We start from the raw sequence: 57,671 nt of genomic DNA, 5'->3' as shown, positions 1-57,671 counted from the left end.
AGATAGAGCATGGGGATGCATTCGGTAGCGGCGGGAGCGCTTACGGTCGCATATCCCCGGTATCAAGGAAACGTTGATGCCAGGAAAGCGCTTCGCTCAACAGGTGCGGCGTGTGCTTGCCACGGCTGTCATGCAAGGCGCGATCGAAATAGTCCTGCAACATCGGACGATAGGTCGGATGCGCGCAGCGCTCGATGATGACCTTGGCGCGCTGCCGTGGTGACAGGCCACGCAGGTCGGCAAGGCCTTGCTCGGTGACCACCACCGCCACGTCGTGCTCGGTGTGATCCACATGGCTGACCATCGGCACGATGCAGGAGATCGCACCATTCTTGGCCGTGCTGGGCGTGAGGAAGCACGACATGAAACCATTGCGTGCGAAGTCGCCGGAACCGCCGATGCCGTTGATGATGCTGGTGCCCGCCACGTGCGTGGAGTTGATGTTGCCGTAGATATCGGCCTCCACCATGCCGTTCATCGCAATGCAACCGAGTCGGCGCACGAGCTCCGGATGATTGGAGATTTCCTGCGTGCGCAGAATGATGCGTTTGCGGAAGAAGTCGATATCGGCAAGGAAGCGCTCGATACCTGCCGGGCTCAATGAGAACGACGTGGCCGATGCCACCGACAGCACGCCATTGGCGAGCAGGTCGAGCATGCCGTCCTGAATCACCTCGGTAAACGCGGTCAGCCCCTTGAAGCCACCCTCGCGCAGCCCGGTGAGCACAGCGTTGGCAATGTTGCCGACGCCCGACTGCAACGGCAGCAGCTGCGGCCCAAGGCGGCCATGGGCGATCTCGTGACGGAAGAAGTCGATGAGATGGCCAGCGATCTCGCGCGAGGTTTCATCCGGCGGCGCAAACGCACTGTTGCGATCCGGCGCGTTGGTTTCCACCACGGCGATGACTTTGTCCGGATCCAGTCGCAGGTACGGCTGACCAATGCGATCGTCCGGCTTCAGCAGCGGAATCGGCTTGCGGTTCGGGGGCAGCGCCGTGCCGTAATAGACATCGTGCATGCCATCCATTTCCATCGGCTGCCAATGGTTGACCTCAACGATCACCTTGTCAGCGAGATCGAGCCACGTCTTGTTGTTGCCCACCGACGAGGAAGGTAACAGGCTGCCATCAGGCATGATCGCCGTGGCCTCGATAATGGCCAGATCGATTTTTCCGAAGAAACCGAACCATGCGTACTGCGCCACATGGCTGAGATGGATGTCGAGATAATTCATCTCGCCGCGATTGATGCGTGCGCGCAACTCCGGATCGGACTGATAGGGCAATCGCAGGTCGATACCGTCGGCGCGAGCCAGCGCGCCATCGAGCTCTGGCGCGGTCGAAGCCCCGGTGAGCACACGCACGCGGAACGGTTCACCCTGCCCGTGCGAGGCGGTCATTCGCTCGGCCAGGGCTTGCGGCACCGATTTGGGATAACCCGCGCCGGTGAAACCGCTCATGCCGATCGTCATACCGTGATCGATCAGATCCGCAGCCTGGGCCGCCGTCATGACTTTGCTGGCCAATCCCGCATGGCGAATGCGCTTGTCCACGTTGAAAACTCCTGAGCTGCAATCTGCTCATGGTAACGCGGCGCCACGTCAAACAATTGGCAAGCTAGACGATGGTCGGATGCGAGAATCGTCTCAAAAGGCGATGGCGTACTCGCGAAATTGCGCTTCCCGCTTCCAGCCCAGCGATTCATAGAGCCGTTGCGCAGGTTCATTGGTGTGCGCCGTCGTCAGCGACATACCCACCGCGCCGATCGCACGGGCAAAAGCTTCCGCCTCATGCATCAGTGCCGCAGCCACGCCATGACGCCGGGCGCTGGGTGCGACAAAGAGATCGTTGAGCAGATAAGTGCGCGCAGCACGCACGGAGGAGAACAGCGGGTACAACTGAACGAAACCCACGCCCCCGCCGTCCTGGTCGAGCGCCAGCAGTACGACCGACTCGTTGTGCTGAAAACGCTCGCACAAGAAACGCCGTGAGCGCTCCCCATCCGCTGGCTGACCATAGAACTGCCGATAGGCGTCAAACAGCGGAGCCACGAGATCGAGATCGTGAATGGTGGCCTGGCGCACCGTAACGGACATGCCCGATTCCTTGGAATGACGAGGTGCACCCAGTATGCGGTAGCACCCTCATGCCGGGACATGACCACTTTTCAAAGAAACGAAACCACTTTGGTGCGATAGCACGTCCGCGTAGCGAGCCCGCAACAATCACTCGGCCAGTACATCCGCAGGTACCGTGTTTTCAGGCGCGATGGTAGGGATGCCCTGCCAGCAAGGTCGTGGCGCGATAAAGTTGTTCGGCCAGCACCAGCCGCACCAACATGTGCGGCAAGGTGAGCGGTCCCAGTGACCACGTCTGGTCCGCACGCGCCAACACGTCCGGCGCATGGCCGTCGGGTCCGCCGATGAGAAATGCCAGATCGCGTCCTGACATGCGCCACTTCGCCAGTTGCGCAGCGAGATCTTCGCTGGACCAGGTCTTGCCGCGACCATCGAGCGCCACGACGTGAATATCACGAGGCAGGGCCGCGAGTATCGCTGCACCTTCGTCCTGGATCGCTCGCGCGTCATCGCGCCCTTTGCCGCGCACGCCGGGCTTCAGCTCGATCAGTTCCAGCGGCAGCTCGTGCGACAACCGCTTGCGATATTCGGCAAAACCTTCTGCCACCCAGGCGGGCATGCGTTCACCAACGGCAATCAGGCGGGCACGCATGGGTCACTGCCAAAAAAAAGGGAAACGAAAAGAAGGACCACGCGCATCGATGAGCGCGCGGCACACGCCACCATGACGCGGGCTTTAGCCCGCGCTGGCGACTTCGGCGTCGATCTCGCGATCGCCCACGGTCCAGAGTCGTTCCAGACCGTAGAACTCGCGGATACGCGGCAGCATGACGTGAACAATCACGTCACCCAGATCCACCAACACCCACTCGGCTTCCTGCTCGCCTTCCACGCCAAGCGGCATCACGCCCGCCTTTTTGGCGAACTTGACGACTTCGTCGGCGATGGATTTGACATGGCGCGCGGAAGTGCCGGAGGCGACTACCAGCAGATCGGCGATGGAGGTTTTGCCGCGGACGTCGATCTCACGAATGTCCTTGGCCTTCAGTTCGTCCAGCGCGTTGATGACTTGCTGACGAATGACCGCCGTGGTGGCGGATTTGGTGCTGCGATGGGAGGTCTGACTCAAGTGCGGTTGCCTCGATGCATGATCGATGCGCGGAATGGCGCGGCCACAGTATACCGGACCGCCCTGAAGCCAATGTCAAACAAGACTGGAGCGAGCCTCGGCATACTCAGCAAGCAAGGTCCGCACCAGTTCCGCCGCGGCCATGGGCCGGGACAGGCTGGCCGCCTGGTTGCACCATTCCGATACCAGGTCGCCCCGCCCTGCCGCAGCGGCCGCCTTGCGCAACGGCGAGGTCAGGGCGTTCATCACCGGATAGCTCGGGAACCGCGCAGCGTGCGGCTCCATCGCCTTCACATAGGTATTGCGGAGCCCCCGGGCCGCGCGGCCCGAGAAGCTGCGGATGGTGGTGACATTGGCGTCCTCCACCTGGGCCAGATCCTGCTTCCAGGCGACCGCCGCGCTGGATTCCGGGCACGCAAGGAAGGCCGTGCCGAGCTGGCACACCGTCGCGCCCAGCAGCTCGGCCGCCAGCATGCCGCGACCGTTCATGATGCCGCCGCCGGCGATCAGCGGCAGCTTCACCGCGTGTGCGACGAGCGGAATTAGCGCGAACAAGCCGATCATGGCGTCCTCCGGCGCGTGCAGGAAACTGCCCCGATGGCCACCCGCCTCCATCGCCTGCAGACTCACTGCATCGACACCGAGCTCGGCCCAGGCGCGTGCCTCCGCCACGGTGGTGGCGTTGCCAATGACCGTGATATCGCGCTGTTTGAGTTCGCGCAGCTGTGCTGACGTCAGCAGGTTAAAAGTGAAACTGGCGACAGCGGGACGCGCTTCGCACAACGCGGCAAACTGGTCGGAAAATCGTGGCGCCCAGCGCTCGGGACGGCTCGAGCGTATCGCCAACCCCTCACGTTCCATCAGTGCATCGAGCTTCTCGCGTGCGAAGTCGACGGCTGGCTCATCCACGTCGAACTCATCCGGCAACACAAACAGATTGAGCGCGAACGGACGATCGGTCAGCGCACGAATCTTAGCCGCGTCGTCGAGAATCGCCTGTGGCGCCAGATAACCCGCGCCATGCGAGCCCAGCCCGCCCGCCTGTGACACCGCCGCAACGAGCGCCGGGGTCGATGCGCCCGACATGGGGGCGAGAACCAGCGGCTGGGAAACACCCAGACGCTGCAGAAACGGAGAAGGCATGGGGTGTGCTCACTCTGCAACGCGCCGTTGCGTATTACAGCACAACACAAAAACAAAGCCCTCCCCGGAGGGAGGGCTTTGCCATGCACAAACGTATCAGTGACCGGCGGTGGAGGCGGCGGCGGGTTCCGTCTTCTTGGTGTTGTGCTGCTTCTTGTGATGCGTGCTGCTCTTGGTCGTTTCGCTCTTGGTGGTGTCGCTCTTCATCGCATCACTGCTGGATTTCATCGCATCACTGCTGGACTTCATGGCATCCGAGCTGGACTTCATCGCGTCCTTGCTGGCGTCCTGGGCCGACTGCGTCGGGGTCGTGCTCTGTGCCATCACAGGCGACATGGCAAGACCGAAGACGACAGCGGTCGCAAAGGCGAGTACGGCGTAACGGGAAACTTTCATGGTTGCATATCTCCTGGAGCGGTGAGGTAACCGTGCGGCCGTGCCGCACTTCCTGAGAAACAACCGTTGCCGCCCCTCCCGGACGACCTCGGCAACCCGGCACCGGCGTATGTCGGTTCCGGCCACGCCGCATCAGCAGTCCTGCCCGATGCGATCGGCCCATCCCTGGCCCGAGAACCCACTTCAACGGACATCCATCCCTTGTCCGTGCCCTGATGGGGTCAAGCGTATACCCATGCATGGTGACGGAATGTGGCCCGCCGAATCAGCTGTTCAGCATCAATATCGACAGGTCACAGGCGCATTCCGACGATTGCTGCGGTGCCCACTTCGCATCGGGGCGTCCGGCAACGTTTCACGCTTCCTCATCAGTCTCACTTGCTACGGGACTTCGCAGCATCGCGGCCTTCGCTCCTGCATGGGCTTATAGCGCCAAAATGCTGTGCCGCAGCATTACTCTGCGGCATCCCGCATGGCGACGTGCTGTGCCGCCGCGGGCAGCACCGCCCTGCCCACCCCCAATTACTTCAGCGCCGGCTGCAACAGACGGCCACCCATGGCCGCGTTGACCACCACCACAATGGCGACGGCCAATGCATGCATCAGGAGATCGGTGGCCGCTACCGCAAAGGCGTGACAGATTTCGAGCAAGGCCGCCGATGCGGCCGCACTCGCCAAGCCAATCATCACGGCGGTCAATACGGGGCGGAGCGGGCATGCGCGGCGCAATAGCCAGACCAGCAGCGCGGACAGCGGTATCGAGAAGGTGATGATGAAGACGAGACAGTCGCCCGCCTGATGCACATTCGCGACAGGCATGGCGGGTGCTATCCAGTCGCGCAGACAACCAAGTCCGCTCGCCCCCACCCACAGCAGCAACCCAGGCAAGGGCAGCCAAGCCCATCGCGCGGGGCGCCCCGGAACACCAAGGGCGAATGCGGCCCACGCCGCACATACGGCGGTAATGACCGCGCCGAGGCCTGCCATCGCGATATCCGGCTCGGCAGTCCAACGCTGCACCATGTGCGCCGCCCCGTAATGCATCAGCAAGCCCCCGGCCATCGCCAGCACCACCAACAGCCAGAGTGCGGTGCGCACCCAGGGCGGCGGCAAGCGCCGCACCGGGGCGAGCTGGTCGCCCAGTGACTGGATCAGTGACTCGGTGAGGCGCGATTCGGCCATGGTGCTCAGGGTTCTCCGTGAAAACGTGCCCGCAGCGCCTTCATCGCGCGGTGCAAATTGACCTTCAGGGCGCCAGTCTGCCGCCCCGTCTCGGCGGAGGCTTCAGCCAGTGAGCGCTCCTTGAGCCCCAGCTGCTCGACGGCCTCACGCTGCCCCGGTGGCAACGATGCGATCGCTTCCCGCAACCGCCGCGCCTCTTGTTCGCGCTCGGCTGCGGCCGTCGCGTCGTCTGCATCGGGATGCAGATCGAAGGCACGCTCATCGTGCACTTCCCGATGTCCGCGGCGCCCCTGGCTGCGCAATGCATCGATAGCTCGCCGTGCCGCCAGCGCTGCCAGCCAGGCGTCATAGGAGCGCGACGGATCGTACGTGTGACGTACCCGATGCAACGTAAGCAGGGTTTCCTGGACCACATCATCGAGGAGATCCAGCGCGACACCCTGACGCCGGGCGACGGAGCGGATCAGCGACACTGACGCCGCCAGCACCCGCTCATACGCTCGCCGGTCGCCGTCCTGTGCAGCGGCCATCCATGCCGCCCGCTGACGCTCCTGCATATCGCCGGTAGGGACAGCAGCGTCGCTCACGGTGGAATCGGTCCTGACCAGACGGGGAAGGACACTATCTAGACCCATCATGCGGGGCGCGGTCAAGGTGGCAGTCATATCGGAGCGTCGCAAGTCCTCTCTGCTTGTTCGCCGCAACACGAGTTCCGGTTACGCCAGCCCCCGGTAATGGCTCCTCGAAATCCCGGGAGGCACCGCTCATGGAGCGTTTTCTCATGCCGCGCCCCTTTCTTGCGGTTGATCTAATCCCGCTCCAGCCCGCTCCCCCGCGGCCAGGCACCCCTCTCTCATCGCACGGAAGCTCCACCATGAAGAAGACTCAGCTGGCCTTGGCGTTCGCGGCCATTGTCCCGCCGATGGCCGCACAGGCCACGAAGGACAGGGCTACGGCATCGACTACGCATAACTGCAGCTGGACTACGTCAACATCACCCAGCCGGGCAATGCTGGTGTCGCACACGGCGGCATGCTTAGTGCCTCCTGTGGCTTCCGCGACAACTTTCAGAAACGCGAGCCACCGTGTCTGGACGATCAATTCCGGCGTTCTGGGCTGCGTGACCGATAAGCCGACGGCCAACGCCTGGTTCGCCTACGACCCAGTTGCAAGCTGAAGCTGCGACGGCAATGCCATCGGTCAGTTCGAATTCGTCTACGCCTTCACCCCGATGTGGGCCGTAGCAGGTGGCGTGCGCGTGAATAATAAAGGCGCCGACACATTAAACGTGAGCGTTAGCGCCAGCTTTCAACCGACTCGAGATCCGCTAACAAAAAAGCCCGGCCAGCGCCGGGCTTTTTCTCTGATCGCTCGTTTGTCGAAGAGATAACGAGACGAAGCGGACAAAAGTCTAGTACCTATAACTCGCGTCATCCCTCCCTATCCAACACTTAGAAGCGATACTCGGCGCCAAACGAAAGAAGGCTGGCGCTGCCGTCATTCTTGAATTTGTTGCCGAGGCTGAGGCCGTAGTAGTCATAGTTCAGACTCACACCGAAACTGCGGTTGAAGTCGTAACCCACACCGACGCCACCGTACCAGGTCGTACCGGTGTTGCTGCCACGGATCGGGGATTCGCTGATGTTGCCTTCCGAATCGACGAAACCGACCGTGGCGCGCGTCTTGAGGAACGCCAGACCGGTGCGGCCCTGCACGTTCCAGCCATTACCAAACTGGTACATGTAATTGCCGCCGAGCGTATAGCCGTGCGACGCGGACTGACCCTGGACATTGATGCCATAGGTGAGTTCCTGATCAACAAACGTAGCGTTGAGCTTGGACTTGCCGAGATCGACGTAGCCCGCATCAATACCCCAGTTGCCCGACGTCGTCGCCCAGCGGTAGCCCGCGCCGAGATTCCAGCCAAAGTCAGTATTGCTGTCGAAGTACTGGTTGCTGACACGGTAGTCGGACTGACCCGCATTGCCGCGGACAAAGAACCCGCCGGCGTTCTGATCTGCCAGCGCGGACGAGAATGGGGCCACCAGTGCAACGGACAAGGCAACGGTGGAAATCAATTTCTTCATAGTTCTATTCCTTCAGATAGGGGGAGGCACGCTTAAAGCACTTCGAACGAAGTCGAAGTGCCCGACACCGCGGCGCCTTTCTTTCAACACACAAGGTGGTCTATCGAATGTGTGCCTCTGCATATTTGGCGGCAGTGCGATTGCGTTGGCTATGAGAATCGTCGGAAATTTGGATCAGCGATTTCTGTTTGTGCGACTGACCCTCCACACGGAAGGCATCGGCTCTCAGGGTATCCAGCAGCATCAACCGCTCCCCCGGTAGGCCACAGCGATGCAAACGCCATGCGCGCCGCCTATCGCGTGGGCCTCCGGCAACGTGCACCGGCGTTGAGGGTGACAACATGTCGCAGCGCGCGCTCGGGACACGCGGCGCTTGCCCTCAGCGCTCTCAATAATGTGCCCGGTCCTTTTGCGGGAACGGCCAGGCTGCTGGCCAGGCCGTTACCAACTTGCCGCACCGAATGCGACTCAGCGTCACCAGTGGCTGAACGTCGCGCCCCGCCACCGGCGGCCCCGGTAAGCCGGATCACCCTCGCGGGCAAAGACAGGTAACCTCCATGCCGTCAGGGACGAATGAACTCATGACTTCCCAGCGGACCTCGCACCCATGCTTGTGCTGATCCTTGCTTACCTCGGCGGAGTGCTGACCATTCTCAGCCCTTGCATTTTGCCGGTGCTGCCCTTTGTCTTCGCGCGAGCCGACCGCCCCTTTGCGCGCAATGGCCTGCCCATGCTGCTGGGCATGGCACTGACCTTTGCGCTGGTCGCCACACTTGCGGCGGTCGGTGGCGGTTGGGCCATCCGCGCCAATCAGTACGGCCGCATCATTGCGATGGTGGTGCTCGCGCTCCTGGGTCTCACCTTGCTCTCCAGCCATCTCGCCGAGTGGATCAGCCGGCCGTTTGTCTCGTTGGGCAACAAGCTGTCGCAAAAGTCGGATGCCGAGGGCGATTCCGTGTGGTCGGCGGCTGGCCTGGGCGTCGCCACCGGCCTGCTGTGGGCGCCTTGCGCCGGCCCGATTCTGGGACTGCTGCTTACCGGCGCTGCCCTGAACGGTGCCAGCGTACAGACGACGTTGCTGCTGCTTACTTATGCCGCTGGTGCCGCCACCTCGCTGGCGTTGGCGCTGGCTATAGGCGGGCGCGTATTCGCCCTCATGAAGCGCTCGCTGGGCGCGGGCGAGTGGGTTCGGCGCGGGCTTGGTGCGCTGGTATTGGTGGGCGTCGTGATGATCGCACTCGGTCTGGATACGGGCGTTCTCACGCGCGTATCGCTCGCCAGCACCGGCGGCATCGAGCAGAAGCTGATTGATGCCGTGCGCCCTGCTCCACCGCCGCAGCCTGCCGTGAAAGCGGGCGAGGCGTTGCCGGTGGAGGGCAACCTCCCGTCGCTCGCCGGCGGTACGCAATGGCTCAACACGCCGCCGCTAACTCCCGCATCGCTGCGCGGCAAAGTGGTGCTGGTGGACTTCTGGACCTACTCCTGCATCAACTGCATTCGCAGCCTGCCCTATGTGAGCGCGTGGGCTGACAAGTACAAGGATCATGGCCTCGTCGTGATCGGAGTGCACGCGCCTGAATTTGCCTTTGAAAAAGAGCCCGAAAACGTGATCAAGGCAGTAAATGCCTTTGGCATTCACTACCCCGTCGCGCTCGACAATGACTACGCGATCTGGAAAGGCTTCAACAACGAATATTGGCCGGCGCACTACTTCATCGACACGCAGGGCCGCATTCGCCACCATCATTTCGGCGAGGGCGAGTACGCGCAAAGTGAAGATGTGATTCGCCAGCTGCTGACCGAAGCTGGTCAGAAAAATCTGCCGGGTGGTTATGTGCAACCGAATGCGCAGGGTGCGGAAGCCGCCATAACGGACGACGGCACACGCTCACCAGAAACTTATGTCGGTTATGCGCGCGCAGAGAACTTCGCCGGTGGTCAGGTCGCACACGACGATCCCTGGTCCTATCACGCGCCCAGTGCGCTGACGACCAATCAATGGGCGCTCGACGGCCGCTGGACCGTGCGCGACGAGAACGCGATGCTGGACAGCGCCAATGGCCGCATCGTCTACCGCTTCCGCGGCCGCGACCTGCACCTTGTACTGGGCCCCGGTAGTGACGGCAAAGCTGTGCGTTTTCGCGTCACCATCGACGGCAAGGCACCCGGCGCCGATCACGGCATGGATACGGATGTCGACGGCAACGGCACCGTCACGTCGCAGCGCCTGTATCAACTGGTTCGCCAAGCCCATGGCTCAGACGAACGCACGTTCGAGATCACCTTCCTCGACCCCGGTGTGCAGGCCTACGCCTTCACCTTCGGCTGATTCCGACTTTGGATGTGATGGAGGTTGCCATGTCCCGTACGCAGGACATCGTGATTCAGGACCGCCGCCGCTTTTTGCGCGCGCTTCTCACGGGGAGCGCCGTCGTGGCGACGGGCGGATGGTTGTGGCCGCGACTATCCGGTAACGGCGCCGCGATAAGCACTGCGATGGCGGCTACGCCTGCCACGCAAGGTGGCGACGTGGTGCTGGAGTGCTTTGCCGATAACGGGCACAAGCTCGGCCCATGTCACGTACGCAAGCTTGTGCTCAATGACGCGCAATGGCATCAGCGACTCAGCGACGATGCGTACTACGTCATGCGCCGTAGCGGTACCGAACGGGCTTTCAGCGGTGCACACGAGAAGCCGGCGGTACCAGGCCTGTATCGCTGCCCCGCCTGCGATACCGCGCTATTTGATGCCGCCACGCAGTTTGATTCGGGAACCGGCTGGCCCAGCTTCTGGCAGCCCATCGCCAAACCGAACGTGATCGAGACGCGCGACTCGAGTTTCGGCTGGGAACGCACAGCCGTTAGCTGTGCTGGCTGCGACAGCCACCTAGGTCATGTATTCGATGACGGCCCGCCACCGACGGGCTTGCGCTATTGCATGAATTCCTTGGCACTGAGGTTTGTGCCGAGGACGTCGTGAGAGCAAGAAGTGAGTGGAGAGGGGTGAGAAGTGAGAGAAACCACGCTCTCGTTTCTCACTTCTCGTTTCTCACTCCTCGATAAGGTGCGAGAACGGACGGGTCGTCGAACAGGCCGCAGGGCAACAGGTAGCGGGGATCGCGGCCTTCGGCGAGCAACTCGCGAATGCGCGTGGCGGAAATTTCCAGCGGTGTCACCGACAGCTCGATGACCTTCCCCGCGGGTATTTCGTGCAAAACCTTAGGATCGTTCACACGACGAGGAAGAATCTCTACGGCCAGATCCGTCGACCATTCCACATCGATGCCTGGGCGGTTAAGCACCCCGATATGCGCGTGATCGAACAGTTCGCGCCAACTCTGCCAGCTCGGCAGACCTGCGAAGGCGTCCGCGCCGAGCAGCAGCACCAGCGGCCGCTCGCCCAGCTCGCTGCGCAATTCGCGCAGAGTGTCGATGGTGTAGGAAGGCCCTTCCCGGCGAAGCTCACGGGTATCCAGGGTAAGGCGGCTCTGCCCCTGCAGTGCGGCTTTCAGCATGGCCACGCGCTGAGCAGAGGTGGCGGTCGGCGCGCTGCGATGCGGAGGAACGTTGGCGGGCATCAGGCGTACTTCGGCATCGAGCAGCTCGGAAGCCTCCCATGCCACGCTCAGATGCCCCAGATGCACCGGGTCGAAGGTGCCGCCGAACAAGGCGAGCGGTTTCATGCCAACGCGCCGGCAGCCCGTGGCTCGGCGATGGCCGCAATGAGGCGCTCGGCTTCAAGCCAGGCGTCACCCTGCTCGCGACCTTTGGCCATGCGGTCGATCCGCGCCGCACGCGCAAGACATTGCAGCCAGTGTTCGCGAGGTGCGCGGCGTAGTGCCTTGCGGAACAACTGCTCGCGCGCGGGCCACAATCGCTCGGCACGCGCCTGAGCGGCAAAGTCGCGTGCGTTGGCAAGGCGCAACGCCAGCTGCAATTGATTGACCAGCCAGCCCATCAGCGCAATCAACTCATCACCTTCGGCATGCAGGCCGTGCAGGATGCGCAAGGCGCGCCCGCCTTCGCCGGCAAACGCCGCGTCGGTAAGCTTGAAGGCGTCGTAACGTGCGCTGTCGGCGACCAGGTTTTCCATTTCCTGCGCATCGATCTTGCCCTGGCCGTGCAGCACGACAAGCTTGTCAATTTCCTGCGCGGCCGCCAGCAAGTTGCCTTCTACGCGTTCGGCCAGCAGCGCAGCGGCATCCGGGGTGGCGGAAAGACCGCGTGAGGCGAGGCGCGCACCGATCCACGATGCCCATTCGTTCGGCCGTGGCGCGTTGAACACCACCAGCGCACCGGCGGCATCGAGGTTTTTGGTCCACGCGCCTTCGTGCTTGCTGCTCCACTCGGTGGCGGTAATCAGCAGGGTGACGTCCGGTGGCGGATTGGCACAGAACTCGTTGATGGCCTTGGCACCTTCCGTGCCGGGGCGGCCGGTGGGCAGACGCAGGTCCAGCAGGCGCCGCGTGGCAAACAACGACATGCCTGCCGCGGACCGCGCCAGATCATCCCAGTCAAAATGGTTGCCGACGTCGAGCACTTCGCGCTCGGCGTAGCCAAGCTTGCGCGCTTGTGCGCGCAATGCGTCGGCCGCCTCCAGCACCAGCAATTCCTCGCCCGCCAACAGGTAGACCGGCTTCAGATGGTCTGCCGTCAGCGACTTCTGCCATTGGGCAGCATTGAGCGGCATGGAGGGTCTCTTAATGCGTGCTGGATGCCGGGGCCGGCGCGGCTTCCTGAGCCGCGGCGGCTTCGGCGGTCTGGGCCGGGTGTTTGCCGGCGGCCTGCAGCCGGAACAGGATCGCCTGCACCATGTCGTCGTTGAGGCTGCTGCGGATCGCATCCACCTGCGCCGTGGTACCGACGGTGTTGGTGGCGTCGTAACTAAACTCGCGCTGCATATCGATGCGCTGGCGCGCCAGCATCGGCTGGCCGGCGCCATCATGCACGTCGAACTGCACCTGATAGCGCACCGTGTATTCGGTCACGCGTGCCTGACCACTGACCGTCAGCGTATCGGTGCTGAAAATGGCTACGGGCACACTCAGCTCCGCAACATCTGCGCTCGCGTGGTCTTCCACCGCGATGCCTGAGGCGACCAGCGCACGCTCCAGATCACGCTGCAGTTGGAAATTATTGTTCACGGTCACGTGCACGCGCTGCATGGCAGGCGGCAACGCTACGTTCTGGCGCAGATGGAATCCGCACGCTGCCAGCAGCAGAGTAGACATCAACAGCAGCGAAGCTTTGAACACACGGCTCATGAATTTCATCCTGCGACGATGTTGACGATTTTGCCCGGCACCACGATCACCTTGCGCACAGTCTGGCCTTCCAGGAAGGCGACGACCTGCGGGTGAGCGCGGGCCAGTGCTTCGGCCTCTTCCTTCGAGGCGTTGGCGGCGACCTCGATGGTACCGCGCAATTTGCCATTGACCTGAACTGCGAGGGTGAGCGAGTCGCGCACCAGTGCGGCGCTGTCGGCCTGCGGCCAGGGCTGGTCTTCCAGCACGGACTGCGGATGCCCCAGCACCTGCCACAGCGTGTGGCTGACGTGCGGCACCACCGGGTTGAGCAGCAGCACCATCACTTCCAGCGCTTCGTGGCGCACGGCGCGCCCCTGATCGCTCATGTCGTTGAACTTGTTCAACGCGTTAAGCAGTTCCATCAGCGCGGCGATGGCCGTATTGAAGGAATGGCGGCGGCCAAGGTCGTCGCTGACCTTCTGGATGGTTTCGTGCACGTGGCGGCGCAGTGCCTTCTGGCCAGCGTCGAGCGTGGACGGATTGACCACCGGATGATCCGGCTGCGCAGCGTGCGTGGTCACCTCGCGCCAGAAGCGGCGCAGGAAGCGGGCCATGCCTTCTACACCGGCTTCGCTCCATTCCAGCGACTGCTCCGGCGGCGCGGCAAACATGGAGAACAGGCGCACCGTATCGGCGCCGAACTTGTCCACCATCGCCTGCGGGTCGATGCCATTGTTCTTGGACTTGGACATCTTTTCGGTGCCACCGATCTTCACCGGTTGGCCGTCCGTCTTCGAACGCGCACCGATTACGCGCGCCTTGTCGTCGCGCTCGATCTCCACGTCGGCCGGATTGATCCAATCCTTCGAACCATCGGCGTTGTCGCGGTAGAACGTCTCGGCAATCACCATACCCTGGCACAGCAGGTTGGTGGCCGGTTCGTCCGCCTGCACCAGGCCCGCGTCGCGCATCAGCTTGTGATAGAAGCGGAAGTACAGCAGATGCAGGATGGCGTGCTCGATACCGCCGATGTACTGATCCACCGGCAGCCAGTAATTGGCGCGCCCGTCGACCTGATCCTTCGCACCCGGGCTGGTGTAGCGCGCGTAGTACCAGCTCGACTCCATGAAGGTGTCGAAGGTGTCGGTTTCGCGCTCGGCCGGGCCGCCGCATTGCGGGCAGGTGGTCTTGCGCCACTCCGGATCCGCCTTGATCGGCGACTGCACGCCGGAGAAGGCGACGTCTTCCGGCAGCACCACCGGCAGCTGGTCTTCCGGCACCGGCACCGCATCGCACGTGGGGCAGTAGATGACCGGGATCGGGCAGCCCCAATAGCGCTGGCGGCTGACGCCCCAGTCGCGCAGACGCCAGTTCACACGGCGCACGCCCTTGCCTTCACGCTCGAAGCGCGCGGCCATGGCTTCGAAGACCTGCCCGTAATCCATGCCGTCGAATTCGCCGGAATTCACCAGATAGCCGCGATCGGTGAAGGCGCTGTCTTCCTGGATGCTGCGCTCGAACGCTTCGATCATCTCCACCGCGGACGATGCTTCATACACATCGACGCTACCGCCGCTCAGCGCAGCGCGGATGGGATCGGCGCCAACGCCCTTGGCGAGGTCATGGCTGATTTCGGCGACGGCGTCGAGCACGGCGCGATCCACCACCACCATCTTGATCGGCAGGCTGTATTTCTTGGCAAATTCCCAGTCGCGCTGATCGTGGCCTGGCACGGCCATCACTGCGCCGGTGCCGTAACCCATCAGCACGAAGTTGGCCACGAACACCGGGATCTTCTCGCCAGTGAGCGGATGGATGGCTTCAATGCCGGTATCCATGCCGCGCTTTTCCTGCGTCTCCAGCTCGGCTTCGGACACGCCGCCGTGCTTGAGTTCTTCCAGGAAAGCGGCCAGCTTCGGGTTGTTCTGCGCGGCCTTGATGGCCAGCGGATGTTCGCCGGCGATGGACACGAAGGTCACGCCCATCAGCGTGTCGGGACGCGTGGTGAAAACGGTGAGCGGTTCGGCCTCACCTTCCACGTCGAAGTGGATTTCCAGACCCTCGCTGCGACCGATCCAGTTGCGCTGCATGGTCTTCACCGCATCCGGCCAGCCGGGCAGCGTATCCAGACCGTCGAGGAGCTCCTGCGCGTAATCGGTGATCTTGAGGAACCACTGCGGAATCTCGCGCTTTTCCACCAGCGCGCCGGAGCGCCAGCCGCGGCCGTCGACCACCTGCTCATTGGCCAGCACGGTCTGGTCCACCGGGTCCCAGTTCACCACCGCGTTCTTGCGGTAGGCCATGCCCTTCTTCATCAGCCGCGTGAACATCAACTGTTCCCAGCGGTAGTAGTCAGGGCGGCAAGTGGCGAACTCGCGGGTCCAGTCGTAGGCAAAACCCATACGCTGCAGCTGGCCGCGCATGTGCTCGATGTTCTGATAGGTCCACTTGGCGGGCGCGGTCTTGTTCTTGATCGCAGCGTTCTCGGCGGGCAGGCCGAAGGCGTCCCAGCCCATCGGCTGCAGCACGTTCTTGCCCTGCATGCGCTGGTAGCGGCTGATCACGTCGCCAATGGTGTAGTTGCGCACGTGACCCATGTGCAGTGCGCCAGACGGGTATGGCAGCATCGAAAGGCAATAGAACTTGGGACGCGAGGTGTCTTCTTTCACCTCGTAGGCACGCTGATCGCGCCAGTACGCCTGCGCGGCGGTTTCCACCGCCTGCGGCTGGTAGCCCTGCTCGTTACCCTGGTCCTGGGAACCCTGATCCTGAATATCCTGCATGTGTCCGGCGCCGTGTGTTTGATCAGTCTGCACTGACTGATGTGAACGGGGCAGACTAGCAGAATTGAGGGCTGTTCAGCGCCAAAAGGCGCCCAAACGGTGCCGATGAACGACCTTTTGGGTGGTAGCGCACTCTGTGCGCAGCTAGCCTTGCTGCCTCGCTGACTTGCCGCGCACAAAGTGCGCTCCCACAGAGCCGAGGGAACTCAGCCCTCGGGGCAGCGGGCTACCTGCCCGGCCACGATGGTGCCGGCGACCACGCCGATCTGGCCGGCCAGGCGGTGGACCGCCTGCTGATGGCCTTGCACCAAGGCGTCATATCCCTGGCCCACCGTTTCGCTGATGCGGCTGGTGCAAGCCAGCGGCTCCCCGCCCTTCGGCGAGCGCACGCTCCAGACCGCGTCGATATAGGCATAGCTGCCCGGCACCGATTCGAAGCGGCGTACGTCAAGCTTGATTCTCACGGCGGACTTGCCCTGGTTGGCCAGTCCGCTGACGTCCTGCGCACGGAAGTCGCGGGCCAGGTCGGCCGACAAGGCGCTGCGCAGTTCGTCGCTCAATGGCGCCACCCAGCGCTCACCCTGTAACACGGCCACGCCCTGCCCGCCCTGGCGCACGACCAGTTGGGGCTGGTCGACCTGGGCTGGGATGGCTACGGGCAGCAGCTCGAACTGGAACGGTTGCACGGCAGGCACCACCGTGGACTCGCCGCCCGCGGGTGGCACCAACGTGTAATAGCGCGTAGCCGGTACGGAGCTGCAGGCCCCCAGCACCAGCGCCAACACCGCGGCGGTCAGGTTCCCGTATCCCCAGCGACTCATGGCTTGCTCCCTTGTGATGGTGCGCTGGGCGGCGGAGGCTGTGGCAGCGTCTGCGCCGGTTTGTCATCGGCACGACGGCCACGCAGTAGCGCGTCCGGATGATCGCCCAGGTAATCGGTGAGCACGCGCAGCGAACGCGCGGCCCGCTGCAGCTCCTGCAGGGTGCCGCCCAGGTTCTGCTGCAGCGGCGAGTCAGGCGCCAGGGCGTTGTTAGCGGTGCCCAGCGTCTGCTGCGCCCCCTTCAAGGTGGTCTTCACCTCGGGCAGCACACCGGTGTTGACCTGCTTAAGTGTCTGGTTGAGCTCGGCCAACGACTGGTCGAGGTTCTTGCCGATGCTGTCAAACGGAATCTTCTGGATCTTGCCGACGATATCGACCAGCTGTTCCTGCAGCTTCTGGAAGTCGCCAGGAGCGGTCGGAATCTCCAGCGGCTTGGCGGTGCCATCGAAGGCAACCTTGGGCGCCTTTGCCTGGAAGTCCATCGCGATGTAGAGCTGCCCGGTCAACAGATTGCCGGTGCGGGCCTGCGCGCGCAGGCCGTGCTCGACCAGGCGGCCCATCATCTGGGACATCTGCTCGTCGTCGCCACGCGCCTTGGCCAGGGCCACCAGCTTGTCGTGCGCCTTGCCCAGACGTGCCGGATACACCACAGCACCCACCACCGTCGGGAAGGTCTGGGTCTTCTCGTCGAAGTCGAGGTTCACCGAGACCACACGCCCGAAGGGCACGCCGAGGAATTCCACCGGCGCATCCACCGTCAATCCGCGCAGCGACTGTTCAAAGCGCATGCGGATGTACTTCGGCGGACCGTCCGGTGGCGCCATGGCCGTGGCGCGGTCGTTGAACAGACGGAATTCCCCGTTCTCCTGGGCCGGCGTGATGTCGTGCGGGCCGGGCGGATCCTGGAAGGCCACACCACCGGCCAGCACGGTGGCCAGCGATTGCGTGCTCACCTTCAGGCCGTCGGCACCCAGCGATACGTCGATGCCGCTCGCATTCCAGAAGCGCGACGAGGTGGTGACGAACTGGTCGTTCGGCGCGTCGATAAAAATCTGGAGCGTCACACCCTTGCCGTCCTGGTCCAGATAATAGGAAGAGACACGCCCCACCTGGATGCGGCGGAAATAGATGGGTGAGCCGATATCGAGCGAGCCCAGATCATCGGAATGCAGGCTGAAGGTTTTGCCCGGAGCGTCATGGGTGATCGCCGGCGGGATTTCCAGGCCCACGAAATCGGTTTTGCCGTCCTGCGACTGGCCCACATCAGCGCCGATGAATGCGCCGGACAACAGAGTGTCGATGCCCGACACACCGCCCAGGCCGATGCGCGGCCGCACGACCCAGAAGCGCGTATCGGCGGTAGCAAAGCCCTGAGCACTCTTCTCCAGCGCGACCTTCGCCACGACGCGCGAGCGGTCCTGACTCAGATGCACGGCGGTGACGCGGCCAATGATCACGTTCTTGTACTTCACCGGGGTCTTGCCCGGATCCAGCCCTTCGGCCGTCAGGAAGCTGATGGTGATGGTGGGGCCCGCTTCCACCCATGAGTGAATGACCAGCGACAGGCCAACCAGGGCCGCGATGATCGGCACCAGCCAGACCAGCGAGGCATTGATACGCGGCCGCTGCACCTCCGGTTCGGGCAGGGCGTCGGGGATCGGCTTGTTGTCCTCAGTCATCGTAGTCCCTGCCATCCCAGATCAGTCGCGGATCAAACGTCATCGAGGCCACCATGGTAATGACTACCGTGAGGCCGAAGAACACCACGCCAGGCAGCGGCTCCACCTGGCTGAAAAAACCGAACTGCACCAGCGCTGTAAGCAGCGCCACCACAAACACGTCCAGCATCGACCAGTAGCCGATGAACTCGACCAGCCGAAACAGCTTGGCGCGCTGACGCTGCGCCCACCCGCTGCGCCGCTGTGAGCTGATCAATAGCAGCCCCAGCGCAAAGAACTTGAGCACCGGCACCACGATACTGGCCGTGAACACAATGATGGCAAGATCGGGCGACCCCTTCACCCACAGCTCGATGACGCCGCTGAAAATGGTGTTGTCGTCCACGTCACCCACGCTCACCGTACGCATGATCGGCAGCACATTGGCGGGGATATAGAAGAAAAAGGCCGCAATCAGCAGAGCCCAGCAGCGGACGTAGCTGGCAGTCTTACGGTGATGCAACGCCGAACCGCAGCGCGGACACATGGCACCGTCTGTACGAATATCACGGCACACCATGCCGCACACATGGCAACCGATCAGGCCCAGATCCCTGGCTCGCGGCAAGTTATTCACGCGGGCCGATCCACGGTGACATCCCACAGCTCGCGCACATCGATGCTGGCGAATGCGGTGATGATCAGCATCAGTACGCCGTAAGCGAAGACGCCTGCGTTCGGTACCACGTCGAAATACATGTGCGCCTTGACGATAGCTACCAGGGTGCCGAGCACAAACACCTCGCTCATGGTCCACGGCCCGATCTGGTGCAGCGTCACCATGGCCCAGCGGAAGCCCGGCGCGCGCACTCCCTGGCGGGCATACAACAACACCCAGCCCAGCAAAAGCATCTTGCCGATGGGAAAGAAAAACAGGGTGCAGGCCGCGATGATCGCCACCACCTGCGAGTGTTCGTGCCACATCATCACAATGCAGCCCCACAGCGTGGTGCTGATCATATGCCCGTTAAGCCCCAGGGTGACGATGGGCCAGATATTGGCCTGCACGAAGACGACCATCGCCGTCAGCACCAGCGCCAGCATGCCCCGCACGCCCAGGTAGTGATGGCGCGCCAGCAATGCGCCACAGCGCGTGCAGCGCGCAACCTCGCCACAGGCAAGCACGCGCCGCTGATATACCGAGTCGCAATGCTCACAGATCCACATCGTGGGCGGAGCAATGGCGGGTTTGATGCCTTGCACTGGCATGGTCATAGGGGGATTTTCGCAAATATCGATGTCAAACGCCGATAGGTCCTTGGGCACCCCTTCACTAAGGTACAGGAGCGCGCACGCGAGACCTTGATATGCTGCCTGTTGCCCTGATGTGAGGGCCATTCGTCAACGGGAGTCCCCAGTGAGTGCCACGACCGCCGATACGCATGTCTTTGACGTGCGCGAGGACAATTTTGAAGCCGAGGTGCTGCAAGCCTCGCTGACCACCCCGATCCTGGTGGACTTCTGGGCAACCTGGTGCGGCCCCTGCAAGACCCTCGGCCCGATGCTGGAGAAGCTTGCTGCCGAGTTCAATGGCGGGTTCCGGCTGGCCAAGGTAGACGTGGACAAGTCGCAGCAACTGGCGGCGATGTTCGGCATCCGCAGCATCCCTACCGTGATGCTGGTGAAGGATGGTCAGATTGTGGACGGCTTTGCCGGCGCACTGCCGGAAGGCCAGATTCGCGAATTCCTCACGCGTCACGTCCAGCCGCAGGAAGGCGACGGCCAGGACACCCTCCAGGCCACGCCCGAGTCGCCGGAAGACGCCATCAACCGGATCCAGCAGGCCATGGCGGCCGAGCCGGACAACACCGAGCTCAGGCTCGATCTGGCCCTGGCCCTGATGCGTGCCGGTCAGGCCGACGCCGCCGAGGCCGAGCTCACGTCCCTGCCCGCCAACCTCGCCACCGATGCCCGCGCCGTGCGCTTGCGCAGTCAGCTCGATCTGGCACGCGCGTTGAAGGGCGCCCCTTCCCTGCCAGAACTGCAACAACGCATCCAGGCCGATGGCAGCGACTGGGCCGCGCGCGATCTGCTGGGCGTACGTCTGCTGCTGGAAGGCGATGCGATCGCCGGTCTCGAGCAGTTCCTCGCCATTCTGGAAAAAGCACGCGACTGGAACGAAGGCCAGGCCAAGAAGCGGCTGCTCGCCGCCTTTGCCACGCTGGATGATGCTGAACTGGTCGGCCGTTATCGCCGTCGCATGGCTTCGCTGCTGTTCTGAAACATGGGTCCGGCATCACCGCATAGGTGATGCCGGACCGCTTTCCTCACGGCGAGCCAGCGGCCACCGGACTGCCCGTGCCAATGTTGCGGTCGAGGAACTGCGTGACGCGCTGCAATAGCTCCGTATTGTTGTTTTCGTCGTAGAAGCCATGCCCTTCATCGGGCTTGTAGAGCCACTCGTAGGCAACGCCACGCTTGTCGAGCGCGGCGCGCATGTGCTCGGCATGCACAGGCGGCACCCGCACATCCTTGCCGCCGGCGATGAGCATGACGCTGGCTTTCAGGCGATCCACCTGGTTTACCGGCGACCGCGCTCCCAGAGTTGGTTCATCACTACCGAGTCTTGAGCGCCAAAAGTTCCTGGCCATAGTGCTTTCGGAACCATCGCCGCGCGTCAGCATCAGAGGCAAGTCGTACACCCCCACATAACCGATCGCACAGCGGTAAAGGTCAGGCTCTTTCATCACCCCTTCCAACGCCGCGTAGCCACCATAGCTGCCACCAAAAATGCAGACGTGCCCCGGCATGGTGATGCCCTGCTGGATCGCCCATTGCGTAGCATCGGTGACATCGTCCTGCATCTTGCCGCCCCACTCGTTGTAGCCGGCATGCATGAAGGAATGACCATAACCACCCGAGCCGCGATAGTTCACCTGAAGCACGGCATAGCCATGCGTGGCCAATGCCTGCACGGTAGGGTCGTACCCCCAATGATCTCGGATGCCGAAAGGACCGCCGTGGATGAACATCACCAACGGCAGGTGCTTCGCTTCCTCCTTGCCTGGCGGCATGCTGAGGTAGCCGTGAATGGTTAGCCCGTCTCGCGCCTTGAATTCAATGGGCTGCATGACCGCCATCTGATTGGGATTGATCCAGCTCGCACGCTGCAACAGCGCTGTTGCCTTGCCGGCGGCGTTGTCCCACAGATAGAACGTACCCGGGTCCATCGACGAATGCGCCAACACAATGGACCTGCTGCCGTCGTGCGAACTGGATACGATGCGAATGCTCTCACCGGGCATGGATCGCGACAGAGAACCGATGACCTTCATGGTGTCGGAGCCAGCAACGAACGCCTCGGCCGTCGGCGCACCCGGGTCGGAATACACGCCCACCACGTCCAAGCCATCGAGGGTGTAAACGAGTCGACTGATGTCGACTGTAGGGCTGCTCCACACGGGCTCGCCCATCTTATGGGTGGCAACGTCCCACAGGCAAAGTGCATCGACTTTGCCATCTGCCGCGCACGACATATACACCTTGCTGTTGTCGCGACTGAAGTCCAACGGCAGCGGCACGGATTTGTCGATCGTTCCCTGGAATAGCAACGTCCACGGCTTATCGTCGCCCTCTCGGTAATAGATCACTGGATAGGAATGGCTGTCGTAACCCTCGGCGAAACGCACCGCCCCATGGTTGTCAGTGATGAAGCTGGCGTTACGGAACGGCGCCTTGCCTATCGGGCGCGTAGTGCCATCGTTGACATCAAGCCGATAGATATCGTTGAAGGCACCTTCCGCGCCGGTATCCCACGGCGATACAGAAATGAGAATGTGCTTGGGATCGTCGCGCAACGTGCTGATGACCTCCACATGGGCGCGCGTCCCCTGGCGAAAGCCGTACAGAACCTTGGGATTGGTGCCGTCAGCATTGGTGGCCAAGATTTCGCCTGTGCTGAATGGCTGGTCCCAGCCGGACACCTTGGTGCCCTCGGTATAGATGATGCGGTTGTTGCCGGCCCACCAGAAGTCGATGACCTGATTGCCTTGGCGTGGCGTGACCATCGCGCCCTTTTTGGTGTCCAGGTCGAGCAGCGCAAGCAACGGCTTATCCTTGACCACAGTCGTCGCTGCGATATGACGACCGTCGGGCGAAATCTTCACTTCGCTAAACTGCAGGTGGCGTGCAAGGTCCTCAAACGCCACGCCTGAAGCAAACAACGGGTACGGCAACACGCTGAGCACGCAGAACGCTGCGCGCCAGATTCCCTTTCTCATGATGTCCCCTTTGTGCCGCGGCGCCCCTCGCGCCGTCGCCGGACGAAGTATAGGCACGGAGTCCGGCGGCAGCGGGGCAGCACATGACATTTCCGCGGCTTCTTACGGTCCGATCAGCGAATGCGCACCGGAACCATACTTGCGCGTATGTTTTGAGTATAGTTGGCCTCCAATCATTACCCCAGTCTCCGATGCGCGCCTCCACCTTCCGCCGCCTGATGAACCTTTGGCCTCCCTTTCTGTTCAACAGCATCCGCGTCCAGTACGTATCCGAAGACTGGTCGGAGCTTCGTGTCGTACTGCGCCTGCGCCCATGGAACCGCAACTACGTGCGCACCCAGTTCGGCGGCAACCTGTTCGCCATGACCGATCCGTTCTGGATGCTGCTGGCCATGCATCAACTGGGCAACGACTACTTTGTGTGGGACAAGGCCGGCGCGATTGACTTCGTCTCGCCGGGACGCGAGGACGTGTACGCCCACTTCAGGCTGGAATCGTCGATGGTCGATGAGCTGCGTGCCGCAGCGGCCGGCGGCGAGAAAGTGCTGCGCTGGTTCGACGTGGACATCACTACGCGCAGTGGCGAAGTCGTGGCCCGCGTGCGCAAGCAGTTGTATGTGCGGCTGAAGCCCAAGGCGCGCGTGGAAGCCACTAGCGAAGAACTGGCCCGAGCCGCATAACTGCTGACGCGCGGCGCAAGCCATCGAAGGAACCTAGCAGGCGGCATATCGCGTACGACGCGAAGCTAGTCCCCGTGGGACAATGCCCCATCCTCTGCCCCGGCATCCCCCATGAAACGTCTGCGTATCAAGCGTTATCTGTTCACCGGCCTGCTTACGTTTATTCCGTTGTGGGTAACGTGGGTGGTGTTCAAGTTTGTGCTGAGCATGCTCGCCGGCATCGGTACGCCGCTGGCCTCGGCCTTGCTGACCACACTGTCATCCGCCTCCCCGTGGGCAGGCATGGCGCTCAACAATGCATGGATCACCTTCGTGCTCGCTCTGCTGCTGACGCTGGGCGTGCTGTATCTGCTGGGCTGGCTCGCCAATCGCGTGATCGGCCAGCGCCTTATCGATGGCTTTGACGCGCTGCTGGCGCGTATCCCGCTGGTGCAGACCATCTATGGCGGCACCAAGAAGTTGATGGCCGTGCTGCAGCAGAAGCCCTCTGGTGTGCAGCGCGTGGTGCTGATCGATTTCCCGCGCAAGGGCATGAAGGTGGTTGGTTTCGTCACGCGCGTGATGATGGAAGAAGGCACCGGCCGCGAGATGGCCGCCGTCTACATCCCCACCACGCCCAACCCGACTGGCGGCTATCTGGAAGTCGTCGCGGTGGACGAACTCACCCCCACCGACTGGACCATGGACCAGGCCATGGCTTTCATCATTTCAGGTGGCGCGGTGGCGCCGGATACCTTGCCGGCTTCGCCCGCCGCCCTTCGCGGCGCATCTGCGGGCACCGAATGAAGCTACACCGTTGAAGAGCGGAGAGAAGGCACTCTCTCGCTCCTCACTTCTCACTCCTATCTCTTCGCCTTACGCCACCACCTCGAACGGCCGCATCATCTCGTTCGACGCGTGCTCCAGCAGATGGCAATGCCACACATAACGTCCGGTATAGCCTTCGAACGTGATGATGTAGCGCGTTACCATGCCGGGATACACCTGGGCTGTGTCTTTCCACCCCGCTTCGTGCGGCGGAGGCGGTTGCGCCGGGCCGGTGTAACGAAGGGTCTTGGACGCCAGGTACTGATCAACGTCGAAGGGCCGCCGGTCGAGAATCTGAAAACGCACCAGATGCAGATGGATGGGGTGCGTGTCGCTGGTGAGGTTCACCAGACTCCATATCTCAGTGCTACCCAAACGCGGCTTTTCGCTCACCGGGTCATGCCAGTGCTTGCCATCCAGCAGCATGAGCATGGGTTGCTGCACGCAATCGGTATATTCGTCGATGGAAAGCACGCGCGTATGGGTCGCTTTTGACTCCGGCATGCGCGGCACATCGCGCAACACCGATGGCACGCGGCTCGTATCGTTGACTTTGCCCGCCGCCACATGGAACTGCATCAGCGGCAAGGCATCGTTGAACAACTCAATCTCGCCACCCGCCAGTTCCGCAAAGTCGATCACCAGATCCGCCCGTTCACCGGGCGCCAGGAACAGACTGGTCTGCGTGACCGGCGCCGCCAGCAACCCTTGGTCACTACCGATCTGCAGGAACGGCCGTTTCCCGCGCAAGCTCAGACGAAAGAAACGCCCATTAGCGGCATTGAGCACGCGAAAACGATAACGGCGCGCCTGCACATCAAGTCGCGGCAGCAAGGCACCATTGACCAGCATTGCGTTGCCAAACACTTCAGGCACCCACGGCGCATCACTGATACCTGACACTGGGTAGTAGAGCTGGCCGTCCTCAGTCAGTAAGCGATCGCACAGCACCAATGGCAGCTCGTGCTCGCCGTCAGGCAAACCCAGCGACAGCTCGTGCTCATCACGCAACAGGTACATGCCGAACAGGCCGGCATAGAGATTCAAACGTTCGATGCCCATGGTGTGGTCGTGGTACCACAGGGGCGCCGCATCCTGCTTGTTGGGATACGTTTGCCGGCGCGACTGCGCCGGCACCGTCCAGTTGGTGGGATAACCATCATCGGCCGCGGGAACGCGCGCGCCATGCACATGCACCACGCCACGCACTTCCGGCTGATCCGCCTCGGCACCGCAGATATGGTGATCGATGGGGAGAAAATGATGCTGCGGCAGGCGATTGATCCACTCGACATGCGCGATTTCGCCGCTACGCGCTTCGATGGTGGGACCGGGCATGGTGTTGCCGTACGTCCATAAGCGTGTGGGCGGCAAATCGCGATGCAGGCGTTGCGCGCTTTCGCGCATGGTAATGCGCAGCGTTTCACCCGCCTTGGCGCGCAGCACTTCGGGAACGGGCAACGGATCGACGAAAGGCGCAAGGCGCGACGGATCCAGCAGTCGCGGCATGCTGGTCTGATCCGCAATGACATGCTGGCAAAGACCTTTACTCTTGCCCGCCGCCATGGACATGGCCATGGGCGCGCCTATGGCACGCAGCGCACTGGCACCCGCCAGCAGACTCATGCCCTGAAGAAAGCGACGACGCGAGGGATGCAAAGCCTGTCACCTCCCTATCGAAACGAAATGATCAAAACGAAACGCCCCGGACCGTTGTCCGGGGCGCGTGATAGCACTTTACGGTGACTCAGTCGTCCGAGTCGTGATCGCCCGACTTCTTCACCGGCTGGCCCGTCTGCTCATCAAGGAAGAGGCGACGGTGATTCGGGTGCGGTTGATAGAAGTCGAACAGGTTGTTCAACGTGCCGGCCACGGCGTCAAAGGAACCGCCGCCGAGGCGCTCGTTGTGCAGCCAGTTGTCTTCGATGAAGCGCGTTACCGACGACTGGTCGGTCACCGTGTGATCGACATGGTTGCTGCGTGCCCACGGCGAAATCACCAGCAGCGGCAGACGCGGACCGTAACCGCAACGACCCTGCACCGGCTGACCCTTGCTGTTCACGCCAGGCAGCGTGCCGTGCGCCGCACATACACCCTGGCCATCGAGCGCGTCGGCCATGGTGTTCGAAGCATTCGCACGCGGCGCAGCCTGATGGTCGTACCAGCCATCGGAATCGTCATAAGCGATGACCACCGCCGTATCGCGCCACTCCGGACGCTGCTGCAGGAAGTTCATCACGTGCACGATGAATTGCTGCTCGTCCAGCGGATCGGAGTAACCGGCGTGACCGTCCTGGTAACCGGACGCCTTGAGGAAGCTCACCGACGGGAAGTTGCCCGCTTCAACGGCCGCATAGAAATCATGGAGATCGTACTGGTGGTTCGCCGCATCACCCTGATGGCCGATCATCGCTACCGACGTCGGACGCACGTGCGTCGGGTTGGCGGTGGACGCGTAGTACTGGAACGGCTGATGGTGAGGGATGTAGTCCGCCTTGGTCACCTGCGTCACGCCAGACTTGGTGGTGCGCTTGCAACCGGTGCTGCCATTGGCGTTCTGCCGGGTCAGGTCAAAGCCGCCCTCAAAGAAGCCCCAGGTGATGTTTGACTTGTTCAGCAGATCGCCCACGTTCGGGCCGCCGAGCTGCACCTGATTGCCGGTCGGCGACGAGCACACATCACCGATCGGATCAGCATCGCTGATCAGGGTAAGGCCACCCTGGCCATCGGCGATTTCGTTCGCCGTGCCGTTGAGCGTCTGCGTCACGCCGTTGGTCTGACCCGAGATCAGGTTGATCGCACCGGGCGTGGAAGGACCGAAGGTGGTGTTGTAGCTGTTGTCACTCATGGCGAAGCGCTGCGCGTAGTTCCACAGCGCGGTGACGGTGTTGCCGTCGTAGTAGCCCATCACCTGCCCGTTGCCATTCTCATCGGCAGGCGCGCCGGGCAGCGTTTCACCCGAACCGGTGTACTTGGGGAACAGATCCATCGCGCCGCCGTTGAACGCCTGCTGCTCCGGACCGTAGTCGTGGTCCTGGTCCGCCGTGGCGGCCTGCGCGCGCGACAGGCGGAACGGGTTGATGGCACCCGTGCCATTGGCGTTGTTGGCTTTGTTCGGATTATTGGCGAGCAGCGCTGTGCTCAGGCCATTGACCTTGGGCGTGAACGGACGTGCGTAGAACGTCGGCTCACCCGGGGCATTCGCGGCGTTCGGATACGTGCCGAAGTAATGATCGAACGACACGTTCTCCTGAAAGATCACCACCAGATGCTTGATCGGCGTCGCCGTGTGAGCGCCGTGGTGCCAGTAGGCATCTTCTGCGTGGACGGGAATCTGGGCGAGGGAAATGGCGGAAACGCTTAGAACACAGGCGGCAAGACAGACTGCGAGTTTGTTTCGCATGGAAGACTCCCTTCGGTCGCGGTGAAGCGCTTCCCCTCAAGCGCTGAATGCGCGGACGATAGGCAGTCAAGGTGACAAGCGAATAACAGCAAAACACCGTATTTTCCTGCGATATTTTGCGTGTGTTACATGCGTAGAACATTTGCCGGCAATGGCGCAGGCAACACGTTGAGCAGACTCACGAGCGCCATGGTACGCAACAGCGCCCTGCCTTCCACAGCCGGTCCTCGAAGGCCGCTCACTCACCGGCCCGGCCATAGAGTGCGGCCCTGCGGCCCACGGCTCGCGCCCGGCCGAAACCGGCCGCGGCGAAGGCCCGTGACCGCTGCCGAAAAACTCTGATAGACGGCGCTCCCCCTGACCTTTGACACTACCTGCACCATGACTTGCGGCCTAGCCTGCAGAGTCGTTCGCGCGATACGGGGGAGTCTCAGGACCCCAGTGGTCGCCACCACCATCGCCCGCCGAGACGGGTATCGATCCAACCGAGGGAGTTCCATGACCAAGCCTTATATGAAGCCCATTGCGCTCGCCGTGAGCCTCGCCCTGTCGCTTAGCGCCTGCGGCAAGCACGAAGAGGCCGAAAAGGCCCCGGCGGCCAGCAGCACCGCACCCGCCGCCGCCAGCACCACGGCCGCCGCTCCGGCCGCGCCCAAGAGCGTGTTCGATGTGGCCGAACTGGGTGACGCCGGCCAGGCATGCCAGGACTTCAACGGTTTCGTCAACGCCAAGTGGGTGGCCGCCAACCCGATCCCGAACGACCGCACCCGTTGGGGCGCCTTCGACAAGCTGGCTGACGACAGCCTCAACACCCAGCACGAGATCGTCGACGCCGCCGCCAAGGACGCCGCCAGCGCCAAGGCGGGTTCGATCGAGCAGAAGATCGGCTACCTGTACGCCTCGGGCATGGACGACGCCGCCATCGAAAAGGCCGGCTTCGAGCCGATCAAGCCGAAGCTCGACGCCATCGCTGCGCTGAAGACCGGCAAGGACGTGGCCAGCTACCTCACCCAGAGCTTTGCGCAGGGTGACATGCAGGTGTTCCAGTTCGGCTCGGGCGCCGACTTCAAGGACGCCAAGATGCAGATCGCCTTCACCATGCAGGCGGGCCTGGGGCTGCCGACCAAGGATTACTACCTCGATCCGAAATACAAAGAGATCCGCGACGCCTACGTCGATCACATCACCAAGGCACTGGTGCTGACCGGCGTGTCCGACGCCGACGCCAAGAAGCAGGCGGATCAGGTGCTGGCCTTCGAAACCGAACTGGCCAAGGCCTCGCTGGCTCCGGTGGAAATGCGCACGCCGGAAAACCAGTACCACTTCGTGACCGTGAAGGAAGCCGACAAGATCACCCCGCACTTCAGCTGGGATGACTTCTTCAAGGCGCAGGGCGTGACCGTCGAGAAGGGCTTCTCGCTGTCGCAGCCGAAGTTCATGGCCGAGTTCGACAAGCTGCTGGCCAGCGCGCCGATCGACCAGTGGCAGGCCTACCTGCGTTACCACACCATCGACGACGCCTCGCCGTTCCTCAGCAAGGCCTTCCAGGACAACAAGTTCGACTTCTACGGCAAGACCCTCGCCGGTCAGCCGGAGCAGAAGCCGCGCTGGAAGCGCGTGCTCGGCGGCGTGAACGAGTCGATGGGCGAAGCGCTGGGCCAGCTGTATGTGGCCAAGGTGTTTACCCCGGAAGCCAAGGCACGCGCCAAGGAACTGGTGGACAACGTGCGCGACGCACTGAAGGTGCGCATCCAGAACCTCGACTGGATGAGCGACGCCACCAAGGAAAAGGCCATCGCCAAGTGGAACACCTTCCTGCCGAAGATCGGCTACCCGGACAAGTGGCGTGACTGGTCGGGCCTGGACGTCAAGCAGGGCGACTACTACGGCAACGTGATGGCCGCCGCCAAGTTCAACTACCAGTACGACCTCAACAAGATCGGCAAGCCGACCGACCGCCTCGAGTGGGGCATGACCCCGCAGACGGTCAACGCCTATTACAACCCGACCGACAACACCATCAACTTCCCGGCCGCGATCCTGCAGCCGCCGTTCTTCTATGCCAACGGCGATGACGCGATCAACTACGGCGGTATCGGTGCAGTGATCGGCCATGAAGCCAGCCACGGCTTCGACGACGAAGGCAGCCAGTTCGACGGCGACGGCAACAACGCCAACTGGTGGACGAAGGACGATCGCCAGAAGTTCGATGCACGCACCGACAAGCTCGTGCAGCAGTTCAACGACTACACGCCGATCAAGGACAAGCCGGATGCGCACGTCAACGGCAAGCTGACCCTGGGCGAAAACATCGCCGACCTGGGCGGCATCAACGTGGCGTTCGACGCACTGCAGGTTGCTCTCAAGAAGAACCCGCAGGAAGCCGGCGAGAAGATCGACGGTTACTCGCAGGACCAGCGCTTCTTCCTCAACTGGGCACGCGTGTGGCGCGGCAGCATCCGTGAGAAGGAAGCCCTGCTTCGCCTCAACACCGACCCGCACGCACCGGCATCGCTGCGCGCGATGGGCGCGCCTTCCAACATGGAAGCGTTCGCTACGGCGTTCCAGTGCAAGCCCGGCGACACCATGGTCCGCTCGGGTGACAAGCAGGTGAAGATCTGGTGAGCCAGCGCTGACCTGTGACTGACGAAAAGGCGCCGCGCGCAAACGCGGCGCCTTTTTTCTTGGGCCCTTGCCCATGCCCTTGCCCTTGCCAGCCGCGTGTCGCATCGTTTGCATCCACACGCCGTCAACGAACCGGGGGCTCATTGGCGCGCGCACCACGGAGATCAGTGATGCGTCAGATGGCGATTCTGCTGTTGTTGGCGATGATGACGCTCAGCGGCTGCGTCGCGACGCGCAAGCCCGCACCACCGCGCCTGATTTCCGGCGCCGTGCCGGAAGGCTATACCACCCAGGTGCGCCTGCTCGCCTCAGACGTGGAGCTGTATGACAAGCGCTCGCCCGGTTTTTTCAAAGGCATTCGCGACTCCGCCACCGACGGCTCCATCGATATCCTTGCGCTGTCCGGCGGCGGTGCGGGCGGCGCCTTCGGCGTCGGCGCGCTGACGGGACTCAGCCGCGCCCATAACCGTCCGCAATACGAGCTGGTAACCGGTGTGAGCGTGGGCGCACTGCTGGCACCGTTCGCCTACCTGGGTCCGGATTGGGACGACGCCATGCTCCAGGCATTAGGCGAGGATCGCACGGCAAATCTGTTGGGCCCGCCGCCAGTCACGCTGTTCTCCCGCCTGCTGTTTCCACGGGGCGTTGGTCACAGCAAGCTTTACAAGCTGGTGGACGGCTTCGTCACGCCGGCGATGATTGAAGCCGTCGCCCGCGAAGACGCCAAAGGGCGACGACTGCTGGTTGCCACCACCGACCTCGATAAGCAGGAAACGGTGATCTGGAATCTCGGCGCCGTCGCCGCCCGCGGTGGTGAAGTCGCACGCGAGACATTTCGTGATGTGCTGATCGCTTCGGCGAGCGTGCCGGGGATGTTTCCGCCGACACTGATCCATGTATACGACGGTGAACACCACTACGACGAACTGCACGTCGACGGCAGCGTCACCGCCCCCGTATTCATCATGCCGCTGATTGCGGTGCTACGCCCCGGACAGTTGTCGACATTGCGAGGCGCCAACCTCTACATGATCGTCAACGGCCAAGTGCATCGGTTCCCCAAAACAACACCCGTGAAGACACTCACCGTACTGACCAGCAGCTTTGGTGCCGGCCTCGTCTTCAAGACCCGCGAAGCCATTGCCGATACGGTCGAGTTTTCCCAGCAGTACGGCGTCGATTTCAAGATCACCTCGATCCCGGCCGACTACCCCATGAACAGCTTTATCGACTTCGACGGGAAACACCTGGTTTCGCTGTTCCACTATGCAGCCGATTGCGCCGAACGCGGCCAGCTCTGGGTGACGCCGGAACAAGGCCTGCGCCGCAACCTGATGGCACATCGCCTGCCACCCTCAGGGCCACCCGCCTGCCCGCAAGAGGACCCGGTGATCACGCCTGCAAAACCCTGAGGACCAACGTCGATCACTTTCCGCGTGATCGACGAGCCTCATACGCCTTCAAGTGCGTATATGCGGTGCGCAGCATCAGCAGCTCAGGCGACAGCGCTCCGGCACGCGCAAGCAGATCGCCCACGACATGATCCGCCTCGATCTGACCGCCCTGCTCCAGATCGCGCATCATCGATGCGCTCAACGAGGAGCCTGCGTCGGTCAACACACTGCGCGCACGAGCAAGCACCGCCTCAGCAGGCAAGTGTCCGTTGTGCTCTGCCACGCGACGGCAATCATCGAGCAAATGCAGCGTTGCTTCTTCGCCACCCGGCGCCGCCATGATGTCGCCCACCGGCGCGCGCATCAGGCATGTCATACCTGCCAGCGAGGCAAGAAATACCCACTTGTCCCACATATCTTGCAGGATGGTGGTGCTCAGGCGCGGCTCGAACTTCGCCTTCGACATGGCATTGAGCACGCGCTCGACGCGAGCGGAAACCACGCCATCCCGCTCGCCAAACGTAAGGCTGTGAGACTGATTCAGATGCCGCACGGTGCCTTGCGCATCCAACGTGGCTGCGATTACGCACTGGCCACCCAGTACACGATCCGCACCGAATCGTTCGTCGAGCAGATCCAGATGCCGCATGCCGTTGAGGATCGGCAGAATGGTGGTTTGCGGCCCAATCGCCGGTGCCATGTCGTCGATCACCTGCGGCAGGTGATACGCCTTGCAGCTAAGCAGCACCAGGTCAAACGGCTCGCGCAACTCACTCGCCTGAATCATGGGCGGCGACGGCAGCGAGACATCGCCTAACCCACTGCGAATCTGCAGGCCGTGCTGCGCCAGCTGCGCTGCGCGACCGGTACGCACGAGGAAGGTGACGTCTTGTCCGCTTTCAAGCAAACGCCCGCCGAAGTAGCCACCGGTGGCACCCGCACCAATCACCAGAATTCGCATGGCTCAGACTCTCTTGGTCAGTTGAGGCAGCACCCCACATATCTGAGTATGCCTGACCATGGCAGCCACCACCCGCGAAACGCACGGGGCTACATTGCCAGTACGCACATCGAAACGCTTACCAACAGTCGCTAACCGTGCCCGTACCCCCAACGATATTACGGGTGCCCGTTTGATCCAGAGTCACCGTGCTGCACTTCGTATCCTTTGTCTGACCGCCCTGCGGAACGGCCTGAATTGTATAGGTAGTGGCTGTCGGCTGACCCGTCGCAAACTGGTACGTGTAGTAGGAACCCGTCTGAGAGGCGGATGCACAATCGAAGGTGCTGTTTGCAGCGGGTGCATTGCCACCAGAGTCTGAGCTATAGCTCATGTTGGTGGTATAGAACCGCTCCAGGTAATTCGCATACGCCGACAGGCACCCTTCCGCAGCAACGCGGTGGGTCTTGATGATGTAACTGGAGTACGAAGGAACGGCAATCGCCGCTAGGATCGCGACAATCGCCACCGTGATCAGCAACTCGATCAGGGTGAAGCCCCATTGGAAGCGGCGGTGAGCTATCTGGGTGTTCGGAAGACTGTTCATGATGTTCCCTTCATCGCCTCTGCAAGCATCGGCGACCGCAAACGCGGCCGCCGACGTCACCCGGTGTTACACCAGCATCACTGTTTGATTTCTCGCCACGACACGCGGGACGGGCTGTTGCCGTTCGAGGGATTCACCTGGTTCAACGACGGTACGCCCTTGATGGTCTGGGTCACGATAAAGGACTGCCCACCGTAGGTCACCACCGTCGGCGTACCCACCGCGTCGAGTCGGATACCGGAGACCGACGACGGATCTGACCCCGACCCGAAGCTGCCATTGGCATCGGGGAAGAAACTGGTCTTCAGGCCACCACCCGACGCGGGATCGAAAGCCATGGTCCAGCCTGTCTGAAGGCCCGGGTTACACTTCAGCGCAGAAACCACCGGTGGCTCGGCCGAGCTCACCACCACAGCGCCACCGATGAGCGCCGGGTTGTAGATCACCTGCTCCTGGCTATCGGGGAAATCGAAATACCAGCCATATTGGGTGTTGGTCGTGCTGGGCGTGCAGGTGGTACTACCCTGCCAACACACCTGATTGCCGGTGCTCAACGTCCGATAGCCCAATACCTGAGCACCGTTGCCCGTGCTCGACTGCGAAACGACCTTCTCTTGCAACAGACTGGTGCGAGTAAAGCTTTGAGTACCACTCAGACTCGCATAGGTAACGGGGGAAGAAGATGCGCTGGAGGACGTGTTCCAGCCGCTCATGTCCCAGTCCCAAATGCCATAGAACGTCTGGGTACCCGATGCGTACACATCACTGCTAGAGCTGGTGAACGGCGTCTTCTGCCCGGTACCGAACAACACCATGACTCGGCTGACGCTGCCCGTCTGCACCGACGCTATCACCGGGGCCGTGGTAATTGGCTGACGATTACTACTGGCATCCTGGGCGATATACAGCGGTGTTGCTGTGGTATTGCCAAGCTTGGAAGCTGCCCACTTTGTCGAATCGCTACTGGTGAGATCGAAGCGCCAGACGTTGCCCAGCACATCACCACCGTACACGTAGTCGGTGATGTGGTCGCCATCCAGATCCGCAGAGGACACGTAGGCGATGCCGTTGGGACTGCTGCCCGAACCAGCCCCCGTATTGACGAACTGAAAGGTCACCGCCCCGGACGTCGAATCCACCAGGCCGATATAGATGCCAGCCGTCTGCGTGCCGCCGGTAGGATTGATGCCGTTGCCGAAAATGATCGCCCACTGCCCGTTGTGAAGTCTGACGATAATCGGCGTCCCAACCGTCTGCCCGAGGTTTGGCAGCACCGAACTCGAGCTGATCCAGTCGCCCTTCACCGTGGCTCCTGCGTTGGTTTCCTTGAAGGTCGTCGGATCGGTGATGTCGAGCGCAAAGATTTCGGCACCACCCGAGCCAACGCCACTCACCAGCCATGTATGCCACTTACTGCCATAGAACAGGTCGCCTACCGCTGGCGTGGCGTCCACTACAAAGTCGTGAACATACTTGGGGTTGGCCAAGTCGGCCGCGTATAGGTCCAACTGTCCCGAAGGCATGAACCCGATAACTTCATGACCGTCATTGGTGGAACTGTCATAGGTGCCGTCGGACTTAAAGGCACCGGTACGGAAACCGTGCATGAAGCCATCATTACCGCCCACGTAAACCACATTCTGGCGTGTCGCGTAGGCACTCACAAAAGCACTATACGCCTGGGCACCCGAGGCATTCTCTGGTGCGGTTGACGGGTTGCCGTACAGGAAGTCGTTGAACGCATCGGGGAAGTTGCCGGACGTCGGCTGGCCCACCCAGGTCGGGCTCGAATTGATGATGTCGCCCAGAACGCCAGATCGTGCTCGTAACGTACCCGTCGACGACTGAAGCTGTTCATTCGTACGGTCGCCGCGCAGCCACGTGAGACGCGATTGGCCAGCACTATCCGTACTGTTCAAAACGGATTTTTCGTTGGCATTAAGCGAGGACCACTGCAGCGCCAGGCCAGCCCCCGTACTGTCGTCAGAGGTCAACAACGTGCGGGCCGTGGGTGCCTGTACGGTAATCGTGTTCGTCGGATTACCACTGGTATCCGTGCCCATGTTGGGGCAACCGCCGCCCGTGAGCACGCAATTTGCGTCCCAGTTAGCCGTTGAAGACACGCCGACCACGCCTCCCGTCGTCGTCACCTGATCCGACACGAGCGAACCCCACCAACCATCGGTGGAATAAGAAGCCAGATAGACCTGCGTGTTGGTCCTCACCTGGCCGGACTGCACCGTATTGGCCGCCGCACTGCTGTTAGATTGCAGTGGCGTCGCCTGGAAACAGGTAATTTCATGAACGTTATTGCTACCACCCGTACCTGCCGAAAAACCAAACCGGAACAGCGAAGGAAGGGGGCCGCTACTTTGCGTAATGTCCGCATTGGTCAGCACAGGCGTGTAGGCGCCGTTGTTGTAGCTGTAGGAAAAGTTGAGCAGGCCCTTGGATGAAATGGTCAGCTTATAAGTGATCGGCCACGCATTCTGGCTGCCGTCCGATTTAAGCCGGGTGGTTACTGCGTTATCGGCAATGAGCTGAGTGCCCGCGACATAGGTGCTGGTACTGCCGCTCTTAAAACCACCGGGCAGCACGGCGTATCCACCAGGAACCACCGCATAGTTGTACGGGATCGTGGCCATCGTCTTATTGCCTGAACTATCGACGCTGGCCACGTATTGCCCTGACTTACATGCGGCCTGAACCTTGCTCTGATTTACCGTGCTATCCGAGTAGTAGCTTGGGTTCTGGCTTTGCAACCACGCCCATGTGGTATTGCCCGCGCCACGCAAGCCAATGCGTTCAGGCTGATAATACGGCCCTGATCCGGCAGATACGGACCCACTGACGTTGTTGGCGAAGCTGTTGCTGCCATTGGTCGTCACACCATTCGTGTTGTTGGTGTTGTAGATGCCGGTATTGGTGTTATCGCCCTTATTCAGAAAGTTGCCGAATTCATCGACGCCTAAGCCCAGATAAGCGTTGGCCAGTCCTTCGTAGGTACTGTTACCGTTTGAACAGCTGTAGCCCATGCTGCCGCCCAGGCCACCCGCCACGGAAGGAACGGCAAACGTGCCATCCGTTAGTAGAAAGGAAATGCCGTCAGCACCATTCTTGGCGGTGCCACCGCTATCGCCACCGTAGGTATAGGTAGTGAAGGTGACCTGCAGACCCTGACTGGGGTTGAACGTGAAGTTCGAAAGAATGGCACCCGTCTGGTTATTCATTCCAGGCGTCAAACGAAGCGCGCCAGATTTGTCGGCATCCGCTGCGGCGATCACATACTTGGTCGTACTGCCCATCGCCAGTTGGGTCGCGCACGCCGGGATGGTGCTGGTTACCGTCGAAACGCCCGCAGTAAGGCAAGCGTCATTCAGCGCCTTCCAGTCCAGACTCGCCTTCGTGCTGGAAAAGTTGTCGACGTACGAGGTCGCCACCGTTGTACCGGAAACAAGCAGACCCGCAAGGAAGCACATCAGCTTCGTGTGTTTGGTGGACATGGTCCTTTCCATTTTTCTTTGGCTGGCGCCGATCAATGCTCGGCAACACAACTAACCCGGATTAGCGTCGGTATATCGACTGAAGCGTCACCGTTGCTCGATCGGCAGTCGTCGACGAACTACGGGCAGTAATGCGATAAAAGTCCGCTGTATTGATCGCCCCGCACGGCGAATAGCCGGAGCAGTTGGAAAGCTGATGAACACTCGGCGGCGGTATGGTGAAGTTGCCCAGATACTCGACCACGTACTGCGGCGCCCCAGGCGACAAGGTGCTCCACTTGAATGCGGTAGTGGCCACCGTCACGATCGCACCGGCGGGCAACGTGGAATCACTAAACGGATTGGGCAAACACTTATTGGCGCTGGTCGGGGTGCAATCACGAAACACCGTCGGCGAGGCTGCCGCCTGCACAGCCACCTGACCTTGCCGCAACGCCGCCTCTGCAGCCTGGAAAGCAATTTCCCGGTCATAGAAGTTAGACGTCATCTTCTGCTGCATGATCGTGCCTCGCACAGCTGCGAGCCCGACCAACGTCACCACCACGAGCAAAATCAGAGCCACGATGACGGCCACACCACGCTGGCCATGTCGGCCTGACAACAGACCGTTCGTGCGTTGCACTCGCCGCTCGCGGCCGGCGATGCGCGCGGCACAGCGATGTTGGCCACGAAGATTCTTGGCTAGGAAAAGATGCATCTCAATTCACCCGATTGCGCAGAGTGACAGTGGTGTTAATGGTGCGAGCCAATGGCTTGGCATTGCTGCCCGCCAAGTTATCCGTGCTCTGAAGCGTCAACTGAACCTGCACGGCAGTGATGGCCGCCCAGTTGGTACTTGCCGTTGGCGCAACGAAACTCGTGGCACCTGAGGCAAGATAGGTAATGGTCAAGCCGGTGACCCCACGCACCATCTCTTGCGCGGTAGTACCCCCGTTGTTGCCCACAGTCAGGCGGTAAAGCGACGTGCCAGTCGAGCCATCCTTGGCGGTGTAACTGCCGATGTACCAGTCAACCGCAGTCAATTTGGCGATCTGCGCATTGGGCCCAAAGGTGTAAGGGTTACCGCTAGCGACGCATACCCCCGGATAACCCAGGCCGGTGGAGCAGTTGTTGGTGGCGTCGTAAACAATGGTCTTGGAAGTGGCGTCGTAACTGGTGATCTTGAGCAAGGTCGCGTGATCGGGATCGCACACCATGACGACATCGCCACCCTGCAGATCCGACGCGCTGCCATTGAGCGTAAAGCTCAAAGTCGTCGGGGTGTGGGTCTGCACGCTCATGCTCGTATCGGCCACGCCCAACAGCTGAATGGAATCCGTATTGGCCACCTGTCCCGTGGGGGCTGCAGTGTCGGTCATCCCGGTGGTATAGCCAGAGATGGCGTTGTTCCAATTGGCCCACCAAGTGGTACCGCCGTTTCCAGGGCTGTTCTTGAGAACGTTGGTGAAACGATTGTTGTTGTTGCAACCGGTCAGCTGTGCGTTGCGGATGTCGTGCGCCAGCATCTCTACGGCCAGACGCGAGCCGTCCTGCACCTCGCCCAACGCCTTGCTGGTGCGATAGGTTTGCTGGTTCGCCAGAAACACGCTGATCACGCCGCCGATAACGATGAGCCCGAGCAACATGGCGATCATCAATTCGATCAAAGTGAAACCGCGCGACGATGCGATACGCCCGCGCATCCGCGGGCAACCGCGATCATGGTTCGTGAAACGGCTGCTCATAGAATGCCCCGGGTCGTCACTATCTGGGCGCTGGTGCCGCCTACACCGGCATGGCTGTCATCGAACTGCACGGTGATGGTGCAGTCACCCGTAGCCGAGCAATTGATGGTGCCCTGGGTGGTGGCCTGCGCACCAAGCGTGCTTGCAAGCTGCAGACACCACGCATTGACCTGGACGCTGGCAAGAGAGCTCGACGCTGCCGGGCAGTTGTTGGCCTTTATAGGAGCGCCCGTAGCGGTGTTGTACACACCGCCCGTAGCATTGGCCCGATCCGCCCGCATGGCATCCTGGATCGAATGAACTGCAATGGCCGCCATGCTGCGCGACATCGCACTATTGTTGGTCGACAGCGACGTGGCCTGCAGCGCAGCCATACCCAGAAATGCGATGGAGAGCACGAGCACCGCGACCATCACTTCGATCAGGCCGACGCCGGATTGATAGACGCCCCCGGGCAGCCGGGCGCGCACGCTACGATTGGAGCGGACTGAAGCCAGCGATACGATTGGGCTCTGATTGCTTGTCATGGGCAGGCTCCCGTCGACTGTGTCACCTCAAGAATCGAACCAGCCGCCATCCAGATCTGGCGATGGTTGTTGCTGCTCAGCTTGCTGGTGCAGATGTCGGCAATCTGAGCGCCAAACGGTGCGGTGGTGCCCGCCTGCTGCCCAATGCCTTGCGAAGTGAATCGCAGCGCCACCACATTGCCGCTCAACTGCACTGGCGTTGTAAGGCTGGCGGTGCTGCTCAGCACCTGAGTAGTGCCGGCGGTGCCGGTGGTGACATAGACAGCACCTGTCTGCGTCGTGCAAGCGGCACCCAGCGTGTCAGTCTGATTGCTTGCAGCCAGGTTGCTGCAGAACTGGGTATTGGCGTTTCGCTTGATCGCTTCCATGCGCGCCGTATTGATCGCCGCGACCATGTCATTGGCGACCGTGGTAAGCCGGTTGGTGAGGATCATGTTGCTGAAGCTGGGAACGGCAATAATGAGCAACACCCCTGCCACGGCAAGCGACACCATCAACTCGAGGATGGTGAAACCACGACCAAACCGTTGCGCATCGGCACGAGCAACCTTGCGGCGCGATGACACCTGGGTGGCAGCGGAAATCGAGTTCCGCACCACGCCCGACGAAGCGCTTCGCTGGCGCGACAAAACCTGCATGGTGTTCCCCCTATTCTGTGGCGGCACAGTACTTGCCCGCGCTGGCGTGGCGAGCCATGGCCCGACGGAGTGCCGCATTTTTCCGACGAGCGGCGGACCTCCTCAGGGAAAGCTTGACGCCGGTCACGCGCTCGGCAGCGCCGCCGCAGGGGTGGTTTCGTGCGCGTCAAGGCACTCCAAGCCATCCAAGCCTAGGCATTGACAGGCACTGAGCGGATAATTGACGACCCTTGCAGCTTGCGGCCTCCCCTACTGATGTTTGTTCCCGGTCAACGATGGATCTCCACCGCCGAGCCTGAGCTCGGCCTCGGCACCGTGCTTCGCGTCGAAGGACGCGGCGTGCAGGTGCTGTTCGCCAAGGCGGGCGTGCTGCGCCCCTACGCCATCGACTCGGCACCGCTGGTGCGTGCGGAGTTCCGCCCCGGCCAGCGCGTCGCCGGCAAGGGCATTGCGTTCCTGGTCGAGCGGGTGGAAGTGCGCGAAGACCTTCTGGTGTACCGCGGCGAGGGCCGAGAGCTGGAAGAAGGCCAGCTCGATGACGAACAGAGCGTCAGCCAGGCCGACGACCGGCTGATCGGTGGCCGTACCGACCCTGTGCTCCACTTTGAACTACGTCTGGAAGGCCTCAAGCGCCGTGCCGAGGCACGCCGCTCCCCGACCTGGGGCCTGGGCGCCTCGCGCATAGGCCTGGTGCCTCATCAGTTGCGCGTGGCCGGCATTGCGTCGGCGCGCCGCCCTCCCCGCGTGCTTTTGGCGGACGAAGTGGGCCTCGGCAAGACCATTGAGGCTGGCATGATCATTGCCCGGCAACTCGCTACCGGTCGCGCCGAACGCGTGCTGTTGCTGCTGCCCGACACGCTGGTCTATCAGTGGTTCGTGGAACTGCTGCGCCGCTTCAACCTCAGCTTCGCCATCTATGACGAGGAACGCTGCGAGGCGCTGGAGCAATCCGGTGACGGCCGCAACCCGTTTGAAGACGAGCAACTGGTCATCGCCGACTTCAGTTTTCTGGAACAGGCGCCCAAACGCGCCAGCCAGCTGCTGGACGCCCACTGGGACCTGCTGGTGGTGGACGAAGCCCATCACCTGGCCTGGACGCCTGAAGCGGCCAGCCCGCGCTACACGCTGGTGGATCAGCTGGCCGCCGCCACGCCCGGCGTGATCCTGCTTACCGCCACACCGGAACAGCTGGGCCGCAGCGGCCATTTCGCCCGCCTGCGCCTGCTCGATCCGCAGCGCTATCACGATCTGGACGTCTATCTGTCCGAATCCGACCGCTTCCACAACCTGTCGAAGGTTGCCGATCGCCTGCTTGACGGCCAGCCGCTGGACGAGAACCAACTCGCCACGCTGCGCGAGGCGTTCGCGGGCGACGAGGGCCTGCAGGCGCGACTGACCGACACCACCAAGCCAGACAACGCCCGCGAGATCATCGCTGCGCTGATCGACCGCCACGGCACCGGCCGCGCCATGTTCCGCAACCGCCGCCTCAGTATCGGCGGGTTTCCCCAGCGCATGCCCGTATGGCAAACACTGGAAGCAACGACACTCAGCGATGACAGCCGCCAGGCCCTGCTGGCCGAATTCCATTCGGACATCCAGCAACCGCCGCCGGTCATCGAAGTCGACTACAGCGCGGATCCGCGCCTCGACGCACTGGTTTCGCTGCTTGATGCACACCCGCAAGACAAATTCCTGCTGATCTGCCGCAGCCAGGCCAAGGTGCTCGCGCTCGAAGAAGCCCTGCGCACCCGCAGTGGTGTTGGCGTGGCCCGCTTCCACGAGGGCCTGGGCATCGTGCAGCGCGACCGCAACGCGGCGTATTTCGCGCAGCCCGATGGCGCGCGCCTGCTGCTTTGCTCGGAAATCGGTTCGGAAGGCCGCAACTTCCAGTTCGCCCATCGGCTGGTGCTGTGGGATCTGCCGCTCGACCCGGACTTGCTCGAACAGCGTATCGGCCGCCTGGACCGCATTGGCCAGAAGCACGACATCAGCATTCATATCCTCACCGTGGCCGACAGCGCGCAGCACGTATTGGCACGCTGGTACGACGAAGGCGTGGATGCGTTCCGCACCAGCCCGGCCGACGGCCGCGAGCTGCTGCGACGCTTTGGCGAGTCGCTCGCCCGCCTCGCCGACGAGCACGCTCGCGGCGACGACAACCGCGACCAGGAACTCGATGTGCTGCTCGCGGAAACGCGCGGCGCGCATGAGGAAATGGCGGCATTGATCCGCGATGGCCGCGACCATCTGCTGGAACTGGCCGCGAGCCGTGACCTGCATGCCGATGCGTTGCAGCAGGCCTTTACGCGCGAAGATCACGACCCGGGCCGCGACACCTTTATCCAGGGCCTGCTGGAGCGTTTCGGCATTCATGCCGAAGAACTGGGTGGCAAGGTGCTGCTGCTCGATCCACAGTACCTCTCCACCGACGCCCTGCCCGGTTTTGCCGAAGGCCCGCAGGCGGTCACCTTCGCCCGCGACGTCGCGCTCGCCCGCGAAGAGCTGCCGCTGCTGCGGCTCGATCACCCGATGGTGATGGGTGCGCTGGATCTCACGCTTTCCAATGAGCAAGGCAACGCCGCCTTCCTGGTGGACGATGCTTTGCCCCCGCGCAGCGCCTTGCTGCAGGCCGTATTCCTGATCGAGTGCGTGGCGGATCGCAAGCTCGATGCGGAGCGCTTCCTGCCGACGCAGCCCATCGTCGTCACGGTCGACACCCGTCTTGCCGAGCGCGCCGATTTCCGGCCCAGCGATATCGCGCTGCGCAAGGCCGCCGACCGCACCATCGAAGTGGCGCGCTATCGCAAATTCCTGGCCAAGCTGGTGCCGCCGATGCTCGAGAAAGCGGAATCGCTGGCCGGTGAGCGCGCGCAAACCAACATCGCCGATGCTCTGGCCCAGGCCACCGACATGCTAGATGCGGAACTGTCGCGCCTGCTCGCGCTGCGTGCAGTGAATCCCGCCATCAGCGAGGCTGAAATCGGCACGGTGGCCGGGGAGCGCACCGATTTGCTCAAGGCACTGCCGGAGTCGCGGCTTCGTCTCGATGCCGTGCGCTTCGTGGTGAGCCCGGACTTCCTGGCGCTTCGCTAAGCGCCACGCTCCACATTTTCCTGAGGGAGCGCACCGGGTGCGCTCCCTCAGTGCGTTCGCCATTAAGCCGCTTCAGGTGCCAACTTCTCGCTCAGCACCATGCGCTGCCTGATACCACACAGCTTGTACGCCACCGTCAGCAGCGCAATCCATGCCGCGCCGACATACAGCGCCACGCGCGTATCCGGACTGACACCCAGCATCACCACCACAAAGCCCAGGAAGGCGAGGCAGACAATACCGGTGAACGGCCACCAGCGCAGGCGGAAACCGGCGGGCGCCTCGCCGTTCGAGCGCATCCGCCGACGGAAGCTGTAGTGCGCCAACAGCACCATCGTCCACGTCCACACAGTGTTGAAGGACAGGATCGACATCATCATGCCGAACACCTTGGCCGGCAGCAGGTAGTTCAACAGCACCGCAAACAACAACACCGTCAGCGTCGCCAGAATCGCCCGCATCGGTACGCCGTGTGAATTCACTTTATTCAGCACCGCGGGCGCCTGTCCCTTGCTGGCAAGGCTGTAGAGCATGCGGCTGCCGCTGAACGTCGTCGCATTGAAGCCAGACAATGCCGCCGTGATCACCACGAAATTGATGAGTCCCGCCGCCTGCGGAATACCCAGCTTGGCGAACGTGGTAACGAACGGACTGCCCTGCGTACCCAGCCCCGTCCAGGGATAGATCGACATGATCACGAGCAACGCGCCCACGTAAAAAATCAGGATGCGCCACAGCACCGAATTCACCGCACGCGGAATGGTGCGCTCCGGCTGCGCGGCCTCGCCTGCCGCGATACCCACGGTTTCCACGCCGCCAAACGAAAACACCACCACGGGCAGCGCCATCACCATGCCGGTGAGGCCATACGGAAACCAGCCGCCGTTCGACCAGAGGTTGGAAAAGCCTGTCGGATGCCCGCCGTTGCCCAAGCCGAAAAAGATGATCGACAGACCGCCCGCGATCATCGCCAGCACCGTCACCACTTTGACCAGCGTGAACCAGAATTCCATCTCGCCGTAGACCTTCACGGTGAGCAGGTTGAGCCCGCCGATGGTCAACACGCTGCCCAGCACCCAGATCCAGCGCGGCCAGTCTGGGAACCATGCATGCATGTAGGCGCCCACGGCGGTCGCCTCGGCCATGCCCACGCCCACCATCAGCAACCAGTAGTTCCAGCCGGTGACATAGCCGGCGAACGGCCCCAGGTAGCGCTGCGCGTAAACGCTGAAAGAACCGGCCACCGGGTCGTGCACGGTCATCTCGCCCAGCGCACGCATGATGATGAAGATCATCACGCCGCCGATCAGATAGGCGAACAACACGGAGGGACCCGCCAGCTTGATGGCATCCGCCGAGCCAAGGAACAGGCCCGCGCCGATGGCCATGCCAAGCGCCATGAAGGTGATATGGCGCGGCGTGAGCCGGCGCTGAAGATGCTGCGTCATGAAACCGCCAAATGTCAGAGGGTCAGGCGATCAGCGCCACAGGCGCCGTTGCGGCTTGATCGGAAGCTTGCCGCGCCAGTACTGGATCAGAATGAAGCCGCCGAGCATGCCGCCCAGATGCGCGAAATGGGCGATACCTGCCTGGGTTCCAGTGACACCCATCCATAGTTCCGCCAACGCATACAGGCTGACGAACAGCCAGGCGGAAATCGGAATCGGCAGGAAGATCAGGATCATCTTCTCGTGCGGGAACAGCATGCCGAACGCCAGCAGGATGCCGAAGATCGCACCTGATGCGCCCAGCGTGGGGTAGAAGCCGCCGGTAAAAAACTTCACCACCACCAGCTGGGCCAGCGCGGCCATCAACAGGCACACGAAGTAGTACACGACGAAGTTGCGCGGACCAAACACGCGCTCGATCTGCCCGCCAAACATGAATAAGGCCAGCATGTTCGAGAACAGGTGCAGCACGCTGCCGTGCATGAAGGCATAGGTCACCAGCTGCCAGGGACGGAAACCCACCGACACCACACCGTCCGAGCCCTGGGCCAGCTGGTCGGCGCCCCATGGCCACAGGGCGAAATGCGTCAGCAGGGCTTCACCCATCACCTGCTGCAACAGAAACACTGCCACGTTGGCAATCAACAGGTTACGGGTCACCGTAGGGAGGTCAAACGGCATGTCGGGCGCATTTCCGTGAGGTAATCCGTCCAAGCGTAACCGGAGCCGCCCGGCACCGCCACGGCCGTTCCGGAGCGCCGCCAGCGCCCCTGCCGCCAGACTGCGACAATTTGCCACATGTCGTGTATTGCTGCGGCGCAAGGCAAATAACGCAAGGGATTTCGCCCATCGCAGAATCTGCCAAACGCCTGGATCTGCCACGTCCGGGCGCAACATGGGTTGACACGAAAGACGATTGATGGACAAATGGACGTCTATACCGCCATTCACCGCGGTATCGCCCATGTCTCAAGGACACCTCGTTTCGTGAATAACCAGCGTTTCTGCACCGCCATCAACACCGCGCATTGCCTCATGGCGATGTGTTGCGGCTGTTGATCGTCGCGCTTCCGCAGAAACCCTGACGCGGCTCTCGCCGCCCACGCAAGGCCTCGCCTTTCGGGATATTCACATGTCGCACCCGTACTCTCTCCCATCGCACCTGGCCCATCCGCTCCCGCACAGCGGCGCGTGTTGTTGCCCGTGCCGAATGTGTCGCATCCGCTGACACGCCGATCCTGAGCGTCCCCACGCTCACGCGTTGACGCCGTTCCCCCGGCGAATCCCCGGCAGCTCCCCCGCTGTCTTCACCCTGCACACCCTCACCTGGCCAAGCGCCGGGACGGCTGTGCGTACAAGGACTTCACCCATCCATGTTCAAGCCAAGCCTGCTCCCCTTCGCCATCGCTGCCGCGCTGGCGGCTACGGCACTGCACGCCGAAGACACCGCCGACAACAAACCGGCGCAGCTCGAGGCCGTTACCGTCACCGGCTCCAACATCAAAACTACCGACACCGAAGGCCCCAGCCCGGTACAGGTGATCACTGCCGACCAGATCAAAGTCAGCGGCAAGACCACCCTGCCCGACTTCCTGCGCGCCATCTCCGCCAATACCGGCAACAGCGTCAACGAACAGCTCACGGGCAGTTTCTCGGCTGGCACCGCAGGCATTTCGCTGCGCGGCCTCGGGCAGAAAAACACACTGGTACTGGTCGACGGCAAGCGCGTGGCTAACTACGCCACCGCCTACGAACTGCAGGACACCTTCGTCGATCTCAACTCGCTGCCACTGGCTGCGGTGGAACGCATCGAGGTTCTCAAAGATGGCGCATCGGCCGTGTACGGCTCCGATGCCATCGCTGGCGTGATCAATATCATCCTCAAGCAGAACTATCAGGGCGCTGAGGCGGGCGCGAGCTTCGGCAGCAGTACCGAAGGCACCGGGCAGACGCAAAACAACTTCCACCTGATGCTGGGCAAGGGCGACGTGAAGAAGGACGGGTATAACGTGTTCTTCGCGCTCGATGGCACGCGCAGCAATCAGCTCAATGCCAGCGACGTGAGCTGGCTGCGCAGCAGTGATTTTCGCGACAAGCCCGGCGGCCAACTCAACTGGGTGCCGACCAACTACTACAACAACGACCCCACCCAGGGCTTTGCCACCGCGGTAGGCCCGGTGCAGAAGGTGCCCTACGGCGCCATCACGCCCGGCAAAACGGGCGAGGTATGGGCGTACAACCCGGCGCAATACGATTCCGTGATACCGGGCGTCGAGCGATATCACGCAGTGCTGCGCGGCACGCTGAGACTTACCGATGACATCACCGGTTACGGCGAAGCGCTGTACAGCCGTAGCCACGCCTCTTTCATCTTTGGCCCGCCGCTGGCGATCGGCAGCGGTTTGCGTGCATGGGACAACGCACAACAGCATCTGGTGAATATCGACACCACGCTGCCGGCCGGCAACCCAGCCAACCCCTACGACGTACCGACGCCGGTGAATACCAATCTGTGGGATGTCGGTCAGCGCAACAAACGGGACCGCACGATCTTCACCCGCTTCCTGCTCGGCGTGAAAGGTCACACGGGAGCATGGGATTGGGATGTGTCCGCGCAACATTCGGAAAGCAGCCTGAAGGAGTACGTCACCGATTTCGGTAACCGCTATGCATTCCAGTCATTGCTGGCTAGCGGCGGCTACAACTTTGCAAGCAACGACAATCCGGCGGCCGCCACGGATGCGCTGCGCCTGTCGACCGTTCGCCCTGCCGTGTCGCGCCTCACCACGGTGGACGCGACCGCGAGCACGCAGCTGTTCGATCTGCCGGCGGGAGCCGTCGGTTTCGCCACCGGTTATCAGTTCCGCCACGAGGCGATGAATTCGCGCACCTCGCAGGCGGTGCTGTCCGGCACTGAGTTGCGGCCCGCCATCGATGTCATTCAGGGCTCGCGCGACGTCAACGCTGCTTACGCGGAGTTCAACGTGCCGGTACTGAGTACGCTGGAAGCCAACATCGCCGGACGCCTGGATCACTACAGCGACTTTGGCAACGCGTTCGCACCCAAGTTCAGCCTGCGCTATCAGCCACTGGATTGGTTGCTGCTTCGCAGCTCTTACTCGCGCGGCTTCCGTGCACCATCACTGCCGGAGATCACCAACAGCACAGCGGTGAGCTACAGCACGGTGATCGATCCGTACGATCCGGTGACGCCAGGTCAGCGCCGCGGCTATACCGATGTCTTTGTCGCCAATCCGCACCTGCGCCCGGAGCGCTCCACCAACTACAACGCCGGCTTCGTGGTGTCGCCCACCAGCGACACCAGTATCGGCATCGACTACTACCACATCGTGCAGGACGGCATCATCGGACCCGACAACGATGCGGCACTGGTGCAACGCAAGGATCCGCGCGTGCAGCGTGATGCGCAGGGACGCATCATCACCATCTACAACCAGTACCTCAATCAGCAGAGCCTCACCACCAGTGGCGTGGACATCGATTTCCATCAGGCGCTGCATACGCAACGCTGGGGCGACTTTGCACTCAACAGTTCAATCACGCGCCTACTCGATTTCAGCCAGCCACTGGTGGCCGGCGAAGCGCCGGTGAATGGCGCGGGCACCAACATCTTCGGTTCGCTGCCGAAGTGGCGCGGCGTGACAGGTCTTAACTGGGCGCTGGGTGATTTCTCCAGCACGCTGACGTGGTACTACGTGGGCGGCTATAAGCAGAATCCCGAGAACCTGCTTACGCCGGCCTACCCCGAACGCGTGAAGAGCTGGAGTACGTTCGACCTGTCGGTGGCTTACACCGGACTTGCGAATACCACGATCACGCTCGCGGTACAGAACCTGCAGAACCGTCGTCCGCCGTGGGATCCCTCCACGCCGTATTTCGACATCAGCCAGGCAACCCCCCAGGGGCGCTTCGTTACCCTGGGCGTCGATTACAAGTTCTGAGTGGCGGCGCATCTTCTTGCGCCAACGCACACCGGATGGACTTCCATCCGGTGTGTATGTCGCCATCACAAAAGCGCTACATTTGAGGCTCCGCTCCACGATATAGCCCTTATGCGTCACCTGTGGTCCATTGCAATGCTGAGCCTTGTGCTCTGCGCTTGTCAGCATCATCAGACGAACGGTGGCAACGACCGCAGCGAGACCAGCGACCTTCCGTCGCCTGGCTACACGTTTTCACCTGGCATCGTGGGGGACGACATCGCGCAACACATGAAGGCGCTTTCGTCCGATGCGCTGCTCGGCCGCACCATCGGCGGCAACGCCGAACAGCGCACCACGCACTATCTGATCCAGCAGTTCGAACGGATCGGACTGCAACCCGGCAATCAAGGCGGCTGGTTGCAGAAGGTGCCTTACGTCGCCGCAACGCTGCAGCATGCGGGCCAGACGCAGCTCACCATCGAAGGCGGCGACACCCCTGCTTCGCTGACCTTTGGCAAGGACATGGTGGTAGGCACGCTGGACGAGCAAGAGCACTCGTCGCTGGCCTCCTCGCCGCTGGTGTTTGTCGGCTACGGCATCGATGCCCCGGGCGAGCATTGGAACGACTACACCGGTACCGACCTGAAGGGTAAGACCGTCATCATCCTGGTCAACGATCCCGGCTGGGCCAGCCAGGATCCCAGCTTCTTCAGGGGCCGCGAATACACCTACTTCGGACGTTGGACCTACAAGTTCGAAGAGGCAGCACGCGAAGGTGCGGCCGCCGCGTTCATCGTGCACGACACCGATGCCGCCGGTTATCCATGGGAGGTCGTGCAAAACAGCTGGAGCCGTCCGCGTCTCGACCTGCCCAAGGTGGCTGGCGATCCCAGGCGCCTGCCCGTGGCCGGCTGGCTCACAACCGAAGCGGCCCGCCAACTGTTTGCCCATGCCGGCGTGGATTTCGACGCACTCAAGCGACAGGCCGGGCAACGCGGGTTCACCGCCGTGCCGTTGAACGCAACGCTGAGCGTGGCGTTCGACAGCACCATCACCCATGGCGAATCGCACAACGTGGTCGCCATGCTCAACGGCACCAAGCGTGCGGACGAAGCCGTCGTGTATTCCGCGCACTGGGATCACGTCGCGGATAACGATGCGGCGCCGCGCGGCACAGTAGACAACGCCAGCGGCGTGGCCGGGTTGCTGGAGATCGCCGAAGCCTTTGCGCATCGTGCGCCCAAGCCGCATCGCTCTATTCTGTTTATTGCCACCACCATGGACGAGAACGGGCTGCTGGGCTCCCGCTATTACGTCGCCAACCCGGTAGTACCACTAGCCCGCACCGTCGCTGACATCAACCTCGACATGCTGCCGGTCGACGGCCCAGCCAGCGCGCTGGCCGTCATTGGTTTCGGCCAGTCGCAACTGGACGATTACCTGGCCGACGCCGCCCATTCGCAACGCCGCAAGGTGACGCCCGATATCGCGCCGGAAAAGGGGTTCTTCTTCCGCTCGGATCAGCTGAGCTTTGCACGCGCCGGCGTTCCGGTGCTTTACGCACGCTCGGCCGCCACTCAGCCCGACGCTGCCCCCACCGGAGGCGATACCGCCGGCCCCAGCGACGCGTTCGACGAGCGCTGGAACCTCAGCGGCATGGTGGAGGATGTGCGTGCCCTGTTCATGGTGGGCAGCCGGCTGTCGATGGAAGACACCTACCCGCAATGGAAGCCCGGCAGCGACTATCGCCGCCCGGAAAGCATGCAGGGGCTCTGAACCCCGCCACCGCCCCAGCGCACCCTGGGTGGACAGATCATTCACGCCGGCCCATGCAGCCTGTCGCACTCGCCGTAGAATGGTTCCATGCACACGTCCATGAACCACGTGTTGATATCGGGCGCCACCGGCCTCACCGGCCGGGAGCTGCTGACCTTGCTGCTGGAAGACACCAGCGTTGCGCACGTGCTCGCACCGACGCGCCATGCACTGCCGGCTCACCCTCGACTGGAGAATCCAGTGGGCATGGTGGGTCACCTGGTGACACAGCTGCACGGCCAGGTCGACACCGTGTTCTGCTGCCTGGGGACCACCATTCGCCAGGCCGGGTCGCGTGAAGCGTTTCGCATGGTGGACTACGACCTGCCGGTGTCGCTGGGCAGGCACGCGCTCGCGCTGGGTGCCACGCACTATGTGGTGATCAGCGCGCTGGGCGCCGATCCTTCTTCCCGGCTGTTCTACAACCGCACCAAAGGCGAACTGGAGCTGGCGCTGCAGAAGCAGGAGTGGCCCAGGTTGACCATCGTGCGCCCGTCTCTGCTGCTTGGCGCGCGCAACAAGCCCCGTATGGGCGAAGTGCTGGCCGCGCCCTTCTCCCACCTGCTCCCGGGCCGCTGGCGTGGCATCAGCGCCGGCACGGTGGCGCGAGCGATGTGGCGCCTGGCAAAGATTCCGGGGGATGGCGTGCGCGTCGTCGAGTCGGACGAGCTACAACAGCTCGGTAGTTAAGGATGCTCTGATTAATTCCACGTACCCGGCATGACGTCCAGAAGGCCCGCCGACAGTGTCGCGTGGCGCTGGGCAGACTGGCCGTCTGTTCAAGCCGCGCGACACTGTCGACGGGCCTTCTGGACGTCACCCCAGCATTTAAATTCAATGCGTTGGGGGCCGCACGGTATGCGCGCAACGCTTCGCCCCGCCGTCTCGACAGGCAGCCAGCCTGCCTTCGCCGACGGCGCTGTGCGTTGCGCGCATACCTTGCGGTGACGGGCACGTGGAATTAATCAGAGCATCCTTAAACCGTTCTCCATGGCGCATAAAAAAAGGCCGCCCACAGGGGCGGCCTTTGACTGGCGGAGTGACTGCAATCAGCTGCGAGCCAGCGCACCCGGGCGCTTGGCGCCGGCGAAACGCTGCGCCCAGTAGGATTCCTGCAGGCTGTCGACACGGACAGTCTTGCCGTGCGACGGCGAATGAATGAACTGGCCGTTGGCAATGTAGATGCCCACGTGCGAGATACGACCCTGGCCACGCTTGCCGGCCGTGCGGAAGAACACCAGATCGCCCGGCTTCATTTCCTCACGGTTGACCTTCAGGCCGGCCACGAACTGGGACGCGGAGTTGGTCGGCAGCTCGAGGCCCACGGCATGAGCGAACACGTAGCGGACAAAGCCGCTGCAATCGAAACCGGTGGACGGATCGCGGCCGCCGCGCACGTAGCGGATATCGCGCAACTGCATGGCGAGACCGATCAGCGTCTTGCGCAGATCCGAGGTGTCATTGGCCAGCGCCGCGACATTGGCGACGCCGTTGCCCGGCATGTCATCGGCATCCATATCGTCGTCTTCGCCAGCCCAGCCCGACGGCTTGGAAGCCTGGGCGGCGCGGGCCGGCATGGCCGACTGAGCCAGCATGGCGGCCGGTGCGAACACCGACAGCGAACCCATCAGGTTCGGAGCAACGTTGGACGTCGAGGTCGGCGTAGCAGCCGGAGTAGTGACGGTCAGGGGCTCGGCGAAAAGCGGCAGGGAGATGAAGAGTGCACCAGCAAGCGCAGCTGCGGCGATCAATCGCTTCGTTGGCATGTGGGACAAATCCCTTTGCAGTTCGTGGAGTTACGCCGTCGTTACGACCGGCGGACCGTGATGAAGGTGTGAACTTAGCAAAGGGACATAGGCCGTTTGTTCGATCAGGGTTAACTGAACCCTGTCGTTTCAAAATTTGGCACGGCCCATGCATTACGACTAACCTACTGATTTACAAATAGAAATATGTATGAAATGTTCATTTTTTGATCAATTAGTGAACTAATTAATCCATTCGGTACCGTACATTTCAGACGTGCGTCACCCTTTTTCCGAAGATGGCGGTACCCACGCGCACCTCGGTCGCCCCCTCGGCGATCGCCAGCGGAAAATCCCCGCTCATGCCCATGGAAAGGCTTGTCAGATCATGCCCTTGCTCGCGCGCCGCATCGCGCAGCAGGCGCAATTGCAGGAAGCAGCCGCGTACCGCTTCGGGGTCTTCCGACTGGACGGCCAGGGTCATCAGGCCCCGCACCCGAAGGCTTTGGTAAGCACGCAAGGCCTCCAGGAAGGCCGGTAGCTGCGCAGGAGCGAGACCGTGCTTGCTCTCTTCGGGCGAGGTCTTTACTTCGATCAGCACGTCGATCGCGCGTCCTTCGTGCTGCAGCCGGCGATCCAGCGCCTCCGCCAGCTCCAGCCGATCGAGCGATTGCACCTCACTCGCCAGCCTGGCCACATCCTTGGCCTTGTTGGTCTGCAGGTGGCCAATGACGACCCAGTCGATGCCGCTGCCTGCCAACGCTTCGGCCTTGCTGCGGATCTCTTGCACCTTGTTCTCGCCGAAACGCGTCAGCCCCAGAGCCATGGCCGCGCGTACCACGTCGGGCCCGAAGGTTTTGCTGACCGGGAGAATCGACACGTCGGCGGGGTCGCGCCCGGCCGCATGGCAGGCCGCATCGACCCGTTCGCGCACCGAAGCCCAGTTTCCGGCGAGGTAGGAATAGTCGGAGTCGGTCATCGCTCGCAAACTCTGCAAAGCACCGCACGATCATCTCGCGCGGTCATAAAAGCATCGCCCCGGCACCAGGCCGGGGCGACGGTCACGTTCAGGCCTTGGCGCCTTGCTCGTAGTGGCGGGCCACCACGTCGGCCACCACCATCGACACCTTCTTGCCGGTGGGGATGTGCAGGAACTCGTTCGGGCCGTGCGCATTGGAGTGCGGGCCCAACACGCCAGTGATCAGGAACTGTGCCTTGGGGAACTTCTCGCCCAGCATGCCCATGAACGGAATGCTGCCGCCCTCGCCCATATAGGCCGCCGGTGCGCCGAAGTAGGTTTGCGATGCCTTGGCCACGGCCTCTTCCAGCCACGCCGACAGCTGCGGCGCATTCCAGCCACTACCGTCCTTCTCCAGCTTGAAGGTGACCTTGGCACCGTACGGCGGATCCTTCTCCAGCAACTGCTTGAGGAACTGGCCGGCCTTCGCGCCATTGAGCGTCGGCGGCACACGCAGGCTGAGCTTCACCGAGGTCTTCGGGCGCAGCACATTGCCCGCGCTTTCCAGCGGCGGCATGCCGTCCACGCCGGTCACGGCCAACTGCGGGCGCCAGGTGCGGTTGAGCACCAGCTCGGTGAGGTCTTCGGTGACCGGATGCATGCCTTCCACGAACGGGAACTTGTCGTACACCGCCGTGCCCAGCACGTCGGCGGATTTCTTCGCCTGCTCGATGCGCTGCTGCGGAATGTCGACGTACAGCTCCTTCGGCTTGATGGTGCCGGTTTCCTGGTCTTCCAGGCGGCTCAGCAACTCGCGCAGGATGCGGAAGCTCGACGGCACCACGCCGGAGGCGTCGCCCGAGTGCACGCCCTCTTCCAGCACCTGCACGGTGAGCTCGCCACCGGTCATACCGCGCAGCGAGGTGGTGAGCCACAGCTGGTCGTAGTTGCCACAACCGGAGTCGAGGCACACCACCAGCGACGGATTGCCGATGCGGTCAGCCAGGTGATCCACGTAGAACGGCAGATCGTAGCTGCCGGATTCTTCGCAGGCTTCGATCAGCACGACGCAACGTGCGTGCGGCACGCCCTGCTCATGCAGTGCCAGCAGCGCTGCGAGCGAACCGAAGATGGCGTAGCCATCATCCGCACCGCCGCGGCCGTAGAGCTTGTCGCCCTTGATCACCGGCGTCCACGGACCGAGGCCTTCGGCCCAGCCGGTCATTTCCGGCTGCTTGTCGAGGTGGCCGTAGAGCACCACGGTGTCGTCGCCCGAACCCGGTACTTCGATGTAGATGAGCGGCGTGCGGCCTTCCAGGCGCACCACTTCGAGCTTGGCACCCGGCAGCGACGACAGCTTGCTGCGTGCCCAGGTCTCCATCAGCTTGACCGCCGCATCCATGTAGCCGTGCTCCACCCATTTCGGATCGAACATCGGCGACTTGTTGGGAATGCGGATGTACTCCACCAGCTGCGGCACGATTTCTTCATCCCAGAGTCCGCTGATGAAACGGTTGAGGCGGGCGGTATCCATGAGGCGGCTCCTGCAGCGTGGGGAAAGGGCGCGATTGTATCAGCCTGTGCGAGAGCTCCCGTGAGCACCCACCGGCCCACACGAAGGCACGCGCAAAACGTCGCGACGGCTTCCGTCCTGCCGACAGCCAACAGTGATCTGGCTCGGCACAGTCACCGGGCGGCCAATGGAGGCCGCGTTCATTCAAGGGAGGAAGTCACCATGATCAAACACATTGCTGCTGCCTTGCTGGCCTTCGCATTGGCCTGGCCAGCGTTCGCATCCACACCGGTCAATGTGAACACGGCCGATGCCGCCACGCTCGCTCACTCGCTTGATGGTGTCGGGGCGTCAAAAGCCGCCGCCATCGTCGCCTACCGCGAAGCCCACGGGCCGTTCAAGAGCGTCGACGACCTCGGCCAGGTCAAGGGCATCGGCCCTGCCACGCTGGAGCGCAACCGCAGTGCCATCCTGCTGACGGACGCGTCAGGCAACGCCCCCGCAGCGACCCCAACGCCGCCGCCGGCCAAGGCCAGCACCAAGGCCAGCAAGCCCGCCAAGACGTCTGGCGAATAACCAAACCCATCAGTTACTTGCGTTCAGTAACAACTAACCGGCCGGGTCTGGCAACCCTGGCCGGTTAGGCCTACACTCGCCCGCCGTGCTACCTCAGAGCCTGCAAGGGCCGTCATGATCGTTCCGCGTTATCGCATTGCTGCGTCGACTATTGCCGGCGCAGGTCAGGGGCTGTTCCTGGAACAAGACGTCGCGGCCGGACATATCGTCACCGCGCCGGACGCCATTGACCGCACCTACCGCTATGACGAGCTCACTGGCTCGCCAGAGCTGTCTGCGCAGCTGTATGCCAGCGCCCGCTGGTTTGAAGATCGCTACACCGTGTCGCCGGACTGGCCCGACGAGTGCTACATCAACCACAGCTTCGAGCCGACCGGCTTATGGCATCTGGGTTTTGTGTTCGCCACGCGTGACCTGCCTGCAGGCACCGAAATCACGGTGGACTACCGCCACCTGTTGCCTCCCGGCGAAGAGGAGGCCTTCGTCGACACCGCCACCGGCCGCACAATTGTCGGCCTGCCCTGGGCCGAGAGTCTTGGCATCAGCACCCGCGCACTAGCGGCCCTGCTCGATGGCACCCGGCTTGCTTGTTGAAGCCCATGATCGACATACCCGTCATTGAAACGGCGCGGCTGCGCCTCACTGCTCTCGCAGAGCGGCACTTCAACGATTACGCCGCCATGCTGGGCGACCCCGCCAGCACTCGCTGGGTTGGCGATGGGCAACCGCTGGATCGCACCAATGCGTGGCGTTCGCTGGCCATGTTGATCGGCCACTGGCAGCTGCGCGGTTACGGCATGTGGGCGCTGGAACTGAAAGACACCGGCGAATTCATCGGGCGCGCCGGCCTGATGCGGCCGGAAGGTTGGCCCGATCTCGAGCTTGGCTGGATGCTCAAACCGGAATTCCGCCACCACGGCTACGCCACGGAAGCGGGCAGCGCCATTCTGGAGTTCGCCTGGCACCGGCTGAATGCCCAGCGCGTGATCAGCCTGGTAAAGATCGGCAATGACGCCTCCGACCGCGTGGCCGAACGGCTGGGCGGCGAGCATATCGAAGACATGGATTTCTTCGGCGCCCATAACCACGTCTTTGCGTACTACCCCCCGTGCCCCGAACGGCGCCGCGCGCGGGCATGAGCCAGCTACGCCGCCTGCCGGTTGAAACACTTTCCGGAGAGCCGTGCTCCGACGGCAGCGCGGTCATCACCGAAATTGCCCGTGGTCCGGGTGGCGAAGCGTGGCCCTGGCAACTCACGCTTATTCTGATGGGCCAGGAAGTGGATTTTCCGGCACATACTGACCTTCGCCGGCAGTTCGTGGCGCTGGACGCCGCCGCCGACATCATCTTTCCCGGCGGCCGTCTGCAACATTTGTCCCGGCTGCAAGTGGCCCGCTTTGATCACGACAACGATCCGGACACCTGCGTACCGGAAAGTCCCACCCGAACGCTCAATCTCAAACTTCGTGGCGACACGCAAGGCGAACTGATTGCGCGCCCGTTGAACGGCGCCATGGTGCTGCTGGCACCCAACGGCTGGCACTGGCTGCTGATGCTGATGAGCGGCCACGCAAAAGTCATAGCCGATCACGTGTCGCAGGAAATGACTCCCAACGACATGATGTGGATCGACCCTATTCCGGGTCATCCGGTACGCATTGAAGGCGGCGGCGACATCGTACTGGCCCGCCTGCCCGCCCCCTGACCGCGGCAAAGCCGCCATCCATTACGACAGACTGGATCGCCGCGATCCACCCAGTGAACGGGCTACATCTGCCAACGCGAACAATCGCGCGGCACGCATCCATCCCAACGCCACCACGATCAACTGGCTCAGCAGAAAGCCGAACAGCAACCCCTGCGTACCCACGGCCAGCATGCGAACGCGGACCAACCCCAGCGCCATGACCACCGCAAAGCCCACCGCCGTCACCAGCACATAGGCAAAAAAAGTTGAAAGCGGCCGGCGCACCAGTTGCGCCAGACCACGTAGCATCGCCACGGTGGCAGAGCGCAAGCCGGCATCGGCAATAAACGCAGCCCGCGCCGATTCCACCCACGCCTGCGCGATCACCACGACCGCGCCTGATACCCACCACGCCACATGCTGCGCAGCCATCGCCTGCGACTCCAGCACCGCCGCATCACTGCGATCATCGGCGTGATCCAACCCCATCTGCACCAGATAGCCCGCGGCGGCATATGGCAGCAGTGACCACAGCAGCACACGGAACATGCGGCCGTATTCCGTCAGGCCGCCTTGCAACAGCGCGCCGAACCCCAGCGTGCGCCCGGCTCGACCGCTGGCCACCACCATGCCGTTGAGCCAGGGGAGCAACAGTAACGTCAGCAGCAGGCTCGCCATGGCCGCGGCATGCAGCACGCCCTGCCGATGCAGCAATGCAGGCGCCACATCGCTGAACATCAAACCATCAAACTGCAATGCCCAGGCGTGCGCGTGCACGGAGTGATCGAGCATGCCACCCAGCACCTGCAGCAAAGGCAACGTGGCAATGACGACCGGCAGAAGCAAAGCCAGCATCCAGAGCAGCAGCAAGCGCCACTGCAATGCCATGAAGGGCGCCATCGCCACCGCGCCCATATCCACACGTCGGGAACTTTTGTAGGCCATTACAGCGTCACCAGAAAGGCATAGAAGGCTTGCAGCACGGCCGCCGCATCGGCTGTCCAGCGCCGCGAGGCGGAAGGGTCCGGCTTCACGGTGCGGCTATCGTTGAGCTTGTTCGCATCGAGCAGAATGCTTTGCTCAGGGTCGAGCTGAGCGGACACCACCTTGGTGGGGCGCGTAAACACGAATCGTGCCCAGCGGCGATCATCGTCCCAACGCACATCTTCGTGACTTCCATCGGCAAAGGTGACACGCAACAGCTGCGGCACGGGCGCACCATCGCGCACTACGCTTACCG

51 protein-coding genes (2 of these 51 cut by a window edge) are annotated in these 57,671 nt (G+C 62.5%); 15 read left to right on the top strand and 36 right to left on the bottom strand.

All coding sequences use genetic code 11. The features are described 5' to 3' along the window. From OQE56_RS07275 to OQE56_RS07225, 11 genes are all read right to left on the bottom strand, one after another. Positions 1–11, bottom strand: partial view of a Maf family protein gene (locus OQE56_RS07275; protein WP_267222956.1) — the start only. 559 nt of this gene lie to the left of the window's left edge; the window shows 11 of its 570 coding nt (coding positions 1–11); its start codon is at positions 9–11; the stop codon falls past the left edge of the window. Between the two features lie 29 nt (positions 12–40). Further along, positions 41–1,552 carry a succinyl-CoA:acetate CoA-transferase ScpC gene (gene scpC / locus OQE56_RS07270; protein WP_267222955.1) on the bottom strand — a complete coding sequence of 504 codons (1,512 nt, stop codon included), beginning with the start codon at positions 1,550–1,552 and terminating at the stop codon, positions 41–43. 93 nt (positions 1,553–1,645) lie between these two features. Continuing rightward, complete coding sequence (locus OQE56_RS07265) at positions 1,646–2,095, bottom strand: GNAT family N-acetyltransferase (protein WP_267222953.1); 450 nt, start codon at positions 2,093–2,095, stop codon at positions 1,646–1,648. A gap of 163 nt (positions 2,096–2,258) precedes the next feature. Beyond that, positions 2,259–2,729, bottom strand: a complete 471-nt coding sequence (gene rlmH / locus OQE56_RS07260; RefSeq protein ID WP_267222951.1) for a 23S rRNA (pseudouridine(1915)-N(3))-methyltransferase RlmH — start codon at positions 2,727–2,729, stop codon at positions 2,259–2,261. Positions 2,730–2,813: 84 nt separating this feature from the next. Continuing rightward, positions 2,814–3,206 (bottom strand): ribosome silencing factor, encoded by a 393-nt coding sequence (gene rsfS, locus OQE56_RS07255; RefSeq protein ID WP_425601604.1) that lies wholly within the window; start codon positions 3,204–3,206, stop codon positions 2,814–2,816. 75 nt (positions 3,207–3,281) lie between these two features. Beyond that, on the bottom strand, positions 3,282–4,349 hold the full coding sequence (locus tag OQE56_RS07250; RefSeq protein WP_267222949.1) for an NAD(P)H-dependent flavin oxidoreductase: 1,068 nt from the start codon (positions 4,347–4,349) through the stop codon (positions 3,282–3,284). A 96-nt stretch (positions 4,350–4,445) separates the two neighbouring features. Then, positions 4,446–4,745 (bottom strand): hypothetical protein, encoded by a 300-nt coding sequence (locus OQE56_RS07245; RefSeq protein WP_267222948.1) that lies wholly within the window; start codon positions 4,743–4,745, stop codon positions 4,446–4,448. A gap of 522 nt (positions 4,746–5,267) precedes the next feature. Next, positions 5,268–5,927, bottom strand: coding sequence for an NrsF family protein (locus OQE56_RS07240; protein WP_267222946.1), 660 nt, complete (start codon positions 5,925–5,927; stop codon positions 5,268–5,270). A 5-nt stretch (positions 5,928–5,932) separates the two neighbouring features. Then, the gene (locus OQE56_RS07235; RefSeq protein WP_267223404.1) at positions 5,933–6,457 is read right to left on the bottom strand and encodes an RNA polymerase sigma factor; all 525 of its coding nucleotides are present in this window, start codon (positions 6,455–6,457) and stop codon (positions 5,933–5,935) included. 355 nt (positions 6,458–6,812) lie between these two features. Beyond that, complete coding sequence (locus OQE56_RS07230; RefSeq protein WP_267222944.1) at positions 6,813–6,953, bottom strand: hypothetical protein; 141 nt, start codon at positions 6,951–6,953, stop codon at positions 6,813–6,815. Positions 6,954–7,378: 425 nt separating this feature from the next. Beyond that, a complete protein-coding gene (locus OQE56_RS07225; RefSeq protein WP_267222942.1) occupies positions 7,379–8,014 on the bottom strand; it encodes an outer membrane beta-barrel protein in 636 nt (211 codons plus the stop codon). 607 nt (positions 8,015–8,621) lie between these two features. Between OQE56_RS07225 and OQE56_RS07220 the strand changes: the two genes are divergently transcribed. Further along, positions 8,622–10,343 carry a cytochrome c biogenesis protein DipZ gene (locus OQE56_RS07220; RefSeq protein WP_267222941.1) on the top strand — a complete coding sequence of 574 codons (1,722 nt, stop codon included), beginning with the start codon at positions 8,622–8,624 and terminating at the stop codon, positions 10,341–10,343. Positions 10,344–10,372: 29 nt separating this feature from the next. Further along, positions 10,373–10,993 (top strand): peptide-methionine (R)-S-oxide reductase MsrB, encoded by a 621-nt coding sequence (gene msrB / locus OQE56_RS07215; protein WP_267222940.1) that lies wholly within the window; start codon positions 10,373–10,375, stop codon positions 10,991–10,993. Between the two features lie 55 nt (positions 10,994–11,048). Here msrB and nadD read toward each other — a convergent pair whose 3' ends face one another. From nadD to OQE56_RS07175, 8 genes are all read right to left on the bottom strand, one after another. Next, complete coding sequence (gene nadD, locus OQE56_RS07210; RefSeq protein WP_267222938.1) at positions 11,049–11,696, bottom strand: nicotinate-nucleotide adenylyltransferase; 648 nt, start codon at positions 11,694–11,696, stop codon at positions 11,049–11,051. After that, a complete protein-coding gene (holA, locus tag OQE56_RS07205; protein WP_267222936.1) occupies positions 11,693–12,703 on the bottom strand; it encodes a DNA polymerase III subunit delta in 1,011 nt (336 codons plus the stop codon). The genes nadD and holA overlap by 4 nt, the downstream gene beginning before the upstream one ends. Positions 12,704–12,713: 10 nt before the next feature. Next, the gene (locus OQE56_RS07200; RefSeq protein ID WP_323748565.1) at positions 12,714–13,277 is read right to left on the bottom strand and encodes an LPS-assembly lipoprotein LptE; all 564 of its coding nucleotides are present in this window, start codon (positions 13,275–13,277) and stop codon (positions 12,714–12,716) included. 5 nt (positions 13,278–13,282) lie between these two features. After that, positions 13,283–16,042 carry a leucine--tRNA ligase gene (gene leuS / locus OQE56_RS07195; RefSeq protein WP_267222932.1) on the bottom strand — a complete coding sequence of 920 codons (2,760 nt, stop codon included), beginning with the start codon at positions 16,040–16,042 and terminating at the stop codon, positions 13,283–13,285. 206 nt (positions 16,043–16,248) lie between these two features. Then, positions 16,249–16,863, bottom strand: a complete 615-nt coding sequence (locus OQE56_RS07190; protein ID WP_267222930.1) for a PqiC family protein — start codon at positions 16,861–16,863, stop codon at positions 16,249–16,251. Beyond that, entirely contained in the window at positions 16,860–18,542 is a 1,683-nt protein-coding gene (locus tag OQE56_RS07185) for a PqiB family protein (RefSeq protein WP_267222928.1), read from the bottom strand. The genes OQE56_RS07190 and OQE56_RS07185 overlap by 4 nt, the downstream gene beginning before the upstream one ends. Then, a complete protein-coding gene (locus tag OQE56_RS07180) occupies positions 18,535–19,158 on the bottom strand; it encodes a paraquat-inducible protein A (RefSeq protein WP_267222925.1) in 624 nt (207 codons plus the stop codon). Before OQE56_RS07180 ends, OQE56_RS07185 begins: the two co-directional genes overlap by 8 nt. Then, on the bottom strand, positions 19,155–19,796 hold the full coding sequence (locus OQE56_RS07175; protein WP_267222923.1) for a paraquat-inducible protein A: 642 nt from the start codon (positions 19,794–19,796) through the stop codon (positions 19,155–19,157). Before OQE56_RS07175 ends, OQE56_RS07180 begins: the two co-directional genes overlap by 4 nt. Before the next feature lie 142 nt (positions 19,797–19,938). On the opposite strand from OQE56_RS07175, the gene trxA reads away from it, so the two are divergent. Next, positions 19,939–20,802, top strand: coding sequence for a thioredoxin (trxA, locus tag OQE56_RS07170; RefSeq protein ID WP_267222922.1), 864 nt, complete (start codon positions 19,939–19,941; stop codon positions 20,800–20,802). Between the two features lie 46 nt (positions 20,803–20,848). On the opposite strand, the gene OQE56_RS07165 is transcribed toward trxA, so the two are convergent. Beyond that, positions 20,849–22,801: an alpha/beta hydrolase family protein gene (locus tag OQE56_RS07165; protein WP_267222920.1), complete on the bottom strand. Its 1,953-nt coding sequence runs from the start codon at positions 22,799–22,801 to the stop codon at positions 20,849–20,851. Positions 22,802–22,992: 191 nt separating this feature from the next. On the opposite strand from OQE56_RS07165, the gene OQE56_RS07160 reads away from it, so the two are divergent. Together OQE56_RS07160 and OQE56_RS07155 are read left to right on the top strand one after the other, a co-directional pair. Continuing rightward, positions 22,993–23,481 carry a DUF4442 domain-containing protein gene (locus tag OQE56_RS07160; protein WP_267222918.1) on the top strand — a complete coding sequence of 163 codons (489 nt, stop codon included), beginning with the start codon at positions 22,993–22,995 and terminating at the stop codon, positions 23,479–23,481. Between the two features lie 111 nt (positions 23,482–23,592). Next, a complete protein-coding gene (locus OQE56_RS07155; protein ID WP_267222916.1) occupies positions 23,593–24,267 on the top strand; it encodes a DUF502 domain-containing protein in 675 nt (224 codons plus the stop codon). Between the two features lie 69 nt (positions 24,268–24,336). Here OQE56_RS07155 and OQE56_RS07150 read toward each other — a convergent pair whose 3' ends face one another. Together OQE56_RS07150 and OQE56_RS07145 are read right to left on the bottom strand one after the other, a co-directional pair. Beyond that, positions 24,337–25,914, bottom strand: a complete 1,578-nt coding sequence (locus OQE56_RS07150; protein ID WP_267222914.1) for a multicopper oxidase family protein — start codon at positions 25,912–25,914, stop codon at positions 24,337–24,339. Between the two features lie 121 nt (positions 25,915–26,035). Continuing rightward, positions 26,036–27,691: a phospholipase C gene (locus OQE56_RS07145; RefSeq protein WP_267222912.1), complete on the bottom strand. Its 1,656-nt coding sequence runs from the start codon at positions 27,689–27,691 to the stop codon at positions 26,036–26,038. A gap of 498 nt (positions 27,692–28,189) precedes the next feature. Between OQE56_RS07145 and OQE56_RS07140 the strand changes: the two genes are divergently transcribed. Together OQE56_RS07140 and OQE56_RS07135 are read left to right on the top strand one after the other, a co-directional pair. Next, positions 28,190–30,316 carry a M13 family metallopeptidase gene (locus OQE56_RS07140; protein WP_267222910.1) on the top strand — a complete coding sequence of 709 codons (2,127 nt, stop codon included), beginning with the start codon at positions 28,190–28,192 and terminating at the stop codon, positions 30,314–30,316. A gap of 170 nt (positions 30,317–30,486) precedes the next feature. Continuing rightward, positions 30,487–31,728 (top strand): patatin-like phospholipase family protein, encoded by a 1,242-nt coding sequence (locus OQE56_RS07135; protein ID WP_267222907.1) that lies wholly within the window; start codon positions 30,487–30,489, stop codon positions 31,726–31,728. Positions 31,729–31,741: 13 nt separating this feature from the next. On the opposite strand, the gene panE is transcribed toward OQE56_RS07135, so the two are convergent. The 7 genes from panE to OQE56_RS07100 form a co-directional block, all read right to left on the bottom strand. Beyond that, entirely contained in the window at positions 31,742–32,671 is a 930-nt protein-coding gene (gene panE / locus OQE56_RS07130) for a 2-dehydropantoate 2-reductase (RefSeq protein ID WP_267222904.1), read from the bottom strand. A gap of 118 nt (positions 32,672–32,789) precedes the next feature. Then, a complete protein-coding gene (locus tag OQE56_RS07125) occupies positions 32,790–33,257 on the bottom strand; it encodes a type IV pilin protein (RefSeq protein ID WP_267222902.1) in 468 nt (155 codons plus the stop codon). A 77-nt stretch (positions 33,258–33,334) separates the two neighbouring features. Continuing rightward, positions 33,335–36,760, bottom strand: a complete 3,426-nt coding sequence (locus tag OQE56_RS07120; RefSeq protein WP_267222900.1) for a PilC/PilY family type IV pilus protein — start codon at positions 36,758–36,760, stop codon at positions 33,335–33,337. A 61-nt stretch (positions 36,761–36,821) separates the two neighbouring features. Then, positions 36,822–37,457, bottom strand: coding sequence for a pilus assembly PilX family protein (locus OQE56_RS07115; protein ID WP_267222898.1), 636 nt, complete (start codon positions 37,455–37,457; stop codon positions 36,822–36,824). Between the two features lies 1 nt (position 37,458). Next, the gene (locus tag OQE56_RS07110; protein ID WP_267222896.1) at positions 37,459–38,484 is read right to left on the bottom strand and encodes a PilW family protein; all 1,026 of its coding nucleotides are present in this window, start codon (positions 38,482–38,484) and stop codon (positions 37,459–37,461) included. Continuing rightward, positions 38,481–39,011 (bottom strand): type IV pilus modification protein PilV, encoded by a 531-nt coding sequence (pilV, locus tag OQE56_RS07105; RefSeq protein WP_267222894.1) that lies wholly within the window; start codon positions 39,009–39,011, stop codon positions 38,481–38,483. Before pilV ends, OQE56_RS07110 begins: the two co-directional genes overlap by 4 nt. Continuing rightward, complete coding sequence (locus tag OQE56_RS07100) at positions 39,008–39,649, bottom strand: GspH/FimT family pseudopilin (protein ID WP_267222892.1); 642 nt, start codon at positions 39,647–39,649, stop codon at positions 39,008–39,010. The genes pilV and OQE56_RS07100 overlap by 4 nt, the downstream gene beginning before the upstream one ends. Positions 39,650–39,904: 255 nt before the next feature. On the opposite strand from OQE56_RS07100, the gene rapA reads away from it, so the two are divergent. Next, positions 39,905–42,745 (top strand): RNA polymerase-associated protein RapA, encoded by a 2,841-nt coding sequence (rapA, locus tag OQE56_RS07095; protein ID WP_267222890.1) that lies wholly within the window; start codon positions 39,905–39,907, stop codon positions 42,743–42,745. A 62-nt stretch (positions 42,746–42,807) separates the two neighbouring features. Here rapA and OQE56_RS07090 read toward each other — a convergent pair whose 3' ends face one another. Together OQE56_RS07090 and OQE56_RS07085 are read right to left on the bottom strand one after the other, a co-directional pair. Beyond that, positions 42,808–44,193: an amino acid permease gene (locus OQE56_RS07090; RefSeq protein WP_267222888.1), complete on the bottom strand. Its 1,386-nt coding sequence runs from the start codon at positions 44,191–44,193 to the stop codon at positions 42,808–42,810. A 30-nt stretch (positions 44,194–44,223) separates the two neighbouring features. Beyond that, positions 44,224–44,874: a rhomboid family intramembrane serine protease gene (locus OQE56_RS07085; protein WP_267222886.1), complete on the bottom strand. Its 651-nt coding sequence runs from the start codon at positions 44,872–44,874 to the stop codon at positions 44,224–44,226. Between the two features lie 692 nt (positions 44,875–45,566). Between OQE56_RS07085 and OQE56_RS07080 the strand changes: the two genes are divergently transcribed. From OQE56_RS07080 to OQE56_RS07070, 3 genes are all read left to right on the top strand, one after another. Next, positions 45,567–48,155, top strand: coding sequence for a TonB-dependent receptor plug domain-containing protein (locus tag OQE56_RS07080; RefSeq protein ID WP_267222884.1), 2,589 nt, complete (start codon positions 45,567–45,569; stop codon positions 48,153–48,155). Positions 48,156–48,266: 111 nt separating this feature from the next. Further along, complete coding sequence (locus OQE56_RS07075) at positions 48,267–49,913, top strand: M28 family peptidase (RefSeq protein ID WP_267222882.1); 1,647 nt, start codon at positions 48,267–48,269, stop codon at positions 49,911–49,913. Positions 49,914–50,000: 87 nt separating this feature from the next. Next, entirely contained in the window at positions 50,001–50,642 is a 642-nt protein-coding gene (locus OQE56_RS07070; protein ID WP_267222880.1) for an NAD(P)H-binding protein, read from the top strand. 359 nt (positions 50,643–51,001) lie between these two features. Here OQE56_RS07070 and OQE56_RS07065 read toward each other — a convergent pair whose 3' ends face one another. The 3 genes from OQE56_RS07065 to OQE56_RS07055 form a co-directional block, all read right to left on the bottom strand. Beyond that, on the bottom strand, positions 51,002–51,718 hold the full coding sequence (locus tag OQE56_RS07065) for a C40 family peptidase (RefSeq protein WP_267222878.1): 717 nt from the start codon (positions 51,716–51,718) through the stop codon (positions 51,002–51,004). A gap of 250 nt (positions 51,719–51,968) precedes the next feature. Then, positions 51,969–52,676 carry a YggS family pyridoxal phosphate-dependent enzyme gene (locus OQE56_RS07060; protein ID WP_267222876.1) on the bottom strand — a complete coding sequence of 236 codons (708 nt, stop codon included), beginning with the start codon at positions 52,674–52,676 and terminating at the stop codon, positions 51,969–51,971. Between the two features lie 88 nt (positions 52,677–52,764). Next, positions 52,765–54,189, bottom strand: coding sequence for a M20 family metallopeptidase (locus tag OQE56_RS07055; RefSeq protein WP_267222874.1), 1,425 nt, complete (start codon positions 54,187–54,189; stop codon positions 52,765–52,767). Positions 54,190–54,390: 201 nt separating this feature from the next. Between OQE56_RS07055 and OQE56_RS07050 the strand changes: the two genes are divergently transcribed. The 4 genes from OQE56_RS07050 to OQE56_RS07035 all read left to right on the top strand — a co-directional run bounded on the left by OQE56_RS07050 (position 54,391) and on the right by OQE56_RS07035 (position 56,449). Further along, positions 54,391–54,744 carry a ComEA family DNA-binding protein gene (locus OQE56_RS07050; protein ID WP_323748564.1) on the top strand — a complete coding sequence of 118 codons (354 nt, stop codon included), beginning with the start codon at positions 54,391–54,393 and terminating at the stop codon, positions 54,742–54,744. 114 nt (positions 54,745–54,858) lie between these two features. Then, on the top strand, positions 54,859–55,338 hold the full coding sequence (locus tag OQE56_RS07045; RefSeq protein ID WP_267222871.1) for an SET domain-containing protein: 480 nt from the start codon (positions 54,859–54,861) through the stop codon (positions 55,336–55,338). 5 nt (positions 55,339–55,343) lie between these two features. Continuing rightward, positions 55,344–55,883, top strand: a complete 540-nt coding sequence (locus OQE56_RS07040; RefSeq protein WP_267222869.1) for a GNAT family N-acetyltransferase — start codon at positions 55,344–55,346, stop codon at positions 55,881–55,883. After that, a complete protein-coding gene (locus OQE56_RS07035) occupies positions 55,880–56,449 on the top strand; it encodes a HutD family protein (RefSeq protein ID WP_267222867.1) in 570 nt (189 codons plus the stop codon). Before OQE56_RS07040 ends, OQE56_RS07035 begins: the two co-directional genes overlap by 4 nt. 21 nt (positions 56,450–56,470) lie before the next feature. Here OQE56_RS07035 and OQE56_RS07030 read toward each other — a convergent pair whose 3' ends face one another. Both OQE56_RS07030 and OQE56_RS07025 read right to left on the bottom strand, forming a co-directional pair. Beyond that, the gene (locus OQE56_RS07030) at positions 56,471–57,376 is read right to left on the bottom strand and encodes a hypothetical protein (protein ID WP_267222865.1); all 906 of its coding nucleotides are present in this window, start codon (positions 57,374–57,376) and stop codon (positions 56,471–56,473) included. After that, positions 57,376–57,671, bottom strand: the final stretch of a protein-coding gene (locus OQE56_RS07025) for a M1 family metallopeptidase (protein WP_267222863.1). The gene runs 1,912 nt beyond the window's last position; the window shows 296 of its 2,208 coding nt (coding positions 1,913–2,208); its start codon lies off the right edge, out of view; the stop codon is at positions 57,376–57,378. Before OQE56_RS07025 ends, OQE56_RS07030 begins: the two co-directional genes overlap by 1 nt.

Origin of the sequence: Dyella silvae (genome assembly GCF_026421305.1) — a bacterium.
GTDB classification, from domain to species: Bacteria; Pseudomonadota; Gammaproteobacteria; order Xanthomonadales; family Rhodanobacteraceae; genus Dyella; species Dyella silvae.
This window is presented reverse-complemented; position numbering and strand designations above follow the sequence as displayed.

Bases quoted from the DNA above. Each gene is read 5' to 3' on its own strand.
- OQE56_RS07175 (WP_267222923.1), bottom strand. From the start codon at position 19,796: ATGACCATGCCAGTGCAAGGCATCAAACCCGCCATTGCTCCGCCCACG.
- leuS (WP_267222932.1), bottom strand. From the start codon at position 16,042: ATGCAGGATATTCAGGATCAGGGTTCCCAGGACCAGGGTAACGAGCAG.
- OQE56_RS07265 (WP_267222953.1), bottom strand. From the start codon at position 2,095: ATGTCCGTTACGGTGCGCCAGGCCACCATTCACGATCTCGATCTCGTG.
- OQE56_RS07240 (WP_267222946.1), bottom strand. From the start codon at position 5,927: ATGGCCGAATCGCGCCTCACCGAGTCACTGATCCAGTCACTGGGCGAC.
- OQE56_RS07225 (WP_267222942.1), bottom strand. From the start codon at position 8,014: ATGAAGAAATTGATTTCCACCGTTGCCTTGTCCGTTGCACTGGTGGCC.
- OQE56_RS07220 (WP_267222941.1), top strand. From the start codon at position 8,622: ATGCTTGTGCTGATCCTTGCTTACCTCGGCGGAGTGCTGACCATTCTC.
- OQE56_RS07035 (WP_267222867.1), top strand. From the start codon at position 55,880: ATGAGCCAGCTACGCCGCCTGCCGGTTGAAACACTTTCCGGAGAGCCG.
- OQE56_RS07235 (WP_267223404.1), bottom strand. From the start codon at position 6,457: ATGGCCGCTGCACAGGACGGCGACCGGCGAGCGTATGAGCGGGTGCTG.
- OQE56_RS07030 (WP_267222865.1), bottom strand. From the start codon at position 57,376: ATGGCCTACAAAAGTTCCCGACGTGTGGATATGGGCGCGGTGGCGATG.
- OQE56_RS07055 (WP_267222874.1), bottom strand. From the start codon at position 54,189: ATGGATACCGCCCGCCTCAACCGTTTCATCAGCGGACTCTGGGATGAA.
- OQE56_RS07125 (WP_267222902.1), bottom strand. From the start codon at position 33,257: ATGAACAGTCTTCCGAACACCCAGATAGCTCACCGCCGCTTCCAATGG.
- OQE56_RS07245 (WP_267222948.1), bottom strand. From the start codon at position 4,745: ATGAAAGTTTCCCGTTACGCCGTACTCGCCTTTGCGACCGCTGTCGTC.
- OQE56_RS07115 (WP_267222898.1), bottom strand. From the start codon at position 37,457: ATGCATCTTTTCCTAGCCAAGAATCTTCGTGGCCAACATCGCTGTGCC.
- OQE56_RS07085 (WP_267222886.1), bottom strand. From the start codon at position 44,874: ATGCCGTTTGACCTCCCTACGGTGACCCGTAACCTGTTGATTGCCAAC.
- OQE56_RS07150 (WP_267222914.1), bottom strand. From the start codon at position 25,914: ATGAGTCTGCTGGCGGGTGCCAGTGCGCTGCGTGCCATAGGCGCGCCC.
- pilV (WP_267222894.1), bottom strand. From the start codon at position 39,011: ATGACAAGCAATCAGAGCCCAATCGTATCGCTGGCTTCAGTCCGCTCC.
- panE (WP_267222904.1), bottom strand. From the start codon at position 32,671: ATGCGAATTCTGGTGATTGGTGCGGGTGCCACCGGTGGCTACTTCGGC.
- OQE56_RS07250 (WP_267222949.1), bottom strand. From the start codon at position 4,349: ATGCCTTCTCCGTTTCTGCAGCGTCTGGGTGTTTCCCAGCCGCTGGTT.
- OQE56_RS07045 (WP_267222871.1), top strand. From the start codon at position 54,859: ATGATCGTTCCGCGTTATCGCATTGCTGCGTCGACTATTGCCGGCGCA.
- msrB (WP_267222940.1), top strand. From the start codon at position 10,373: ATGTCCCGTACGCAGGACATCGTGATTCAGGACCGCCGCCGCTTTTTG.
- OQE56_RS07120 (WP_267222900.1), bottom strand. From the start codon at position 36,760: ATGTCCACCAAACACACGAAGCTGATGTGCTTCCTTGCGGGTCTGCTT.
- holA (WP_267222936.1), bottom strand. From the start codon at position 12,703: ATGCCGCTCAATGCTGCCCAATGGCAGAAGTCGCTGACGGCAGACCAT.
- OQE56_RS07080 (WP_267222884.1), top strand. From the start codon at position 45,567: ATGTTCAAGCCAAGCCTGCTCCCCTTCGCCATCGCTGCCGCGCTGGCG.
- nadD (WP_267222938.1), bottom strand. From the start codon at position 11,696: ATGAAACCGCTCGCCTTGTTCGGCGGCACCTTCGACCCGGTGCATCTG.
- OQE56_RS07110 (WP_267222896.1), bottom strand. From the start codon at position 38,484: ATGAGCAGCCGTTTCACGAACCATGATCGCGGTTGCCCGCGGATGCGC.
- OQE56_RS07065 (WP_267222878.1), bottom strand. From the start codon at position 51,718: ATGCCAACGAAGCGATTGATCGCCGCAGCTGCGCTTGCTGGTGCACTC.
- OQE56_RS07090 (WP_267222888.1), bottom strand. From the start codon at position 44,193: ATGACGCAGCATCTTCAGCGCCGGCTCACGCCGCGCCATATCACCTTC.
- OQE56_RS07060 (WP_267222876.1), bottom strand. From the start codon at position 52,676: ATGACCGACTCCGACTATTCCTACCTCGCCGGAAACTGGGCTTCGGTG.
- OQE56_RS07100 (WP_267222892.1), bottom strand. From the start codon at position 39,649: ATGCAGGTTTTGTCGCGCCAGCGAAGCGCTTCGTCGGGCGTGGTGCGG.
- OQE56_RS07075 (WP_267222882.1), top strand. From the start codon at position 48,267: ATGCGTCACCTGTGGTCCATTGCAATGCTGAGCCTTGTGCTCTGCGCT.
- OQE56_RS07140 (WP_267222910.1), top strand. From the start codon at position 28,190: ATGACCAAGCCTTATATGAAGCCCATTGCGCTCGCCGTGAGCCTCGCC.
- OQE56_RS07050 (WP_323748564.1), top strand. From the start codon at position 54,391: ATGATCAAACACATTGCTGCTGCCTTGCTGGCCTTCGCATTGGCCTGG.
- OQE56_RS07070 (WP_267222880.1), top strand. From the start codon at position 50,001: ATGCACACGTCCATGAACCACGTGTTGATATCGGGCGCCACCGGCCTC.
- rapA (WP_267222890.1), top strand. From the start codon at position 39,905: ATGTTTGTTCCCGGTCAACGATGGATCTCCACCGCCGAGCCTGAGCTC.
- OQE56_RS07145 (WP_267222912.1), bottom strand. From the start codon at position 27,691: ATGCGAAACAAACTCGCAGTCTGTCTTGCCGCCTGTGTTCTAAGCGTT.
- OQE56_RS07160 (WP_267222918.1), top strand. From the start codon at position 22,993: ATGCGCGCCTCCACCTTCCGCCGCCTGATGAACCTTTGGCCTCCCTTT.
- OQE56_RS07040 (WP_267222869.1), top strand. From the start codon at position 55,344: ATGATCGACATACCCGTCATTGAAACGGCGCGGCTGCGCCTCACTGCT.
- OQE56_RS07190 (WP_267222930.1), bottom strand. From the start codon at position 16,863: ATGAGTCGCTGGGGATACGGGAACCTGACCGCCGCGGTGTTGGCGCTG.
- OQE56_RS07155 (WP_267222916.1), top strand. From the start codon at position 23,593: ATGAAACGTCTGCGTATCAAGCGTTATCTGTTCACCGGCCTGCTTACG.
- OQE56_RS07135 (WP_267222907.1), top strand. From the start codon at position 30,487: ATGCGTCAGATGGCGATTCTGCTGTTGTTGGCGATGATGACGCTCAGC.
- rlmH (WP_267222951.1), bottom strand. From the start codon at position 2,729: ATGCGTGCCCGCCTGATTGCCGTTGGTGAACGCATGCCCGCCTGGGTG.
- OQE56_RS07165 (WP_267222920.1), bottom strand. From the start codon at position 22,801: ATGAGAAAGGGAATCTGGCGCGCAGCGTTCTGCGTGCTCAGCGTGTTG.
- OQE56_RS07200 (WP_323748565.1), bottom strand. From the start codon at position 13,277: ATGAGCCGTGTGTTCAAAGCTTCGCTGCTGTTGATGTCTACTCTGCTG.
- OQE56_RS07185 (WP_267222928.1), bottom strand. From the start codon at position 18,542: ATGACTGAGGACAACAAGCCGATCCCCGACGCCCTGCCCGAACCGGAG.